Origin of the sequence: Ectobacillus panaciterrae DSM 19096 (assembly GCF_000430785.1) — a bacterium.
GTDB lineage: Bacteria > Bacillota > Bacilli > Bacillales > Bacillaceae_G > Ectobacillus > Ectobacillus panaciterrae.
Genome location: NZ_AUMR01000004.1, coordinates 112,234 through 169,904, shown reverse-complemented (window position 1 = coordinate 169,904; position 57,671 = coordinate 112,234). Strand labels below are relative to the sequence as shown.

The 57,671-nt window shown below is 42.0% G+C and carries 58 protein-coding genes and 1 tRNA gene (2 of these 59 only partly in view); 51 read left to right on the top strand and 8 right to left on the bottom strand.

Features of this window, described 5'->3' with window-relative positions; translation table 11 throughout:
* The 3 genes in view from H540_RS0102450 to H540_RS0102440 are tightly spaced (at most 43 nt apart) and all read left to right on the top strand, a layout consistent with a single transcriptional unit that may run on beyond the window.
* Positions 1 to 395, top strand: the 3' portion of a protein-coding gene (locus H540_RS0102450; RefSeq protein WP_081414981.1) for a helix-hairpin-helix domain-containing protein. Its footprint begins 115 nt before the window's first position; only the last 395 of its 510 coding nucleotides appear in the window; its start codon lies beyond the left edge, outside the window; its stop codon occupies positions 393 to 395.
* A gap of 43 nt (positions 396 to 438) precedes the next feature.
* Positions 439 to 1,002, top strand: a complete 564-nt coding sequence (locus tag H540_RS0102445) for a ComE operon protein 2 (protein ID WP_028399265.1) — start codon at positions 439 to 441, stop codon at positions 1,000 to 1,002.
* Positions 1,003 to 1,009: 7 nt separating this feature from the next.
* Positions 1,010 to 3,367, top strand: coding sequence for a DNA internalization-related competence protein ComEC/Rec2 (locus tag H540_RS0102440; protein WP_028399264.1), 2,358 nt, complete (start codon positions 1,010 to 1,012; stop codon positions 3,365 to 3,367).
* Here the strand turns inward: H540_RS0102440 and H540_RS31700 are convergent.
* Positions 3,354 to 3,488 carry a YqzM family protein gene (locus H540_RS31700; protein WP_028399263.1) on the bottom strand — a complete coding sequence of 45 codons (135 nt, stop codon included), beginning with the start codon at positions 3,486 to 3,488 and terminating at the stop codon, positions 3,354 to 3,356. The genes H540_RS0102440 and H540_RS31700 overlap by 14 nt on opposite strands.
* A 286-nt stretch (positions 3,489 to 3,774) precedes the next feature.
* On the opposite strand from H540_RS31700, the gene holA reads away from it, so the two are divergent.
* Positions 3,775 to 4,791, top strand: a complete 1,017-nt coding sequence (holA, locus tag H540_RS0102430) for a DNA polymerase III subunit delta (RefSeq protein ID WP_028399262.1) — start codon at positions 3,775 to 3,777, stop codon at positions 4,789 to 4,791.
* Positions 4,792 to 5,154: 363 nt separating this feature from the next.
* Here the strand turns inward: holA and rpsT are convergent, their stop codons facing one another.
* Positions 5,155 to 5,421: a 30S ribosomal protein S20 gene (gene rpsT / locus H540_RS0102425; protein WP_028399261.1), complete on the bottom strand. Its 267-nt coding sequence runs from the start codon at positions 5,419 to 5,421 to the stop codon at positions 5,155 to 5,157.
* 189 nt (positions 5,422 to 5,610) lie between these two features.
* Here rpsT and gpr point away from each other — a divergent pair, with 189 nt between their 5' ends.
* The 32 genes from gpr to H540_RS0102260 all read left to right on the top strand — a co-directional run bounded on the left by gpr (position 5,611) and on the right by H540_RS0102260 (position 36,453).
* Positions 5,611 to 6,711 carry a GPR endopeptidase gene (gpr, locus tag H540_RS0102420; RefSeq protein ID WP_028399260.1) on the top strand — a complete coding sequence of 367 codons (1,101 nt, stop codon included), beginning with the start codon at positions 5,611 to 5,613 and terminating at the stop codon, positions 6,709 to 6,711.
* 25 nt (positions 6,712 to 6,736) lie between these two features.
* Complete coding sequence (locus H540_RS0102415) at positions 6,737 to 7,090, top strand: YqxA family protein (protein ID WP_028399259.1); 354 nt, start codon at positions 6,737 to 6,739, stop codon at positions 7,088 to 7,090.
* A gap of 226 nt (positions 7,091 to 7,316) precedes the next feature.
* Positions 7,317 to 9,143 (top strand): translation elongation factor 4, encoded by a 1,827-nt coding sequence (lepA, locus tag H540_RS0102410; protein WP_028399258.1) that lies wholly within the window; start codon positions 7,317 to 7,319, stop codon positions 9,141 to 9,143.
* 109 nt (positions 9,144 to 9,252) lie between these two features.
* The gene (gene hemW, locus H540_RS0102405) at positions 9,253 to 10,392 is read left to right on the top strand and encodes a radical SAM family heme chaperone HemW (protein WP_028399257.1); all 1,140 of its coding nucleotides are present in this window, start codon (positions 9,253 to 9,255) and stop codon (positions 10,390 to 10,392) included.
* 99 nt (positions 10,393 to 10,491) lie between these two features.
* On the top strand, positions 10,492 to 11,526 hold the full coding sequence (gene hrcA / locus H540_RS0102400) for a heat-inducible transcriptional repressor HrcA (RefSeq protein WP_028399256.1): 1,035 nt from the start codon (positions 10,492 to 10,494) through the stop codon (positions 11,524 to 11,526).
* A 66-nt stretch (positions 11,527 to 11,592) separates the two neighbouring features.
* Positions 11,593 to 12,162 (top strand): nucleotide exchange factor GrpE, encoded by a 570-nt coding sequence (grpE, locus tag H540_RS0102395; RefSeq protein WP_028399255.1) that lies wholly within the window; start codon positions 11,593 to 11,595, stop codon positions 12,160 to 12,162.
* A 25-nt stretch (positions 12,163 to 12,187) separates the two neighbouring features.
* Positions 12,188 to 14,017, top strand: a complete 1,830-nt coding sequence (gene dnaK / locus H540_RS0102390; protein WP_028399254.1) for a molecular chaperone DnaK — start codon at positions 12,188 to 12,190, stop codon at positions 14,015 to 14,017.
* 147 nt (positions 14,018 to 14,164) lie between these two features.
* Positions 14,165 to 15,283 (top strand): molecular chaperone DnaJ, encoded by a 1,119-nt coding sequence (gene dnaJ, locus H540_RS0102385; RefSeq protein WP_028399253.1) that lies wholly within the window; start codon positions 14,165 to 14,167, stop codon positions 15,281 to 15,283.
* A gap of 36 nt (positions 15,284 to 15,319) precedes the next feature.
* Positions 15,320 to 16,255, top strand: a complete 936-nt coding sequence (prmA, locus tag H540_RS0102380; protein ID WP_028399252.1) for a 50S ribosomal protein L11 methyltransferase — start codon at positions 15,320 to 15,322, stop codon at positions 16,253 to 16,255.
* A gap of 105 nt (positions 16,256 to 16,360) precedes the next feature.
* Positions 16,361 to 17,104 carry a 16S rRNA (uracil(1498)-N(3))-methyltransferase gene (locus tag H540_RS0102375; RefSeq protein ID WP_028399251.1) on the top strand — a complete coding sequence of 248 codons (744 nt, stop codon included), beginning with the start codon at positions 16,361 to 16,363 and terminating at the stop codon, positions 17,102 to 17,104.
* A gap of 4 nt (positions 17,105 to 17,108) precedes the next feature.
* Positions 17,109 to 18,452 (top strand): tRNA (N(6)-L-threonylcarbamoyladenosine(37)-C(2))-methylthiotransferase MtaB, encoded by a 1,344-nt coding sequence (gene mtaB / locus H540_RS0102370; protein ID WP_028399250.1) that lies wholly within the window; start codon positions 17,109 to 17,111, stop codon positions 18,450 to 18,452.
* A 164-nt stretch (positions 18,453 to 18,616) separates the two neighbouring features.
* A complete protein-coding gene (gene deoC / locus H540_RS0102365) occupies positions 18,617 to 19,282 on the top strand; it encodes a deoxyribose-phosphate aldolase (RefSeq protein ID WP_028399249.1) in 666 nt (221 codons plus the stop codon).
* 473 nt (positions 19,283 to 19,755) lie between these two features.
* The gene (gene rpsU / locus H540_RS0102355; RefSeq protein ID WP_000048061.1) at positions 19,756 to 19,929 is read left to right on the top strand and encodes a 30S ribosomal protein S21; all 174 of its coding nucleotides are present in this window, start codon (positions 19,756 to 19,758) and stop codon (positions 19,927 to 19,929) included.
* Between the two features lie 14 nt (positions 19,930 to 19,943).
* Positions 19,944 to 20,387: a GatB/YqeY domain-containing protein gene (locus tag H540_RS0102350; RefSeq protein ID WP_028399247.1), complete on the top strand. Its 444-nt coding sequence runs from the start codon at positions 19,944 to 19,946 to the stop codon at positions 20,385 to 20,387.
* A 100-nt stretch (positions 20,388 to 20,487) separates the two neighbouring features.
* Entirely contained in the window at positions 20,488 to 20,766 is a 279-nt protein-coding gene (yqfC, locus tag H540_RS0102345) for a sporulation protein YqfC (protein WP_028399246.1), read from the top strand.
* A gap of 12 nt (positions 20,767 to 20,778) precedes the next feature.
* Positions 20,779 to 21,978, top strand: coding sequence for a sporulation protein YqfD (gene yqfD / locus H540_RS0102340; protein WP_028399245.1), 1,200 nt, complete (start codon positions 20,779 to 20,781; stop codon positions 21,976 to 21,978).
* A 3-nt stretch (positions 21,979 to 21,981) separates the two neighbouring features.
* Positions 21,982 to 22,941, top strand: a complete 960-nt coding sequence (locus tag H540_RS0102335; RefSeq protein WP_028399244.1) for a PhoH family protein — start codon at positions 21,982 to 21,984, stop codon at positions 22,939 to 22,941.
* Positions 22,942 to 23,093: 152 nt separating this feature from the next.
* A complete protein-coding gene (locus tag H540_RS0102330) occupies positions 23,094 to 25,238 on the top strand; it encodes an HD family phosphohydrolase (RefSeq protein WP_028399243.1) in 2,145 nt (714 codons plus the stop codon).
* A gap of 2 nt (positions 25,239 to 25,240) precedes the next feature.
* A complete protein-coding gene (gene ybeY / locus H540_RS0102325) occupies positions 25,241 to 25,708 on the top strand; it encodes an rRNA maturation RNase YbeY (protein WP_028399242.1) in 468 nt (155 codons plus the stop codon).
* Positions 25,705 to 26,058: a diacylglycerol kinase family protein gene (locus H540_RS0102320; protein ID WP_028399241.1), complete on the top strand. Its 354-nt coding sequence runs from the start codon at positions 25,705 to 25,707 to the stop codon at positions 26,056 to 26,058. Before ybeY ends, H540_RS0102320 begins: the two co-directional genes overlap by 4 nt.
* A gap of 71 nt (positions 26,059 to 26,129) precedes the next feature.
* Complete coding sequence (locus tag H540_RS0102315) at positions 26,130 to 26,537, top strand: cytidine deaminase (RefSeq protein WP_028399240.1); 408 nt, start codon at positions 26,130 to 26,132, stop codon at positions 26,535 to 26,537.
* Entirely contained in the window at positions 26,521 to 27,423 is a 903-nt protein-coding gene (gene era / locus H540_RS0102310) for a GTPase Era (RefSeq protein ID WP_028399239.1), read from the top strand. The genes H540_RS0102315 and era overlap by 17 nt, the downstream gene beginning before the upstream one ends.
* A gap of 100 nt (positions 27,424 to 27,523) precedes the next feature.
* Positions 27,524 to 27,667: a YqzL family protein gene (locus tag H540_RS31695; RefSeq protein ID WP_081414970.1), complete on the top strand. Its 144-nt coding sequence runs from the start codon at positions 27,524 to 27,526 to the stop codon at positions 27,665 to 27,667.
* Between the two features lie 33 nt (positions 27,668 to 27,700).
* A complete protein-coding gene (gene recO / locus H540_RS0102300) occupies positions 27,701 to 28,447 on the top strand; it encodes a DNA repair protein RecO (protein ID WP_028399238.1) in 747 nt (248 codons plus the stop codon).
* Between the two features lie 112 nt (positions 28,448 to 28,559).
* Positions 28,560 to 29,198: a transcriptional regulator CcpN gene (ccpN, locus tag H540_RS0102295; protein WP_028399237.1), complete on the top strand. Its 639-nt coding sequence runs from the start codon at positions 28,560 to 28,562 to the stop codon at positions 29,196 to 29,198.
* 24 nt (positions 29,199 to 29,222) lie between these two features.
* The gene (locus tag H540_RS0102290) at positions 29,223 to 30,032 is read left to right on the top strand and encodes a pyruvate, water dikinase regulatory protein (protein ID WP_028399236.1); all 810 of its coding nucleotides are present in this window, start codon (positions 29,223 to 29,225) and stop codon (positions 30,030 to 30,032) included.
* 340 nt (positions 30,033 to 30,372) lie between these two features.
* The gene (locus H540_RS0102285; protein WP_028399235.1) at positions 30,373 to 30,729 is read left to right on the top strand and encodes a DUF188 domain-containing protein; all 357 of its coding nucleotides are present in this window, start codon (positions 30,373 to 30,375) and stop codon (positions 30,727 to 30,729) included.
* 52 nt (positions 30,730 to 30,781) lie between these two features.
* The gene (gene dnaG / locus H540_RS0102280; protein ID WP_028399234.1) at positions 30,782 to 32,560 is read left to right on the top strand and encodes a DNA primase; all 1,779 of its coding nucleotides are present in this window, start codon (positions 30,782 to 30,784) and stop codon (positions 32,558 to 32,560) included.
* A 59-nt stretch (positions 32,561 to 32,619) separates the two neighbouring features.
* A complete protein-coding gene (gene rpoD / locus H540_RS0102275) occupies positions 32,620 to 33,738 on the top strand; it encodes an RNA polymerase sigma factor RpoD (protein ID WP_028399233.1) in 1,119 nt (372 codons plus the stop codon).
* A 393-nt stretch (positions 33,739 to 34,131) separates the two neighbouring features.
* Positions 34,132 to 34,491: a cytochrome c550 gene (gene cccA / locus H540_RS0102270; RefSeq protein ID WP_028399232.1), complete on the top strand. Its 360-nt coding sequence runs from the start codon at positions 34,132 to 34,134 to the stop codon at positions 34,489 to 34,491.
* Positions 34,492 to 34,627: 136 nt separating this feature from the next.
* Positions 34,628 to 35,335 (top strand): tRNA (adenine(22)-N(1))-methyltransferase, encoded by a 708-nt coding sequence (locus H540_RS0102265; protein WP_028399231.1) that lies wholly within the window; start codon positions 34,628 to 34,630, stop codon positions 35,333 to 35,335.
* The gene (locus H540_RS0102260; RefSeq protein ID WP_028399230.1) at positions 35,332 to 36,453 is read left to right on the top strand and encodes a Nif3-like dinuclear metal center hexameric protein; all 1,122 of its coding nucleotides are present in this window, start codon (positions 35,332 to 35,334) and stop codon (positions 36,451 to 36,453) included. Before H540_RS0102265 ends, H540_RS0102260 begins: the two co-directional genes overlap by 4 nt.
* 35 nt (positions 36,454 to 36,488) lie before the next feature.
* Here H540_RS0102260 and H540_RS0102255 read toward each other — a convergent pair whose 3' ends face one another.
* Positions 36,489 to 37,430, bottom strand: coding sequence for a 4-hydroxy-3-methylbut-2-enyl diphosphate reductase (locus tag H540_RS0102255; RefSeq protein ID WP_028399229.1), 942 nt, complete (start codon positions 37,428 to 37,430; stop codon positions 36,489 to 36,491).
* A gap of 103 nt (positions 37,431 to 37,533) precedes the next feature.
* On the bottom strand, positions 37,534 to 38,466 hold the full coding sequence (gene vrrA / locus H540_RS31265) for a VrrA/YqfQ family protein (protein ID WP_051316960.1): 933 nt from the start codon (positions 38,464 to 38,466) through the stop codon (positions 37,534 to 37,536).
* A 172-nt stretch (positions 38,467 to 38,638) separates the two neighbouring features.
* Here vrrA and H540_RS0102245 point away from each other — a divergent pair, with 172 nt between their 5' ends.
* Complete coding sequence (locus H540_RS0102245) at positions 38,639 to 39,946, top strand: DEAD/DEAH box helicase (RefSeq protein ID WP_028399228.1); 1,308 nt, start codon at positions 38,639 to 38,641, stop codon at positions 39,944 to 39,946.
* 80 nt (positions 39,947 to 40,026) lie between these two features.
* Positions 40,027 to 40,920 (top strand): deoxyribonuclease IV, encoded by an 894-nt coding sequence (locus H540_RS0102240; protein ID WP_034670167.1) that lies wholly within the window; start codon positions 40,027 to 40,029, stop codon positions 40,918 to 40,920.
* Positions 40,921 to 40,947: 27 nt separating this feature from the next.
* Here the strand turns inward: H540_RS0102240 and H540_RS0102235 are convergent, their stop codons facing one another.
* The gene (locus H540_RS0102235) at positions 40,948 to 41,199 is read right to left on the bottom strand and encodes a DUF2624 domain-containing protein (RefSeq protein WP_028399226.1); all 252 of its coding nucleotides are present in this window, start codon (positions 41,197 to 41,199) and stop codon (positions 40,948 to 40,950) included.
* A 144-nt stretch (positions 41,200 to 41,343) separates the two neighbouring features.
* On the opposite strand from H540_RS0102235, the gene H540_RS0102230 reads away from it, so the two are divergent.
* Positions 41,344 to 42,222, top strand: a complete 879-nt coding sequence (locus tag H540_RS0102230; RefSeq protein ID WP_028399225.1) for a YitT family protein — start codon at positions 41,344 to 41,346, stop codon at positions 42,220 to 42,222.
* Between the two features lie 103 nt (positions 42,223 to 42,325).
* Positions 42,326 to 42,739: a Fur family transcriptional regulator gene (locus tag H540_RS0102225; protein WP_028399224.1), complete on the top strand. Its 414-nt coding sequence runs from the start codon at positions 42,326 to 42,328 to the stop codon at positions 42,737 to 42,739.
* A 187-nt stretch (positions 42,740 to 42,926) separates the two neighbouring features.
* On the opposite strand, the gene ispG is transcribed toward H540_RS0102225, so the two are convergent.
* The 3 genes from ispG to H540_RS0102210 form a co-directional block, all read right to left on the bottom strand.
* On the bottom strand, positions 42,927 to 44,018 hold the full coding sequence (gene ispG, locus H540_RS0102220; protein ID WP_028399223.1) for a flavodoxin-dependent (E)-4-hydroxy-3-methylbut-2-enyl-diphosphate synthase: 1,092 nt from the start codon (positions 44,016 to 44,018) through the stop codon (positions 42,927 to 42,929).
* Positions 44,019 to 44,119: 101 nt separating this feature from the next.
* On the bottom strand, positions 44,120 to 44,446 hold the full coding sequence (locus H540_RS0102215; protein ID WP_028399222.1) for a LysM peptidoglycan-binding domain-containing protein: 327 nt from the start codon (positions 44,444 to 44,446) through the stop codon (positions 44,120 to 44,122).
* 65 nt (positions 44,447 to 44,511) lie between these two features.
* On the bottom strand, positions 44,512 to 45,285 hold the full coding sequence (locus H540_RS0102210) for a DUF1189 domain-containing protein (protein WP_028399221.1): 774 nt from the start codon (positions 45,283 to 45,285) through the stop codon (positions 44,512 to 44,514).
* A gap of 221 nt (positions 45,286 to 45,506) precedes the next feature.
* Here H540_RS0102210 and H540_RS0102205 point away from each other — a divergent pair.
* The 11 genes from H540_RS0102205 to H540_RS0102155 all read left to right on the top strand — a co-directional run.
* Positions 45,507 to 45,580: transfer RNA gene (locus H540_RS0102205), tRNA-Ile, on the top strand.
* 478 nt (positions 45,581 to 46,058) lie between these two features.
* Positions 46,059 to 46,670, top strand: coding sequence for a superoxide dismutase [Mn] (gene sodA, locus H540_RS0102200; RefSeq protein ID WP_028399220.1), 612 nt, complete (start codon positions 46,059 to 46,061; stop codon positions 46,668 to 46,670).
* Positions 46,671 to 46,784: 114 nt separating this feature from the next.
* Complete coding sequence (locus tag H540_RS0102195) at positions 46,785 to 48,062, top strand: MFS transporter (protein ID WP_028399219.1); 1,278 nt, start codon at positions 46,785 to 46,787, stop codon at positions 48,060 to 48,062.
* Positions 48,063 to 48,146: 84 nt separating this feature from the next.
* Entirely contained in the window at positions 48,147 to 50,273 is a 2,127-nt protein-coding gene (locus H540_RS0102190; RefSeq protein ID WP_483782868.1) for a peptidoglycan D,D-transpeptidase FtsI family protein, read from the top strand.
* A 223-nt stretch (positions 50,274 to 50,496) separates the two neighbouring features.
* Positions 50,497 to 51,411, top strand: coding sequence for a PstS family phosphate ABC transporter substrate-binding protein (locus tag H540_RS0102185; protein WP_081414969.1), 915 nt, complete (start codon positions 50,497 to 50,499; stop codon positions 51,409 to 51,411).
* A 50-nt stretch (positions 51,412 to 51,461) separates the two neighbouring features.
* A complete protein-coding gene (gene pstC, locus H540_RS0102180) occupies positions 51,462 to 52,406 on the top strand; it encodes a phosphate ABC transporter permease subunit PstC (RefSeq protein ID WP_028399216.1) in 945 nt (314 codons plus the stop codon).
* Between the two features lies 1 nt (position 52,407).
* Complete coding sequence (gene pstA, locus H540_RS0102175) at positions 52,408 to 53,286, top strand: phosphate ABC transporter permease PstA (protein WP_028399215.1); 879 nt, start codon at positions 52,408 to 52,410, stop codon at positions 53,284 to 53,286.
* Between the two features lie 31 nt (positions 53,287 to 53,317).
* Entirely contained in the window at positions 53,318 to 54,133 is an 816-nt protein-coding gene (pstB, locus tag H540_RS0102170; RefSeq protein WP_028399214.1) for a phosphate ABC transporter ATP-binding protein PstB, read from the top strand.
* A gap of 25 nt (positions 54,134 to 54,158) precedes the next feature.
* Positions 54,159 to 54,815, top strand: coding sequence for a phosphate signaling complex protein PhoU (phoU, locus tag H540_RS0102165; RefSeq protein ID WP_028399213.1), 657 nt, complete (start codon positions 54,159 to 54,161; stop codon positions 54,813 to 54,815).
* A 208-nt stretch (positions 54,816 to 55,023) separates the two neighbouring features.
* A complete protein-coding gene (locus H540_RS28790) occupies positions 55,024 to 56,214 on the top strand; it encodes a glycosyltransferase family 4 protein (protein ID WP_051316959.1) in 1,191 nt (396 codons plus the stop codon).
* 5 nt (positions 56,215 to 56,219) lie between these two features.
* Positions 56,220 to 57,671: the 5' portion of a sugar phosphate nucleotidyltransferase gene (locus H540_RS0102155; RefSeq protein WP_028399212.1), read on the top strand. 912 nt of this gene lie beyond the right edge of the window; only the first 1,452 of its 2,364 coding nucleotides appear in the window; the start codon lies at positions 56,220 to 56,222; its stop codon lies beyond the right edge, outside the window.

The following is a 57,671-nucleotide window of genomic DNA, read 5'->3' as shown; positions in this document are numbered from 1 at the left end:
ATGTTAAAGGGGCGGTAAAGCGCGAAGGCGTATACGAAATGCAGGCTGGAGCGCGGGTCAGAGATGCGATTGGGGAGGCAGGAGGTTTTTTGCCGGAGGCGGATGCATCAAAGGTGAATTTGGCGCAATTCGTGCAGGATCAAATGCTGCTGTATGTTCCGAAAAAAGGGGAGCAGCAGGGGGCAATTACGTCCCAACCGCAAAAGATAGTCGTTAATATCGCTACGAAGGAGGAGTTGGAAAAAATACCGGGAATCGGGCCGAAAAAAGCAGAAAGTATTCTGAAATATCGCGAGCAGCATGGACCTTTTCAAAAAGCTGAGGATTTATTAGAAGTAGATGGGATTGGAGAGAAATCGCTTGAAAAAATAAAGGAGCAAATCATCGTTCCGTAGCTTATTCCGTGGTACACTGAAAGAAAAAACAAGGTGAGAATTGATGGAGAGAATTTCGTGGGATCAATATTTTATGACGCAAAGCTATTTGTTATCACTGCGCAGCACTTGTACAAGATTGGCAGTAGGGGCAACCATTGTTCGGGATAAACGTATTATTGCAGGCGGCTATAACGGCTCCATTACCGGAGGGGTGCACTGCATTGACGAGGGCTGCTATGTAATTGATAATCATTGTGTGCGAACGATTCATGCTGAAATGAATGCTTTGCTGCAGTGCGCCAAATTTGGTGTGAAAACAGAAGGTTCGGAGATATATGTTACGCATTTTCCATGCTTGCAGTGCTGCAAAGCCATTATCCAAAGCGGTATTACTGCGGTATATTATGCAGTCGATTATAAAAACCATCCGTATGCACTGGAATTATTCGAGCAAGCGGGAGTGAAGGTGCGTCATGTGCCGTTGGAATATTCTATTGCGACGCTTGAACAAAAGGACACATATGCAGAGCTGGGAACGCTGCTTGCTTCTTTAGAAGATGACACAAATCAACGAGAGGCTCGGGATTTGCTTCTGCAAGTAAAACAGCTGTTAAAAAAGAGGTGAATGAAGTTTGCGAGGCCAATGGGGGTATGCCGCGATTTCCGTTATTCTCGGAGTTGCGGCTGCCTGTTCATATTTTTCTCTTTGTTCTCTTGCTGCTATATTGGCTTACAGCTTATATAGCTTTATCGTGCTGAAAAGAAAGCGGTTTTTGATTTGTATGTTTTGTGTTTTTATTTCTGCTCTCTATGCAAGTACAGTTGAAAAACAAAATGTATCACATATTTCACCGCAATTATCTTCTTTTACAGGTGTTGTAGAAACGTCTCCTCTTATTGACGGAGACAAGCTTGCGTTTGTTGTATTCGCAAATCAAAAGGAAAAGCTGCGGCTGTCTCATACCATTGCAACCCCGGAAGAGAAGAAATCATGGGAGCAGCTAAAACCCGGTACAACGTGCATGTTTGAAGGGGAAATAAAAGAACCGCAGGTCTCCCGCAATCCTGGCGCCTTCGACTATAAGCGATACTTACACCGTCAGCATATCCACTATATGTTTCATGCCTCCTCCATTTCCTTATGTCAAATGAAAAATCCATCTTTCCCGCAATGGCTTCTGTCTGTGCGGCAAACTGCCAGCCAGTATGTACAAAGAAATTTTCCGAAAGAAACAGTCGGCTTTATTAATTCGCTCGTATACGGAGACCGTCAAGATGTATCAGAAGAAGTAGAGAAGCATTATCAAGAACTCGGTCTCATTCATTTACTTGCGATTTCAGGATCTCATATCAGTTTATTGGCTGCCGTGTGTTATTATTTGCTTCTCCGCATCGGATGTACAAGAGAAAATGCGAATGCACTGTTATTAACTATTCTTCCGCTCTATATGTTCCTCGCAGGTGCTTCTCCCTCGGTTGTACGCGCCTCGTTAATGGCTGTCCTTGTGTTGGGCTGCTTATTTATTTCGCGCCGTTTATCAGGAATAGACGCATTAAGTATAACAGCTATTGTGATGCTGGTATGGGATCCGTATGTTTTATATGATATCGGCTTCCAATTTTCATTCATATCCACAGCTGTCCTTCTTTTGTCAGCGTCTGTTATTCTTTTTCAGAACTGGTTACGCGCCTCCTTGAACCTTGCACTTGCCGCTCAAATCGCAGCGCTGCCAGTTACGCTCCATTACTTTGGCCAATTTTCTCCCTATAGTTTCGTGCTCAATCTTTTGTACGTGCCGTACTTATCGTTTGTCATTTTGCCGCTGTGTCTTATTGTGTTAGCTCTTTCCTTTCTCATTCCCCCGTTGTCCTCTCTTATCGCCTCCTTGCTTTCGGTTCTTATTCAAATATCAAATGAATTGCTGCGCTGGTGCGAGCATTTGCCGTTTAATCGTTTGACGTTCGGCAACTCGTTCCCGTGGCTGACTGCTGTATACAGCGTTGTGATTGTGCTGCTGTTTATGGCGTGGGAAGGAAAACTTTTAAAACGGTATAAAGTTCATATAAGCAGCGCCTTAGGAGCTTTAATTATATTGCATTATATGTATCCCTATTTAAATCCATACGGCAGCGTTACATTTATAGATGTTGGACAGGGAGATTGCATTCTGATGCAATTGCCTTATGCAAAAGGAACTTACCTCATTGATACCGGGGGGACCGTCTCCATCCCCAAAAAGGAGTGGCAAACACGAAAGCGCGAGTATTCCATCGGAGAGGATGTTGTGGTACCCTACTTGCGGTACAAAGGAATTAAACATCTTGATAAATTAATTTTAACGCATGGGGATCAAGATCACGTCGGAGCGGCGCCTGAACTTTTAAACGGTATTACTATCAAAGAAGTAGTACTCGGGCAAAAGAAACTATACTCGCAGCAGGAGCAGCAGATTATGATGATTGCCGATGAGAAGAGAATACCGGTGCGAATTATGAAAAGAGGTGATAATTGGAACAATGGAAACCTTGTCTTTTCCATCTTATCCCCAGTTGGAACTGAACAAAAAAGCAATAATCAATCCATTGTTCTTTACACCGAGCTTGGAGGAAGGAAATGGATGTTCACAGGCGATTTAGAAGAAGAAGGGGAGAAGCAGCTGTTAGAGACGTATGAAAATTTGCAAGCAGATGTGTTAAAGGCAGGGCATCATGGAAGCAAAACGTCTACATCGGAAGCTTTTTTACAGAGGGTGCATCCAAATACTGCAATCATCTCAGCCGGAGAAGGAAACCGATATGGTCATCCCCATCAAGAAGTGCTGCAGCAGCTTACAAAGCTTGGTGCGGCTGTATGGCGAACTGACCAAGGCGGAGCAATTACCTATACTTTTCGCAAAGAAACGGGAACCTTTCGCAGTCACATGACATATGATGAAAACACGGAAACGGAAAAAAATAAGACTGCGCGCGGCAGTCTCATGAAGCAATAAACTTGATAACCGTTGCAATAATAAAAAGAGTTGCAAAGAACCCGAAGGAAACCATAAACCCTACCCCTGAATCTACCGCGTCATTTCGCTTGCTTTGAACGTTTTTTTCGAATTCATTCACCTTATACCCCTCCCAACTCATCAACTTCAGTATAAGTTAATGTCAGAAAAAAATCTACAATTTCTCGCGACCCCTGTCAACAGTTGTCACTTATACTTGGCAGGCGGGAGCAAATACTATTCGTACAAAGTGGTCACCGTTAATGAATAAGCGACCCGGGACTTATTTGTTAACGTTTCATATAGATTCGGGGCGGGCTCCGTTTGGCGCCTGTCCTTGCCTTTGTGCTTGTAAAACGCGTACGGTAACATTACTATAGAGATATATTGCTTAAGGGAGAAGAAACATGAACGCTTTACATAAAAAATTAAAGCAAGGACAATTCGCACCGCTATATGTATTGTACGGAACGGAAACGTATTTTATTAATGAGACGCTGAACGTTCTTCTTTCGCATGCGCTGGAAGAACAAGACAGGGAGTTCAATACGGTTACGTATGATTTGGACGAGGCGTATTTGGATGACGTTGTAGAAGACGCGCGTACGCTGCCGTTTTTTGGGGAGCGCAAAGTCATCATTGTAAAGTCCCCTTATTTCTTAACATCACAAAAAGAAAAAATTGAACAAAATGTGAAAGTTTTAGAGACATATTTGACAGAGCCTTCCCCGTTTTCCATTGTAGTGTTTATTGCGCCATTTGAAAAATTGGATGAGCGTAAAAAAATTACAAAGCTGCTGAAAAAACAAGCTGAGGTGCTAGAAGCAAATCCGCTGCAAATCCAAGATGTACGTAAATGGGTAAAAGAGAGAGCGGATGAGCAGGGGGTGAGCATGGAAACAGATGCAGTTGACATGCTTTTAGAGTTAGCGGGCAGCAATGTTATGATGCTCTCCCAAGAAATGAATAAGCTTTGCTTGTATACGGGTACAGGAGGAACCGTTACAAAACAGCTTGTAACCGAGCTTGTTCCAAAATCAGTAGAGCAGAATGTTTTTACGCTTGTAGAAAAAGTGGTGCGGAAAGATATTGCAGGTGCGATGCGGATTTTAGACGAACTCCTTGTACAGCAAGAAGAGCCTATTAAAATTTTGGCGTTATTAGCAGGGCAGTTTCGCTTGTTATACCAAGTGAAGGAGCTGCAGCAGCACGGGTACGCTCAAAATCAAATGGCATCTCATCTTGGCGTGCATCCTTATCGCGTGAAGCTGGCAATGAATCAAACTTCTTCCTTTTCCTTTGAAGAGTTGCGGAACATTATAAACAGTCTTGCCGATGCAGACTATGATATAAAAACCGGGAAAATGGAGAAGCGGCTTGTGCTGGAGTTTTTTATTATGAGTTTAAAGCATATTAAATTATGACAAACTGTTCATGTGGGATTCTGCATGAGCAGTTTTTTTATGAGGGTATTTTAAAGGGGCTGAACGAGCCGACTTTGGGGTTATGTCTAGCTCCACCGGCTAGGTGCTGCCACCAGAGAACCTCCGCCGCATAAGATGAAACTTCATCCGTGGAGGTGATTTTCCTCCATGGATGTTAGTTGAATCAATCGGGCTCTTAGCGTCCGTTTGTTCATCTTGTCTAAGCAATCCTGTTACGGACGCTTAGAGTGGGAAAAAGGCAAAAAGCGCCTTTTAGGGCGGAGAACCTCTGGTTCTGCACCTGAACGAGCCGGTTCCGCTTTTCGGAATAGAAAAAAACGACCCATTCGGATCGTTTTGTCATTATGCGTTTGTGCCGTTTAATTGTTTCGCTAAGCGAGATTTTTTACGAGCAGCAGCATTTTTGTGAATCAAGCCTTTAGTTGCAGCTTTATCAAGCTTTTTCGCAGCAGTTGCGAAAGCAGTTTTTGCGTTTTCAAGATCGTTATTGTTAAGTAAAGCTTCTACGTTCTTAACAGCTGTACGCATGTCAGACTTTAGAGAAGCGTTATGTGCACGACGCTCTTCGCTAAGGCTAGCGCGTTTGATAGCAGATTTAATGTTTGCCATATCTTTCACCTCCCTGGTGCGATCGAGTAACTCGATACTTACATAGAACAAGAGATATTCTATCAAACCCATAGCAGAATTGCAATAGAGTTGAGCAATGAAATTTCTGCAAAATACAATTTCCGTGAAAGAATGGGGAGTTCTTATTTTGGAGATTCTAATCGTATTTAATACATAGGAGGATTTTGTATGAGCGAATTGGATTTAAGCAAATATTGTGTTCGGACTGACTTGGCGCTTGAAGCGCATCAAATGCTGCAGGAGCGGCAGGAGGTACAACGTGCTATTCCGGGCGTAGATGTTGAAGAACGGGAGGAAGAAGGCGTTACCATTACAAAGGTGGTCATTCAAGACAGCGGCTCTGAGGCAATGGGGAAAAAGCCTGGTAATTATCTCACACTGGAAGTGCAGGGCATTCGTCAGCAGGATACCGAGCTTCAGCAAAAAGTAGAGCGTGTTTTTGCGAAAGAATTTTCTCAGTTTCTTGAAGATATCGGGATTACAAAAGAAGCAAGCTGTCTTGTAGTCGGACTTGGAAACTGGAATGTGACACCGGATGCTCTCGGCCCTATTGTAGTGGAAAACTTGTTGGTAACCCGCCATTTGTTTCAGCTGCAGCCGGAACAAGTAGAAGAAGGGTTCCGCCCGGTCAGCGCCCTTCGCCCTGGTGTGATGGGGATTACGGGAATTGAGACAAGCGATATTATATATGGAGTCATTGAAAAAACGAAGCCGGATTTTGTTATTGCAATCGATGCATTGGCCTCGCGTTCTATTCAGCGGGTGAACAGCACGATTCAAATTTCGGATACGGGTATTCACCCAGGTTCAGGGATTGGAAATAAAAGAAAAGAACTGAGCAAGGACATGCTTGGTATTCCTGTCATTGCAATCGGGGTGCCGACGGTAGTAGATGCCGTATCTATTACGAGCGACACGATTGATTTTATTTTAAAGCATTTCGGCAGAGAGATGAGAGAAGGAAACAAGCCGTCCCGCTCCTTGCTTCCAGCCGGTTTTTCGTTTGGAGAGCGGAAGAAATTTACGGATGCTGATCTGCCTGATGAAAAGCAGCGCAATATGTTTATGGGTATTGTCGGAACGCTTGAGGACGATGAAAAGCGCAAGCTCATTCATGAGGTGCTGGCACCGCTTGGCCATAATTTAATGGTAACGCCAAAGGAAGTGGATGCGTTCATTGAGGATATGGCTAATATTCTTGCCGGCGGTCTGAATGCGGCGCTTCATCATCAAGTGGATCAAGATAACACAGGAGCATATACACATTAAGTTGTGCTCGGAAAGAGAGGGAGGAATGAAACGATTTGCGACAAAATGTTTCATTCTTGCTTTCACATTATTTATTGGTGTGCTGGCAGGGATGCAGCTTGCCAACGATGGTTTAAAGCGAATGAAGGGATATAACGATCCGACCTTTGAACAGGTGGCGCATATTACGAATACAAAAAGCGGTGATACAGAGGCCTCCTTGCTTGGAAAGACGTTTACAATTGAGGAAAAGGAAAAGCAGCTGGAGAATATGAAAAGCTTCAATGTCTTGTCTAAGCTTGGGGATACAGTTGCAATCGGCGTGCAAAAGGTCACGCGTTTCTCCACAGATGCGGTTGTCGGAAAAATACAAGATATTTTTCAAGAACTCAGTAAATAGTGCATGGAACATACTCCATGCACTATTTACTCCGCTCTGATTTACATAACATGAAGGAGAATACTTCCGCTGGTGAAGGTTCACTTTAATTGTCCTGCCCCGTAATAAATACATACTATACAAATAGAAGCCAATCCCTTTCCAGCAATTTTCGTTGAATCTTCGTTGTTGTATTGATATAATCAATGCTAGTGTATGTTGGCGAGATCAGTAGGAGTGAGAAAGCATGAATAAAGAAGAACGAGCAAACAGGCAATCCCGAATTCGAAACTTTTCGATTATTGCCCATATTGACCACGGGAAATCCACGCTGGCGGACCGTATTCTAGAAAAAACGGACGCACTGTCACAGCGTGAAATGAAGAATCAGCTGTTAGATTCCATGGATTTAGAGCGTGAGCGTGGAATTACGATTAAGCTGAATGCTGTTCAGTTAAATTATAAAGCAAAAGACGGCGAAACGTATATTATGCACTTGATTGATACGCCTGGACACGTAGACTTTACGTATGAAGTATCTCGCAGCTTAGCGGCTTGTGAAGGTGCAATTCTGGTTGTAGACGCAGCGCAAGGAATAGAAGCGCAAACATTGGCAAACGTATATCTGGCGCTCGATAACAATTTGGAGATTTTGCCGGTTATTAATAAAATTGACTTGCCGAGCGCAGACCCTGAGCGTGTCCGTCAAGAGGTAGAAGATGTTATCGGACTTGATGCATCTGAGGCTGTATTGGCTTCAGCTAAAGCGGGCATTGGAATTGAAGAAATTCTGGAGCAAATCGTGGAGAAAGTTCCGGCGCCTCCTGGTGATCCGGAAGAGCCGCTGCAAGCTCTGATTTTCGATTCTTTATATGATGCATATCGCGGTGTTGTCGCGTACATCCGCGTTGTAAACGGAACGGTAAAAGTAGGCGACAAAGTGCGCATGATGGCAACCGGCAAAGAGTTTGAGGTAACGGAAATAGGCGTATTTACACCAAAGGCTGTTATGCGTGATGAATTAACAGTAGGAGACGTAGGCTTTTTAACAGCTTCCATCAAAAACGTAGGCGATACTCGTGTCGGTGATACAATCACGCATGCGAAACGTCCTGCCGCTGAGCCTCTTCCGGGGTATCGTAAGTTGAACCCGATGGTGTTCTGCGGGTTGTATCCGATTGATACAGCACGATACAACGACTTGCGTGAAGCACTCGAAAAGCTTCAGCTGAATGACTCTGCACTTCAGTTTGAACCGGAAACATCTCAAGCTCTAGGCTTTGGTTTCCGATGCGGGTTCTTAGGCTTGCTTCACATGGAAATCATCCAGGAGCGCATTGAGCGCGAATTTAAAATCGATTTAATCACAACAGCTCCAAGCGTTATTTATAAAGTGTATTTAACAAACGGAGAAGAACTAATCGTAGATAACCCGTCCAACATGCCGGATCCGCAAACGATGGACCGTGTAGAAGAGCCGTACGTAAAAGCTACGATTATGGTGCCGAATGATTTTGTCGGCGCTGTAATGGAGATTTGCCAAGGCAAGCGCGGCACATTTATTGACATGCAATATTTGGATGAATCACGCGTAACGCTTACGTATGATATTCCGCTTTCTGAAATTGTATATGATTTCTTCGATCAGCTGAAATCCAGCACAAAGGGCTATGCATCGTTCGATTATGAACTGATTGGTTACAGACCTTCCAAGCTTGTGAAAATGGATATTGTTCTGAACGGTGAGACAGTCGATGCCTTGTCCTTCATCGTTCACCGGGATTCTGCTTATGATCGCGGCAAAATCATTGTAGAGAAGCTAAAGGAACTGATCCCAAGACAGCAGTTCGAGGTGCCGATCCAAGCCGCAGTCGGAAACAAAATTGTAGCTCGTTCTACCATCAAAGCGATGCGTAAGAACGTGCTGGCGAAATGTTACGGCGGTGACATTTCTCGTAAACGTAAGCTCCTTGAAAAGCAAAAAGAAGGTAAGAAGCGCATGAAATCAGTTGGTTCTGTAGAGGTGCCGCAAGAAGCATTCATGGCCGTTCTTCGTATGGATGATAACAAATAAGAAGCCGCAGCTGCGGCTTCTTTTTCTTATCATCCCAGCAAAATGGTTGCTTTTTTATATATTTGCGACAACAATAGTACGTAACCCAACGAGAAGGTAGGAGGCTATTTTGATTCAAGCAGCATATATCCATATCCCGTTTTGTCAGCACATTTGTCACTATTGTGATTTTAATAAAGTATTTATAGAGAGACAGCCTGTGGAGCAATATTTGGATTATCTTGAAAAAGAAATCGTAAATACTGTAAGGCAAGCGCCGTTCCAAAGTTTGAAAACAATCTTTGTAGGCGGCGGAACACCGACTGCATTAAATATGGAGCAAACAGAAAAGCTTTTGTTGATTATTCAAAAGCATTTACGCCCTCTTTCCAAAAACTATGAGCTTACCTTCGAAGCGAATCCTGGAGATTTGCCGAAAGAGAAGCTGAAGCTGCTGCTTGATGGCGGTGTAAATCGTTTAAGCTTCGGTGTGCAATCTTTCAACGATGAGTTGTTAAAGCGCATTGGAAGAACGCATACAAAGCAGGATGTACTGCAGGCTATTCGAGAAGCGAAAGAGGTGGGCTTCTCGAATGTAAATGTTGATTTAATTTATTCTTTGCCGGGTCAAACGCTTGCGGATTTGCAAGAAACGTTGGATGTTGCTTTTACATTAGATATCCAGCATTTTTCCGCATACTCCTTAATCATTGAGCCGAAAACAGTATTCTATAACTTAATGCAGCGCGGAAAACTGCCTCTGCCCGGTGAAGAAAATGAAGCGGCTATGTATGAGCTTGTAATGGCTGCGATGGAATGTCATGGTTATAAGCAATATGAAATCAGCAATTTCTCTCGACCAGGCTATGAAAGCGAGCATAACTTGACGTATTGGAATAACGATTTTTATTACGGATTCGGCGCAGGCGCGCACAGCTATTTGAACGGCAAACGAATTCAAAACGCAGGACCGCTTAAAAAATATTTCTCTGCAATCGATGAATCCGGCTTCCCGTATTTAGATGTGCATGAAGTAACCAAGCAGGAGAAAATGGAGGAAGAGATGTTTCTTGGCCTTCGTAAGGAAGAGGGCGTAAACAAGTCTGCATTCCAGCATAAGTTTCATGCAGGAATGAATGAGGTATTTCAGAAACAGCTGAACGAAAATATCAGGCTCGGGTTGTTAGAAGAAACAGAGAGCTCTGTACGTCTTACAAGAGCAGGGAAGCTCCTTGGAAATGAAGTGTTCCAGTCGTTTCTAATTGAATGATATTGAGTGGTTTAACGTTGACAATGGCATATGAGTTTTGGTAACTTAATATTAGATTTAGCACTCGAAGTTAAAGAGTGCTAACAGAGGTGATGATAGATGCTCACAGAACGTCAGCTCTTAATTTTACAAATTATCATCGATGATTTCATTCACTCTGCACAGCCGGTAGGCTCGCGCACATTGTCGAAGAAAGAAGAGATTACTTTCAGCTCCGCTACGATTCGTAATGAAATGGCAGATTTAGAAGAGCTCGGTTATATTGAGAAAACACATAGTTCTTCCGGACGTGTTCCGTCTGAAAAGGGCTATCGCTTCTATGTAGATCATTTATTGTCCCCGCAGCACTTGCCTCAAGAAGATGTGGTGCAAGTGAAAAGCGTATTTGCCGAGAGAATGATTGAAATGGAGAAACTTGCTCAGCAATCAGCGAAGATTTTATCGGACCTGACAAGCTATACAGCAATTGTGCTTGGTCCTAAGGTAAGCGAGAATAAGCTGAAGAACGTTCAAATTGTTCCTCTTGGCAATCAAGCGGCAGTTGCTATCATCGTGACGGATTCCGGACATGTACAAAGCAAAACGATTACTGTGCCGGAATTTATTGAAGTAACGGATTTAGAAAAAATGATGAACATTTTAAATGAAAAGCTTGCCGGGGTTCCAATTTCAGAACTGCATAACAAAATTTTTAAAGAAATCGTGATGGTGCTTCGTCAGCATGTTCATAATTATGATCAGGCTATGAAGCTCTTAGACGGTACGTTCCAATTTCCTTCCCCCGAAAAGATTTATTTCGGCGGGAAAACAAATATGCTTGCACAGCCGGAGTTTCATGATATTCACAAGGTCCGCTCTCTATTGAATATGATTGAGCAGGAGCAGGAGTTTTATCATTTGCTCCGCAATAAGGAAATAGGAATACAAGTAAAAATCGGCCGTGAGAATGGTGCTTCTGCAATGGAAGATTGCAGTCTTATCACTGCTTCCTATTCTCTCGGAGAAGAGCAGCTCGGGACATTTGCGATATTGGGGCCCACACGCATGAACTATGCGCGCGTCATCAGTCTGCTGCAATTGTTTACAGGGCAGCTTACAAATGTTTTTCAGAATTTGAATCAAACAAAAGAGTGATGGCAAAATAGGTAATGTGTATGGATTAGCCTCGCTAATCCATACCTTTTGAGGGAGGTGAAAATTGTGGAAGAACGCAACGAACAAGCAACAGAAGAAATGGCTGCAGAGGAAAAGCAAGCAGAAGAGGCTGTAATAGAAGAAACTGTGACGGCTGATGAAACTGCTGATGAGAGCAACGAGCTGCAAGAAAAGGTAATGGAGCTTGAAGCAAAACTTTCTGAAACTGAAAACCGCGCGCTCCGTCTGCAAGCTGACTTTGATAATTATCGACGCCGTGTACAACTTGATAGAGAAGCGGCTGAAAAATATAAAGCGCAAAGTCTTGTATTGGATATTCTGCCTGCTCTTGATAACTTTGAAAGAGCGATGAAGGTGGAAGTGAATGATGAGCAAGCGCAATCACTTTTACAAGGAATGGAAATGATACATCGCCAGCTTGTAGAGGCGCTTGTTAAAGAAGGTGTAGAAGCGATTGAGGCGGTAGGACAACCGTTTGATCCGTATTTGCATCAAGCTGTTATGCAAGTGGAAGACAGCAGCTATGAGTCTAATACTGTAGTAGAAGAGTTTCAAAAAGGTTATAAGCTTAAGGACCGCGTCATTCGGCCGGCTATGGTAAAAGTAAATCAATAATTCTACATAATTAGGAGGTTTCGCCATGAGTAAAATTATCGGTATCGACTTAGGTACAACGAACTCTTGTATAGCTGTAATGGAAGGCGGAGAGCCGAAAGTTATTCCAAATCCAGAAGGCAACCGCACAACTCCTTCCGTTGTTGCATTCAAAAACGGGGAGCGTCAAGTTGGGGAAGTGGCAAAACGCCAAGCGATCACAAATCCGAACACAATCATTTCTATCAAACGCCATATGGGAACAAACCATAAGGTAGAGGCAGAAGGTAAAGAATATACGCCGCAAGAAATTTCCGCTATCATCCTGCAGAACTTAAAAGCTTATGCAGAAGAATACTTGGGAGAGAAAGTAACAAAAGCGGTTATTACAGTTCCGGCTTACTTCAACGATGCGGAGCGTCAAGCAACAAAAGATGCAGGACGCATCGCAGGTTTAGAAGTAGAGCGTATCATTAATGAACCGACAGCAGCAGCTCTTGCATATGGCATGGATAAGCAAGAACAAGAGCAAAAGATACTTGTATACGACCTTGGCGGAGGTACATTCGACGTATCCATCCTTGAATTGGCTGAAGGTACATTTGAAGTAATCGCAACTGCCGGTGACAATCGTCTTGGCGGCGATGACTTTGACCAAGTTATTATCGACTATTTAGTAGCAGAATTCAAAAAAGAAAACGGTCTTGACCTTTCTCAAGATAAAATGGCGCTGCAACGCTTAAAAGATGCTGCAGAAAAAGCGAAAAAGGATCTTTCAGGTGTAACATCTACACAGGTTTCCTTGCCGTTTATCAGCGCAGGTGCTGCAGGCCCATTGCACTTGGAAGTAACATTGACTCGCGCGAAATTCGAAGAGATTTCTGCGCCGCTTGTAGAAAGAACTTTAGAACCTACTCGCCGTGCATTGCGCGACGCTGGTTTAACGCCAAGCGAGCTTGATAAAGTTATTCTTGTAGGCGGTTCTACTCGTATCCCTGCCGTGCAAGAGGCGATTAAGCGTGAAACAGGAAAAGAACCTTACAAAGGTGTAAACCCTGACGAAGTAGTAGCGTTAGGTGCTGCAATTCAAGGCGGCGTGCTTGCTGGCGATGTAAAAGGGGTTTTATTATTAGATGTAACTCCGCTTTCTCTTGGTATCGAAACAATGGGCAGTGTATTCACAAAGCTAATTGAGCGCAACACAACAATCCCGACAAGCAAATCGCAAGTCTTCTCTACTGCAGCTGACAACCAAACAGCAGTAGATATTCACGTATTGCAAGGGGAACGTCCAATGGCTTCCGACAATAAAACATTAGGACGCTTCCAGCTATCTGATATCCCGCCAGCACCACGTGGTATTCCTCAAATCGAAGTAACGTTCGACATTGACGCAAACGGTATCGTAAATGTACGTGCGAAAGATTTAGGAACAAACAAAGAACAAGCCATTACGATTCAATCTTCTTCAGGACTGTCTGATGAAGAAATCGACCGCATGGTAAAAGAAGCGGAAGCAAATGCAGGTGCTGACCAACAGCGCAAGGAAGAAGCAGAGCTTCGCAATGAAGCTGACCAACTTGTGTTCCAAACAGAAAAAGTGGTAAAAGATTTGGAAGGCAAAGTGGACGCTGCAGAAGTAGCAAAAGCAAACGAAGCAAAAGATGCGTTAAAAGCGGCAATTGAGAAAAACGATTTAGAAGAAATGCGTGCAAAGAAAGACGCTCTTCAAGAAATTGTGCAAAACTTATCTGTAAAGCTATATGAGCAAGCACAGCAAGCTGCACAGCAGGCTCAAGGTGCAGAAGGCGGCGCAGGGGCTAAAAATGACAATGTCGTTGATGCAGAGTTTGAAGAAGTAAAAGACGAGAAGTAAGAACGAAAGTCAAAGTCAAGTACGCCTTGACTTTGGCTTTTTTCTATGAAGAAAACTGTTTTGTATTTTCGTTCTGCTGCGGCGAAACATTGTTGCAAAGGTGTTTCTTAAGGTGTTACAATTACGTTTATGTGAAAGGAGTCGGCTATGAGTAAACAAGATTATTATGAAGTGTTAGGCGTAAGCAAAACTGCTTCCAAAGACGACATTAAAAAAGCATATCGGCGTTTAGCGAAAAAATATCATCCGGACGTAAGCACAGAGGCGGATGCAACAGAAAAGTTTAAAGAAGTGCAAGAAGCATATGAGGTGCTCAGCGATGATACGAAGCGCGCTCAATATGATCAGTTCGGCCATGCCGGACCAAATCAAGGCTTTGGCGGCGGGTTCGAAGGCGGAGACTTCGGCGGTTTTGGCTTTGAAGATATTTTCAGTACTTTCTTTGGCGGCGGCGGAAGAAGACGCGATCCAAATGCACCGCGCCAAGGGTCTGATTTACAATATTCTATGATGCTGGATTTTGAAGAAGCCATTTTCGGCAAGGAGATGGATATTGAAATTCCAAGCGAGGAAAACTGCGATACTTGTCACGGTTCAGGAGCAAAGCCTGGAACGAAGAAGGAAACATGTTCTCACTGCAGCGGAACGGGCCAGGTTAGCGTTGAGCAAAATACTCCGTTCGGCCGTGTCGTAAATCGCCGCGCATGTACACATTGCAGCGGCACAGGACAAATCATCAAAGAAAAATGTACAACATGTCATGGCTCTGGAAAAGTGCGCAAGCGCAAGAAGATTCACATTAAGATTCCGGCGGGTATTGATGATGGTCAACAAATCCGCGTATCCGGCAAAGGCGAGGCCGGCGTGAACGGAGGACCGGCTGGGGACTTATATGTAGTCATTCGCGTGCGTGATCATGAGTTTTTTGAGAGAAATGGCGATGATGTTCTTTGTGAAATGCCTTTAACGTTTGCGCAGGCAGCGCTTGGAGATGAAGTAGAAGTGCCGACCGTTCATGGGAAGGTAAAACTGAAAATCCCGGCGGGCACACAAACAGGCAAACAATTCCGCTTAAAAGGAAAAGGCGCTCCGAATGTGAGAGGATACGGTCAAGGCGACCAATATGTCATTGTACGCGTAGTAACTCCTGCAAATCTAACGGCAAGACAAAAAGAATTGCTTGAAGAGTTCGCAAGAGACGGACATGAAGAGCTGCACAAAGACGACAGTCTCTTTGCGAAGCTTAAAAGAGCTTTTAAAGGGTAATACTGGTAAGAAGAAAACTGCGGGAGTTGGCAAATAATGAAATGGTCAGAGATAAGCATCCATACGACACAAGAAGCGGTAGAACCGATTTCACATATTTTGCATGAAGCAGGCGCGAGCGGGGTTGCGATTGAAGATGTAGCGGACTTTACAAAAGAACGCGAAAATAAGTTCGGTGAAATCTATGCGTTAGACCCAAAAGATTATCCGTCAGAAGGGGTAATTGTCAAAGCTTATTTCCCTGTAAATGATGAATTAGAAAAAACAGCGGAAAACATACAGGCTGCAATTAAAGATCTGGAACGTTATGATATAGACTTAGGAGCGAATACCGTTACGTTAAATGAAGTAAATGAAGAAGACTGGGCGACTTCATGGAAAAAGTATTACCACCCGGTAAAGGTCTCTGATACGTTCACAATTGTTCCGACGTGGGAAGAGTATGATCCTTCGCCGGAAGAGAGAATCATTGAGCTAGATCCGGGGATGGCGTTCGGGACAGGAACACACCCAACGACAGTGATGTGCATTCGAGCTTTGGAAAAGACTGTGCAAGAAGGAGATCATATTATCGACGTGGGGACGGGATCAGGCATTTTGAGCATTGCCGCCGCTAAACTGGGTGCAGCTGCTGTACAGGCGTATGACTTGGATTATGTCGCAGTAGAGAGCGCGCAGATGAATGTGCTCCTAAATAAAACCGAGAACGTCGTAACGGTCGGTCAAAATAACCTGCTTAGCAATATTGAAGGTCCTGTTGATCTTGTTGTCGCAAACCTGCTTGCAGACATTATTCTATTGTTTGTAGAAGATGCGGCAAAAGTTATTAAGCCGAACGGATTATTCATTACATCCGGCATTATTCAGACAAAACAAAAAGAAGTAAGTCATGCACTTGAGCAAGCGGGTTTTACGATTGAAGAAGTCTTGCATATTGAAGATTGGGTAGCGATTATTGCAAGAAACAAGTAAGGTAAACTTTCATCAGTGTGCTTTGTCTGCTTATGATAAGTAAAATAAATAAAATGGCGCAGCTCTATTCAATGGAATAGAGCTGACGTTTGCTAGGGTGATGATATGCAGCGCTATTTTGTAGAGCAAATCAAGAGCAATGAAGCAATTCTTACAGGTGACGACGCTCATCATATTGCAAGGGTGATGCGCATGCAGCCTGGAGATGAATTATACTGCTGTGCAAACGGAAAAACGGCTCTTTGTACAATTGCTGAAATTACCAATGAATTTGTAAAAGCGGCTGTTGTACAATGGGTAGAGGAATCGAATGAGCTTCCTGTATTCGTTACGATTGCAAGCGGACTGCCAAAGGGAGATAAACTCGAGCTTGTGCTGCAAAAAGGCACCGAGCTTGGCGCAGCCGCTTTTTTACCGTTTCAAGCAAAGCGTTCCATTGTGAAATGGGATGCGAAAAAAGGTGATAAAAAAGTAGAACGCTGGATGAAAATCGCAAAAGAAGCAGCGGAGCAGTCTCACCGTGCTGTTGTGCCTTCTGTATACGCACCTGTCTCTTTTAAAGAAATGGTGATGATGGGCAAGGAGTATGATGCATGCATCGTTGCGTATGAAGAAGAGGCAAAGCAAGGAGAGAAAGCAAATTTCGCAAAAACAATGGAGCAGCTTCAGCGCGGTCAAAAAGTACTGATTGTATTTGGACCAGAAGGCGGCTTGGCAGAAGAGGAAGTCCGGCTTTTACGTGAACATAGTTTTATAGCTTGCAGTTTGGGGCCGAGAATATTGCGGACAGAAACAGCGCCGCTTTATGCATTGTCGGCCGTTTCGTATTATTTTGAACTAATGAGGTGATGGTATGGCAACAGTTGCGTTTCATACACTAGGTTGTAAAGTAAACCATTATGAAACAGAAGCGATTTGGCAGCTGTTTAAAGAAGCCGGCTACGAAAGAACTGAGTTCGAGCGTACGGCTGATGTGTATGTAATTAATACATGTACAGTAACAAACACAGGGGATAAGAAGAGCCGTCAGGTTATTCGCCGCGCTGTGCGTCAAAATCCGGATGCGGTTATTTGCGTAACAGGGTGCTATGCACAAACATCTCCCGCTGAAATTATGGCAATCCCAGGCGTGGACATCGTAGTTGGTACACAAGACCGCAGCAAAATGCTTGGATACATTGAAGAATATAAAAATGAACGCCAGCCAATTAATGCAGTGCGCAATATTATGAAAACACGTGTATACGAAGAGCTTGACGTACCGTATTTTACAGACCGCACTCGCGCATCCTTGAAAATTCAAGAAGGCTGCAACAATTTCTGTACGTTCTGTATCATTCCTTGGGCGCGCGGTTTAATGCGCTCCCGCGATCCGCAAGAAGTCATTCATCAAGCACAGCAGCTTGTGGATGCTGGGTATAAGGAAATCGTTTTAACCGGGATTCATACAGGCGGATACGGCGAAGATATGAAGAACTACAACCTTGCCATGCTTCTTCGCGATATGGAAGCGCAAGTAAAAGGCTTGAAACGCCTTCGTATCTCTTCTATTGAAGCGAGCCAAATTACGGATGAAGTTATTGAAGTGCTTCGTAACTCTAAAGTTGTAGTACGTCACTTGCATATTCCGCTGCAATCCGGCTCTAACACAGTGCTAAAGCGTATGCGCCGCAAGTACACGATGGAATTCTTTAAAGAACGCTTAGACCGTTTGAAGGAAGCTCTTCCGGGTCTTGCGGTTACATCTGACGTAATTGTCGGCTTCCCTGGCGAAACAGAGGAAGAATTTATGGAAACTTTCAATTTTATTAAAGATAATCGTTTCTCTGAGCTGCACGTATTCCCTTATTCAAAACGTACTGGTACGCCTGCTGCACGCATGGATGAACAAGTTCCGGAAGAAGTGAAAAATGAACGCGTTCATCGCTTAATTGCGTTATCAGATCAGCTTGCAAAAGAGTATGCTTCTGCATTTGAAGGAGAAGTGCTTGAAATTATTCCGGAAGAATATAATGCAGACGGGCTTCTTGTCGGCTACACGGATAACTATTTAAAAGTATTATTGGACGGACCTGAGGAATTGATTGGAAAGCTTGTAAAGGTAAAGATCGCAAAAGCGGGCTACCCGTATAATGAAGGTCAGTTCGTACGTGTGCTTGAAGAGATTGCTTCAGAAACAGAGTCAGCCAGCGCATAAAGAAAAGCGTGCAAAATTATTTTGCGCGCTTTTTTGTGCATGAAGCATATTCCTTGGGAAAACTTAAGATATGAAACAAAAAATTTTTATGTTATAATGATTAACGATTGAGGTTGTCAGACAACTAACAACTGACATACATAGCATGAGAAGGGGGTAAAAGAATGAAGTACGCAAAATTAATTGACCACACATTATTAAAGGCAGATACAAAAAAGGATGCAATTGTGACACTTTGTGAAGAGGCGAAGCAGCACGATTTTGCTTCTGTATGCGTAAACCCTACTTGGGTAGAAACGGCAGCGCAAATCTTAAACGGCACAGACGTAAAAGTATGTACAGTAATCGGCTTCCCTCTTGGAGCGAATACACCTGAAACAAAAGCATTTGAAACAACAGATGCAATCGCAAAAGGCGCGACAGAAGTTGATATGGTTATCAATATCGGTGCATTAAAAGATAAAAATGATGAGCTTGTAGAGCGCGACATCCGCGCTGTAGTAGAAGCTGCAAAAGGAAAAGCATTAGTAAAAGTCATTATTGAAACATGTTTACTGACAGAAGAAGAAAAAATTCGTGCATGTGAATTATCTGTAAAAGCCGGTGCAGACTTCGTTAAAACATCTACTGGCTTCTCTACAGGCGGTGCAACAGTAGAGGATATAGCTCTTATGAGAAAAACGGTAGGACCTGACATCGGCGTGAAAGCTTCCGGCGGCGTTCGCGATGCAGCTGGTATGGATGCTATGGTACAAGCAGGAGCAACACGTATCGGAACAAGTTCCGGCGTACTGCTTGTAAGCGGCAAAACAGCTGCAACAGATTATTAAGAGACCCTGTGTCTCTCTTTTTTATTTGGAAAAAGCGCCTTTTCGGGCAAAGAACCTCTGCCTTCCAGAGCTGAACAAGCCGATTCCGCTTTTCGTTGTGTCTAACTCCGCCGGCAAGGCCCTGCCGCATAAGAACCTCCGCCACACAAAGACAAAAAGCGTATTTGAGGGCGGAGAACCTTATGCTCTGTGCCTGAGCGAGCCGGCTCCGTTTTTCGGTTGTGTCTAGCTCCTCCTGTCAGAGAACCTTCGCCCATAAAGGCAAAAAGCGCCTTTTTGGGCAAAGAACCTCTGCCTTCCGGAGCTGAACAAGCCGATTCCGCTTTTCGTTGGTGTCAATGAAGTTTTCTTTACAGAACTGTTGACCAAGCGGAGTTAAATGTATTATAATTTTAGAAGACATGCTGAAGAAGTGTTTCTTTTGCATGCCCTAGATTAGTGTAAGTGGATGTTTCGGAGGGAGGGAAAGAATAATGTCTAAAACAGTCGTTCGCAAAAACGAGTCTTTAGAGGATGCACTTCGCCGTTTCAAGCGTTCAGTTTCCAAAACTGGTACACTTGCAGAAGCAAGAAAACGCGAATTTTACGAAAAGCCAAGCGTAAAGCGCAAGAAGAAATCCGAAGCAGCTAGAAAGCGTAAATTCTAAGAGAGGGTGTAGTTATGAGTCTTCTCGATCTTTTAAACGATGATATGAAACAAGCGATGAAGAGTAAAGAAAAAGAAAAGCTTACCGTGATTCGCATGGTAAAGGCTGCTTTAAAAAACGAAGAGATTAAGCTGCAACGAGCTTTAACGGACGAAGAAGAGCTCACAGTCTTAACTCGCGAGGTAAAGCAGCGAAAAGACTCCCTCCTCGAATTTGAAAAAGCGGGTCGTGAAGACCTTGTGAATAAAGTAAAAGACGAAATGACGGTTTTAGAAGCGTACTTGCCGAAGCAGCTTAGTGAAGAAGAGCTTATTGCTGTTATTAAGCAAGCGATTGCTGAGACAGGTGCAGCTTCCAAAGCCGATATGGGTAAAGTAATGGGCGCTGTGATTCCTAAAGTAAAAGGAAAAGCAGACGGTTCATTAGTCAATCAGCTTGTTTCACAGTTGCTAGCATAAAAAAACGCCTCATCAATGAGGCGTTTTTTTATGCTTTTTTCTTTTTCGGTGATAGATATTCCCTTTTCTTCATACATATGAGATGAGAGGGGGGTCTTCCGTGAGAAAGCTGCAACAAATGAAAAGTTGGATGACAAAGAAGATGGACCTGCCTGCGGATGTGTTAATGGATCTTCCGCGCATCACCTTAATTGGACAAATTCATATTTATATAGAAAATCACAGAGGCTTGCTTGTGTTTTCAGATACGGAAGTGCGCTTGCTGCTAAAGCAAGGACAGCTTTTAATTAAAGGCAGCTCCTTTGTCATCAAGACTATACTCCCAGAAGAGCTCTTGCTTGAAGGAACGATTGAACAAGTCTTATTTCTAGATGAGTAATGGGGGAGTGGCATGAAAAATCAATGGGTTACCATCTTTCTTGGACATGTTAAGGTACGGTTGAGCGGACGGGGGGCAGAGCGCTTTTTAAATGAATGTGTACGGATAAATATGCATATTTGGAATGTAAGAAGAGTGGGAGACGATACATTGACTTTTCATATGTATGTAAAGGATGTGCATCGTCTCCGTCCTGTTTTTCGTAAATATGAATGTGATTTAAAATTCATCGGGCGTTACGGTTTTCCGTTTTGGCAAAAGCGGCTGCTGAGAAATAGCGGATTTTTAATTGGATTTGTTGCTTTTTTCGCACTCCTTATCATGCTTTCCAATATGGTGTGGAATGTGGAGATTAAAGGTGCAAAACCAGAAACGGAATACATGATTGCCAAGGAATTGGAGAAGATGGGAGTAACGCGCGGGAAGATGCAATTTCAGCTTCCTGATGTAGAAACGATTCAGCGGTACTTAACCAATAACGTCAGCTCGATAACATGGGTAGGAGTAGAACTCAGGGGAACAACGTACCATTTCCAAGTTGTGGAGAAAAATGAGCCGGAAAAAGAAGAAGTCCTTTCCCCTCGGCATTTAGTTGCAAGAAAAGAAGCTGTTATTCAAAAGATGTTTGTAGAGCAGGGGAAAATTATGGTAACGAAAAATGAACATGTTGAGAAAGGGCAACTCTTAGTTTCCGGTATATTCGGAAAAGAGGATAGTCCGACTGTGGTCCCTGCCAAAGGAATTATTTTCGGAGAAACATGGTACGATTCGGAAATAGATGTTCCGCTCAAAACCTTATTCCAAGTATATACCGGCGAATTTTTTCAAAAACACTACATAAAATTCGGCAGTTTTAAGATAAAAGTATGGGGGTTTGAAAAAAATAAGTACAAGCGATATAAAGAAGATGCAATGACGTATCATGTGCATTTTCTTCGCTGGACGCTTCCGATTGCGTATGAAAAGGTGACCGTCCGGGAGGAAGAGGAAGCGATGCGCGAGTATACAGAGAAGCAAGCTCTTGAGGTTGGGAAAGAAATGGCGGAAAAGGAATTGAAGAAAAAATTGGAAGGGAATGCAGCTATCTTAGGTGAAAAAGTTTTGCACAAGCGCGTAGAGAATGGTACATTAAAGTTATCTTTATATTTTAAAGTGATTGAAAATATAGCTGAAATCCAACCGATCACGGAATCCAATATTCAAGGAGATTGAGTAATGGCCGAACAATTAGTAGAGATTAAACAACAAGTGGAAAATCCTAATGAAGCAGCTGCGCTGTTTGGTATTCAAGATGCAAACTTGAAGATTATTGAGCGTGAGCTGCATGTATCAATTATTACAAGAGGTGAAACGGTGCTTGTTTCCGGCTCTGAGGAAGCTGTGAAGCTTGTAGAAGAAATTTTACAGCGGTTGCTTGCAATCATCCGAAAAGGGGTTTCCATTTCTGGACGCGATGTCGCGTATGCTCTGCAATTGGGTCAAAATGGAAAGCTGGAGCACTTTGAAGATTTATATGTAGAAGAGCTGTTGAAAAACGCAAAAGGAAAGCCGATTCATGTAAAAACAATGGGGCAGCGTCAATACATTCATGCGATGAAAAAGAATGATGTTGTATTCGGAATCGGACCGGCCGGCACGGGAAAAACGTATCTGGCTGTTGTAATGGCGATTCGTGCTCTGAAAAACGGTTCAGTTAAAAAGATTATTTTAACAAGGCCGGCTGTAGAAGCGGGTGAAAGTCTCGGATTTTTGCCGGGTGATTTAAAAGAAAAGGTAGATCCATATTTGCGTCCGCTTTATGATGCTTTGCATGATATTTTAGGGCAGGAACATACACAGCGTATGATTGAGCGCGGAACCATTGAAATAGCGCCTCTTGCTTATATGCGCGGGCGGACATTAGACGACTCTTACGTAATTTTGGATGAAGCGCAAAATACGACCGGTGCACAAATGAAAATGTTTTTGACGCGCCTTGGCTTTGGGTCTAAGATGGTCATTACTGGCGATCCGTCTCAAGTGGATTTGCCAAAGGGTGTGAAATCCGGACTTTCCGTTGTGACTTCTATTTTAAAGGATGTTTCGGGAATATCGTTTATCGTTTTAGAGCAAGCAGATGTTGTGCGCCATCCGATTGTGCAGCGTATAATTGAAGCTTATGATAAAGGCGAATGACCCTGTTTCAGGGTCATTTTTTTTACATAAGGGAAGAGAATATATACAAAGAGTTGGCTTTTACCAGCTTTTTTTATATCATAAGATTGTGCAAAAAAGTTCTCTTCATATTGAAGCAGACACTATTTGGGGAGAGGGGAATGTACAGTAACATGTCCAGGTCGCAAAAAGTCTCTCTATGGATCAGGCAGTTTTCGTATTCCAAAGTGCTTACGAAAGTTCTATATGCTCTTTTAGGTATTGTGTTATTTGCAGCGCTTGCAAGCAATGTGAAACCAGATGAGCTCGATATTAAGCTTCTATCCATTGCTAAGAAGACAATTCATTCGCCTATAACAATCGAAGACAAAGCAACAACTGAAAAGAAAAGACGGGAAGCTGCTCAAAAGGTGGAAGATCAGTACACGTATCGGAGTGAGTATAAGCAAAATAGAATTGATATTGTAGATTCTGTATTCGACGCAGTAAAAGAAGTAAAAGAAGAGAGCAAAGGAGCTCCTTCATCAGGCGGGCAGCCTCAGCCGTTATCTGTTACGGAGCAGTTGGATAGACTGAAAAAAAAGCTGCCAAATGACTTAACAAAAAGCCTGACAGATCAAGGGCTGCTCGCTTTGCTGAGCGCTTCGTCCGATCAGCTTCTGGCAGCAAGAGAATCTGCTGTAACGGCTGTTAACAACTCAATGAGTACCCAAATCAAGATTAACGAAACCGATTTAGCGAAAAAACAAATTGCAAATGAGCTTCGTTACGCCGATGTCACGGGACCTTTAAAGGAAACAATTATTTCACTTGGTCAATATGCTGTTGTCCCAAATTATTTCTATGATCCGGTTGCAACGAAGGAGCGCAAACAGCTGGAAATGAGCGCTGTCGACTCTGTTTATATTTTACAGGGACAGGTCATCGTTAAAGAAGGAGATACCATTAAGCGTGAAGTGTATGATCAGCTGAAGCTCGTGGGATTAGCAGACAACCAAAATGCATTGCAGCCGTTTATCGGACTGCTCATTTTAATTGTTATTCTGCTGTACTTTGTTTATAGACAATTTGAAGGGTTTCTCAAGCAAAAGCATGAGGACAAGCCATATGTCCTGACCTATACAATAATTGTAACAATTACTATTTTAATTATGAAAACTATCAGTCTGTTCCAAAAGGTTGAGTATGCAGGTATCGGTTATATTGTGCCTGTAGCAATGGGAACGATGCTAATCAAGCTAATGATTGGAGATCGTTTCGTATTTCTTACAAGTATGATTTTTTCTATTTGCGGGAGCATTATGTTTAACGAGGGTGTTACAAGCGCTTTTAACTATTCTGTAGGTATTTATATACTGCTCAGCGCGCTGTCTGCAAGCATTTTTTTAAGGGAAAAAAATCGCCGCAGCATTATTTTGCAGGCCGGTCTTTTTATCTCTATTTTTAATGTAGCTGTAGTGGCTGCTTTGCTTTTGCTGCGAAATGGTCATTTCTCACTGTTTGAAGCCGGGCTCCATCTTTTAATGGGAGCTGCTTCAGGACTGATTTCTTCCGTTTTAGCAATGGGAGTTCTGCCGTACCTGGAAAGCGGCTTAGGTATTGTTTCTACAATGAGACTTATGGAGCTTGGCAGCCCAAATCATAGGCTGCTGCGGAAAATCTTGCTGGAAGCTCCCGGGACGTATCATCATAGTATTATGGTTGCGAATTTATCAGAGGCTGCTTGTGAAGCGGTAGGTGCAAACGGGTTATTGGCACGTGTTGGAGCCTATTACCATGATATCGGCAAAACGCTGCGACCGCATTTTTTTATTGAAAACCAAATGGGAATTGAAAACCCTCACGATAGGCTCAAGCCGGAATTAAGCTGTGACATTATTATTTCACATGTAACACAGGGTGTGAAGCTGCTGCAGGAGCATAAAATTCCCAAGGAAATTATAGATATTGCAGCAGAACATCATGGAACTACATTATTGAAATACTTTTACTATAAGGCTATACAGCAAGATAAGGGAAAATATACAGAGGATATGTTTCGTTACCCGGGACCGAAAGCGAGCTCTAAAGAGTCCGCTATCGTCGGAATTGCTGATAGCGTAGAAGCTGCTGTTCGTTCTTTAAATGCGCCGACACCTGAACAAATTGAACAGCTTGTAAAAGGGATTGTTACTGATCGTTTGCAGGACGGACAATTCAGTGAGTGCGATTTAACATTTAAAGAGCTTCAAATTGTAACGAGAACATTGTGTGAAACGCTGAACGGCATTTTCCACTCCAGGATTAAATATCCGGAATTATCAGAAGAGAAGGTGTAATCATGAGTGTGATAATTGATTTTTTTGATGAGACAAATGAAGTGAAGGAAGAGCAGATTGAGATGATTCAAGGGCTTATAAATTTGACTGCGCAAATGGAGGAAGTGGACGAGGCTGAAATGTCTATCACATTTGTGACAAATGAACGTATTCAAGAGCTGAACCATCAATATCGGGGCAAAGATCAGCCGACAGATGTGATTTCATTTGCAATGGAGGATATGGGTGAAGGAGAAGTGGAAATTATAGGGGAAGAATCCGCTCGTTTATTGGGTGATATTGTTATCTCGATTCCACGTACAAAAGAGCAGGCGGAAGAGTATGGACATTCGTTTGCGAGAGAACTCGGCTTCTTATCTGTACATGGTTTTTTGCATTTGCTAGGCTATGATCATATGACAGAAGAAGATGAAAAAGTGATGTTCAAAAAGCAAAAAGAAATTCTGCATGCATACGGACTAGAAAGATGAAAAAGGGAAAGCTAATCAAAAGTTTTCAATATGCCTTTTCCGGTATTTGGACATGCATCCGTTATGAACGAAACATGAAAATTCATTGTGGTGCAGCCGTTTTTATCAGTCTTGCCGGACTTTATTACCATATTGAAAAACACGAATGGCTGATTTTGCTTTTAACCATCGGCGGCGTAATGAGTTTAGAAATGATAAATACGGCGGTTGAGAAAAGTGTGGATTTAGTCACAAGCGAGCAGCATCCGTTAGCCAAGCTGGCTAAGGATGCTGCTGCAGGCGCCGTACTATTATTTTCTTGTATTGCCGTCCTCATAGGAGGGCTCATCTTTCTCCCGTATATCTTATAGTTGTATCCTATCTTAATTTGAATATAACAAAAATTACATCTTACATTTTCAAACCGAAGGGAAGAATACATGTGAACATCCAAGAGCTTATTCAAGAGTCTATTCAAGCGCGTGAAAAAGCATATGTACCATACTCTAAATTTAAAGTAGGAGCAGCCCTTCTTACAAAAGACGGAAAAGTGTATACAGGATGCAACATAGAAAATGCCTCCTATGGGCTGACAAACTGTGCGGAGAGAACAGCTTTATTTAAGGCTGTTTCCGAAGGGGATTTAGAGTTTTCGGCCATTGCGGTCGTTGCGGATACAGCAGGTCCGGTGCCCCCGTGTGGCGCATGCCGCCAAGTTATGGTAGAATTATGCAAGCCGGACACGAAGGTGTACTTAACAAATTTGAAAGGCGACGTGCAAGAAACGACGGTTGCCGAGTTATTGCCGGGAGCTTTTTCATCGGAGGATTTAAATGAGCAGAGAATATAAGTCAGGGTTCGTCTCCATTATCGGAAGACCGAACGTAGGAAAGTCTACATTTCTGAATCGAATTATCGGTCAGAAAATTGCTATTATGAGCGATAAACCGCAAACAACACGCAATAAAATCCAAGGGGTTTATACGGAGGAAGATGCTCAAATCATCTTCATTGATACCCCCGGCATACATAAGCCAAAGCATAAGCTTGGCGATTTTATGATAAAGATGGCAGAAAACACTTTAAAAGAAGTAGACATCGTTTTATTTATGATTAATGCAACAGAAAAATTTGGACGCGGCGATGAGTACATTATTGAAAAACTCAAAAGTACAAAGCAGCCGGTGTTCTTAGTGGTGAATAAGATTGATCAGCTTCACCCGAACGAGCTGTTGCCGCTCATTGATAAATATCGTGAAATGTATGATTTTGCAGAAATAGTGCCCATTTCTGCGCTCGAAGGCAACAACGTAGAGGCGCTTATCAGTGCTATTAAGAAGTATTTGCCGGAAGGGCCGCAATATTATCCGGAGCATCAAATTACAGATCATCCAGAGCGATTCATTATCGCTGAGCTTGTACGTGAAAAGGTGCTTCATCTAACGCGTGAGGAAGTACCGCATTCTGTAGCGGTTGTCATTGACGCTATTGAAAAGAGAGAAGGCGGAGCTGTGTATGTCAACGCAACCGTTGTAGTAGAACGTCCGTCTCAAAAAGGAATCATTATTGGAAAGCAAGGAAGTATGCTGAAGGAAGTGGGGAAGCGCGCTCGTCTTGATATTGAGATGCTTCTCGGTTCTAAGGTATTTCTGGAACTGTGGGTCAAGGTACAGAAGGACTGGCGCAATAAAATGTCGCAGCTTCGTGATTTTGGCTTCCGAGAGGACGAATATTAATTAACAAAATTTTTCTCACATGAAAATGAACAAATAAGGTCACTTTAATAACAAAAGAAATTGGATACTATGCTAGGCTTACTGAGGAAGGTGGGTTCTTATGTTGAAGTTTACCTGGAATGTGTTTTCAAAGACGGGCAACATTGAAACATATCTTCTCTTGAAAGATCTCGAAAGAGAAGGGCAAGACATACCAGACCAACAAATTGCCGAGCTAGCAGAAATCGATTCTCCAATTTCTTGACCTTACTTGTTCAAGCCTTGGATGGTGACGAACATGTTTCAAAAAATTGAGGGAATTGTCATTCGCACGACCGATTATGGAGAGACAAATAAGATTGTTACCATATTTTCCCGGGAGCTTGGGAAGGTAAGTGCCATGGCTCGCGGAGCAAAAAAACCGAAAAGCCGTTTAACCGCTGTCTCTCAGCCGTTTACATACGGTTATTTTCTTCTTCAAATCGGTTCAGGCTTAGGTACCTTGCAGCAAGGTGAAATTCTTTCTTCCATGCGAGAGATACGCGGGGATATATTCCTGACAGCGTATGCATCTTTTGTAGTAGAATTAACTGACAAAGCAACGGAAGAAAAAAAGAATAATCCATATTTGTTTGAAATGCTATATCAAACATTACATCATATGAACGAAGGAGTAGACCCGGAAATTTTGGCGCTCATGTATCAAACGAAAATGCTGCCTGTTCTCGGGTTATATCCTGCCTTTGACGAGTGTGCAGTTTGTCACCAGTCGAATGCATTTGTCGCCTTTTCCGTGCGAGAAGGCGGCTTTCTATGTTCGCAGCACGCTGAACAAGACCCGTATCGTATTCCGCTGAACGAAGCTGCAAGCAAACTGATTCGTTTGTTTCACCATTTTGATTTGAATCGATTAGGGAACGTATCAGTAAAAGATGAAACAAAACAACAAATTCGCACCGTTTTGAATGCTTATTATGATGAATATTGCGGCATTTATTTAAAATCAAGGCGATTTTTAAATCAAATCGATAAATTTAAAACATGAAAAGGAACCTTAGAGGTTCCTTTTCATATACTTTCTTTTTTGAATAGTGTATTTAGTATATAATATTGAAAAGACAGTAGGCCTTTTTTTATTCCGATGAGCAGTAAAGGTGGTGATTATCATAGAACTGAATAAACGGCAAGAACAAATTGTCCAGATCGTAAAGGACTACGGACCCATTACGGGAGAAGCAATTGCGGATCAATTAAACTTAACAAGAGCCACGCTCCGTCCGGACCTTGCGATTCTTACAATGGCAGGCTATTTAGAAGCTCGTCCGAGAGTCGGTTATTTTTATACAGGAAAGACAGGAGGGCAATTGCTGTCTGAAGCTGTCAAAAAATTGACTGTGCAATCGTACCAGTCACGACCGGTAGTAGTAGACAAAAATGTATCTGTATACGATGCGATTTGTACCATGTTTTTAGAAGATGTCGGGACGCTGTTTATTGTAGATCAAAATACATTGCTTGTCGGTGTAGTGTCGCGTAAAGATTTACTGCGTGCAAGCCTTGGGAAGCAGGAACTGACCGCTATACCTGTAAATATTATCATGACGAGAATGCCTAACATTACAATGTGCCGCAAAGAAGACAGCCTGTACGAGGTGGCCCAAAAATTAATAGAAAAGCAGATTGATGCCATGCCGATCATTCGGGACACGGAGAAGGGTCTTGAAGTGGTGGGGCGTATTACAAAAACGAATATTACACGGGCATTTGTAGATTTGGTCAACAATGAATTAGTGTAATTACAGTTAAAGTGAGGTAATGGAATGAGCAATCAAATTGTCTATGTTGTATCCGACTCTGTAGGAGAGACGGCAGATTTAGTCGTTCGGGCGGCAATGGGACAGTTTCTCTTCACGCCGGACATTCGCCGAGTACCGTATGTTGAGGATACAGGAACATTAAAAGAAGTAATTTCTATCGCAAAAAGCAATCAAGCTATTATTTGTTTTACTCTTGTCAAGCCGGAAATGAGAAGCTATCTTATTGAAGAAGCTGCAAAAGAAAAAGTGCAAGTATATGATATTATAGGTCCTCTTATTGAACGCATACAAACAGCTACCGGTGCAAAACCGAGATTTGAACCAGGGTTGGTTCGCAAACTGGATGAAGATTACTTTAAGAAGATTGAAGCAATTGAATTTGCGGTAAAATACGATGATGGCCGGGATCCCAGAGGTATTTTAAAGGCTGATATCGTGTTAATTGGCGTATCGCGCACTTCTAAAACGCCTCTGTCTCAATATTTAGCGCACAAACGTTTAAAGGTGGCCAATGTTCCTCTTGTGCCTGAAGTAGACCCGCCAGAAGAGCTGTATCGAGTGCCGACAGAAAAATGCTTTGGATTGAAAATCGATCCGGAAAAGCTGAATAATATTCGCAAAGAGCGCTTAAAATCGCTTGGCTTAAGTGCTGGAGCAAGCTATGCCAATTTGAATCGGATTAAAGAGGAGCTTACTCATTTTGAGAGAGTGGTCAATAAAATTGGCTGTCAAGTCATCGATGTTTCAAATAGAGCGATTGAAGAAACTGCAAATGTCATTTTAAACGCAGTTCAAAACCAGCGCAGCTTTTAATGCACATTTACCTTAGGGGATGTGCTTTTTTTTTTGAAAAACATCGTTTATCTATAGCCAATTTTAAAAAATTATATTATAATAAAAAATTGTGATAAAAACATATATTTTACGTTTAGACTTTGTTTTTTCCGAATAAACTATGGGTAGGATTCGTGTTTGGCATCTTTTTACGTAAAATCGACAAAAATCTAAATAATTAAACGTACATTATGGAAGGATTCACAGAAGGGATGTAGAATAGAGAAATATGCAAAAAATCAAACGGATTTTTGTTGATGCGGATGCATGCCCGGTGAAAGAAGAAATTGTCTAGGTTGGGGACCAACATAATGTCGACATTTATTTTGTAGCATCTTATGCACATCAGACTGACTTTCAGGGAGGAAGCTGGGTATATGTGGATTCCTTGAAAGATGAGGTGGATTTCTATATCTTTAAACATGCTAAGAAGGGGGATCTTGTTGTTACTCAGGATATGGGATTAGCTGGTCTTCTTTTGAGGCAAGGTGTGCAGGTTATTTCTCCGCGCGGCGCTCTTTTGAAAGATAAACATATGGATACGATTTTGTATAATCGATACGTATCTGCAAAATTACGCAGAGGAGGAACGTTTACAAAAGGTCCTAAAGCATTTTCTAGGGAAGACCGCAAGCGCTTTTTGCACATTTTGCAAAAAAATATTGTCGAATCATGAAGGAATCCATTAACTTATATCGAATACAAAAATACGACACGGAGATGGAGCTATGGGAAACAGAATTCCCGAAGAAGTTGTAGAGCGTGTTCGTCAATCGGTTGATATTGCTGAAGTAATCAGCGAGTATGTCCAACTGAAGAAACAAGGGCGAAATTACTTCGGATTATGTCCGTTCCATGGGGAAACTACACCTTCTTTTTCAGTCTCGTCAGATAAGCAGATTTTTCATTGCTTCGGCTGCGGAGAGGGAGGAAATGCTCTTTCGTTTCTAATGAAGATAGATGGCATTTCCTTTACAGAAGCTGTACAAAAGCTAAGTGAAAAAGCAGGTGTTAATGTTACGGAATATATTTCCGAATCAAATGATCATGCTGACGCCGGCATGATAGAAGCTCATGAGCTTCTCAAAAAATATTATCATCATCTTTTAATGAATTCACAAGAAGGAAAACAAGCTTTGCAATATCTTTTGGACAGAGGGATTTCAAAAGATATGATTGCGAAATTTGAAATTGGTTATGCGAGTACTTCTTGGGATCATGCAGCAAAAGTGTTGCAAAAACGAGGGTTTTCCCTCATGCAAATGGAGCAGGCAGGACTCGTTATTCCAAATGAAAGAGAAGGCGGTTACTATGATCGTTTTCGAAACAGAATTATTTTCCCTATTCATAATTCGCAAGGAAAAACAGTTGCTTTTAGCGGAAGGGCTTTAGGCGATGATTCGCCGAAATATTTAAATAGCCCGGAAACGCCAATCTTTCATAAGAGCAAAGTTTTGTATCATTTTCATCAAGCTCGTTCCGCCATTCGAAAACAGCAGCAAGTCCTTTTATTTGAGGGATATGCCGATGTAATAGCAGCTGTTCATAGCGGATTTGAGGAATCTGTTGCTACTATGGGAACATCTCTTACAGAAGAGCAGGCAAGGATGATTCGGCGTAACGTTGAGACTGTTATACTTTGCTACGATGGTGATAAAGCAGGACAAGAGGCGATTGTTAAAGCGGGAAGCCTTCTCTTGGAAGCTGGCTGCAATGTAAAAGTTGTAGTGGTTCCCGACAGATTGGATCCAGACGAATACATTCGCACGCATGGTGCGGGTTCTTTTCGAAAGCTTGTGGAAAGCAATACGGCTTTTGTTGATTTTAAACTCTATTATCTTCGTTCTGGAAGGAATTTGCAAGACCCTCAGGAACAAGGAAAATATGTACAGGCTGTCGTGCAAGAACTCGCAAAGCTGACAACATTTGTACAAGCTCAGCCCTATCTGCAATCGTTAGCAAAAGAATTTCCATATGAAATGGAGGATTTGCGAAGCGAACTGCGGAAATTCCAGAAAGGGCAGCTCCGTCAGGCTGGAGCTGCTGCCCAGGAGATTACAAAGCGTGCAGGCACGAAACCGAAGTTTGCCGGATATGAAAGAGCTGAAAGGGAGCTTATCTATCATGCGCTTCAAGGCGAAGAGATGGCGCAACGTTTGCAGCCTCATATTCAATATTTTCATACAGAGGAACATAAAGGGATTTTATATGAACTGTATGCATATTATGAAAAAGGATATGAACCTGATATCAGCAAATTTCTCGACTGGCTTGCGAATGATCAACTAAAAAAAATTGCAGTGGATCTTTCGACAGATGAGATGATTAATCCGGTCTACTCTCAAGAAATGTTTGAAGGAAATCTCGAATCTTTACGAAATCATAAGCGAAAGATAGAAGAGATGAATTACGTTTTTGAACTGCGAAAACTGGAAAAGACAGATCCTAAAGCAGCAGCCTTGTTTGCTTTAGAACATATCATTAATAAGCGAAGAGCAAGAAAATAGCTTTTTGTATAAAAACCAACTATAATCATTGTTTGTATCTCGCGTAAGGAGGGGAACAAATGGCTGACAAATCAGCTCGTTCTAAAGAAATCGAAACGGATGTTACTGTGGAGCAAGTAAAAGAGCAATTAACAGAGCTCGGAAAAAAGCGAGGCGTTCTTACATACGAAGAAATTGCAGAACGCATGAGCGGATTTGACATGGAATCCGAACAAATGGATGAGTACTATGAATATTTAGGAGAACAAGGTATCGAATTAATCGGTGATGGTGATGAAGATCCTAATGCTCGTCAGTTAGAAAAAGAAGAAGAATTCGACTTAAATGATTTAAGTGTTCCGCCTGGTGTGAAAATTAATGACCCTGTACGCATGTATTTAAAAGAAATCGGCCGTGTTGACTTGTTATCTGCTGAGGAAGAAATTCAGCTTGCAAAGCGCATTGAGCAAGACGACGAAGAAGCAAAACGCCGCTTGGCAGAAGCGAACTTGCGACTTGTTGTAAGTATCGCAAAACGGTATGTAGGACGCGGCATGTTATTCCTTGACTTGATTCAAGAAGGAAACATGGGCCTTATTAAAGCTGTTGAAAAGTTTGATTATCGCAAAGGATATAAGTTCAGTACGTATGCAACTTGGTGGATTAGACAAGCGATTACACGCGCAATTGCTGACCAGGCAAGAACGATTCGTATTCCCGTGCATATGGTTGAAACAATCAATAAGCTGATTCGTGTGCAACGTCAATTGCTGCAGGATTTAGGGCGTGAACCATCTCCGGAAGAAATAGGAGAAGAAATGGATCTTGCACCTGAAAAAGTTCGCGAAATTTTAAAAATTGCACAAGAGCCTGTTTCTTTGGAAACACCAATCGGTGAAGAAGACGACTCTCATCTTGGTGATTTTATTGAAGACCAGGAAGCAACTTCACCAGCAGACCATGCTGCATATGAGCTATTGAAAGAGCAGCTGGAGGATGTGCTGGATACGTTAACAGACCGTGAAGAAAATGTGCTTCGCCTGCGCTTCGGATTAGATGACGGACGAACTCGTACGCTTGAAGAAGTAGGAAAAGTGTTTGGCGTAACGAGAGAACGCATTCGTCAAATTGAAGCAAAAGCGCTTCGTAAGCTGAGACACCCAAGCCGCAGCAAACGATTGAAAGATTTCTTGGAATAGAGTCTACTTAAGTTTACTTCATAAGAATGAAGTAAACTTTTTTCTTTTGTTAAGTTTCTCTAATTTTCTTACAAATGAGACCGCATTCATCAATTGCAATTCTTGTAATTTATTTTACAGAATTGTCTATTGATTTGCAAATGCTCATTTTTATATTTTTCGAGCAATTTCTTGTTCTGTTTACAGCATTTTTTACGGAATATGCTGTTTTATCTTGTTTCAAGATGAGATTTATCAAAAAATAAATGGAATTTTTCTGACTTTGAAGAATTTACGGAATTTCTAGAATATTTTTTCTTTATTCTAGAGTTTGTACTTTTCCGATAGAGCGTTTTCAAGTACAATAGTAATGTCTATATAGTACAATGGGGTACATAGAGGGGGAGAAGAGAAATGAAACGCAACCCATTGATTCCATTCGCATTAATTGCTGTTTTAGGGATTGTTGGTATGTTTTTGCTTTCCTTCCAAGGACAGCAAAAGGGTAAGGAGCTGGCTGAAGAAAAGAAAAATGGCGGAAAAATAACGCAAGCGGCTTCTAAACCAGAAGATATTGTTAAACAAACCTGTACGACTTGCCATGGTGAGCAATTGCAAGGTGCTGTTGGACCAAACCTTCAAAAAATAGGCGCGAAATTGTCTCAAGACGAGATTAAAAACGTAGTTATGAACGGTAGAGGCAATATGCCGGCAGGCTTGCTTCCAGCTGAACAAGCTACTAAAGTTGCGGAGTATCTTGCGAAAAAGAAATAATGAAACGGTCCTTTGCGAAATTGCAAGGGGCTTTTTATATCCCTATATAAAAAGTTTCTTCTCTTAACTTGCAACTGTAACGAGAAATTCTTATGATGAAAGCATACTGTTAAAAGAGGGAGTTTGTGAATAATAGATGAATGAAGTAAAACTTTCAAAACGGCTAGAAGCGGTAGCCAAGGAAATACCGCCTCAATCTATAGTTGCTGATATCGGTTCAGACCATGCTTATTTGCCCTGCTATGCTGTATTAAACGGCATTGCGTCCTCTGCGATAGCTGGTGAAGTAGTGGAAGGGCCATTTCAATCCGCTTTGTCTAAGGTTCGGGAGTGCGGCCTTGAAAATAAAATTTCAGTGCGCAAGGGAAACGGACTGGCTGTTATAGAAAGAGGAGAACCTGATGCCATTACGATTGCAGGCATGGGCGGAGCACTCATTCGAGATATATTAGAGAATGGAAAAGATAAGCTCCACGGTGTGACACGTCTTATTCTCCAGCCGAACATCGGAGCACATAACATCCGGGAATGGCTTATTGAAAACAGATGGGAGCTTAAAAAGGAGCTTATTTTAAAAGAGGATGGAAAGATTTACGAGATTCTTGTAGCGGAAATGGGAGATTCTCTAAAACCGTACGAAGAAAAGAAAGAGCATAGCATATTCCTCGGTCCATTTTTAATAAGGGAAAAAAGCGATGTATTTATTGAAAAATGGTCGTACGAACTTAAAAATCAAAAACGGATACTTATGCAGCTTGAGCAGGCTGCTGATACAGAAGAAACAAAAGAAAAACGGCAGGAGATTCTGCATAAGATACAGCTGATAGAGGAGGTGTTAGGGTGAGTAAAATTCCAAACGGTCATGAAGTTATTCAATTATTCGAGAGCATGTATCCAAAGCACCTGGCGATGGAAGGGGATAAAATCGGCTTGCAGGTCGGTGCACTAAATCAGCCTGTTAAAAATGTATTAATTGCTCTAGATGTAACTGAAGCAGTAGTGGAAGAAGCGATACAAAAAGAGTGCAATCTTATCATTGCGCATCATCCTCTCATTTTTCATCCATTAAAAAGCATTCAAACGGACAAACCGCACGGCCGTATTATTGAAGCTTGCATAAAACATGATATTGCAGTTTACGCGGCACATACCAATGTTGATGTAGCAAAGGGCGGGGTAAATGACTTGTTAGCAGAAGCTCTCGGTCTTATGGATACAAAGGTGCTTGTTCCGACGCATGAAGATAAAATGAAAAAGCTCGTTGTATTTGTTCCGTCTTCACATGCTGATGCAGTGCGTGAGGCGCTTGGAAATTGCGGTGCCGGACATATCGGCAATTACAGCCGCTGTACATTCAACAGTACAGGAACAGGAACATTCTTGCCCCTTAAAGGAACAGACCCTTATATAGGGACACAAGGAGAACTGGAGAAGGCAGAAGAAGTCCGGATTGAAACAATCATTCCCGTGTCCTTGCAACGCGCAGCTGTACAAGCTATGCTGGCGGCTCATCCATATGAAGAGGTGGCATACGATATTTATCCGTTAGATAATGAGGGAAACGTATTAGGATTAGGAAAACTGGGCAAGCTGCCGCAAGAGATGACGCTTGAGCAGTTTGCGCAACATGTGAAGGAGCGCCTGAATGTAGAAGGAGTTCGTGTTGTTGGCAATCTGCAAGATAAAGTAAGAAAGGTTGCGGTTCTTGGCGGGGACGGCAATAAATACATCAATCAAGCAAAAATGCGCGGGGCGGATGTATATGTCACAGGCGATTTATACTATCATGTGGCACATGATGCAATGATGCTGGGACTTAACATTGTAGATCCGGGACATAATGTAGAAAAAGTGATGAAGAATGGTGTACGAGTACAGCTTCAGCAAAAAGCGGAGGAGAAAAAATTCAAAGTTGCCATTCACGCTTCGTCCATACATACGGACCCATTTTTATTCTTATAAAACAAATAAGCGGAAGATTTCTCTTCCGCTTTTAATTATTTCGTTTTCACTTTAGGTAAAATCTTATTCAATGGCACTTGTCGTTTACGTTCCCATGTATCTGGATTGCCAGAGTCATATTGCTCTAAGAAAGCAATAACTTCCTTTGTGATAGGAGTTGGCGTGGAGGCCCCAGCAGTAACGGCTACTCTGTTGATGCCTTGCAGCCACTCCAATTGAATTTCGCTTACGTCAGAAATACGGTAAGCTTTTGTTCCTGCAATCTCTGCAGAAACTTGTGCCAAACGGTTGGAGTTATTGCTCTTTGGATCACCGACTACAATCGTTAGCTCAGCTTGCCCTGCCTGTTGTGCAACGGCTTCTTGGCGCACTTGTGTTGCTAAGCAAATTTCTTTATGAAACTCGGCAGTCGGGTACCGTTCTTGGATTTTCTTCATCAGGTGCTGTACGTCCCATTGACTCATCGTTGTTTGGTTTGTAACTAAAATTTTGTTCGTTGGAATATCCAGAACGTCGATTTCTTCTTCTTTTTCAATTAAGTGGACAATATCCGGTGCAATACCGAGAGCTCCTTCCGGCTCCGGGTGACCTTTCTTGCCGATATAGATTACGTGATAGCCTTCTTCTTTCTTTTCACGAATTAAATCGTGTGTCTTTGTTACATCCGGGCAGGTAGCATCGATTGTTGTTAAGCCTTTTTCTTTTGCACGGCGCTTTACTTCAGGAGATACACCATGTGCCGTAAAGATAACGGTGCCGGATTCAATTTGATCAAGAATTTCTAAACGATTCGGACCGTCTAATGTAATAATGCCTTCTTCTTCGAAGGCGTCTGTCACGTGCTTGTTATGCACGATCATGCCTAAAATATAAATCGGTCTAGGCAAGGTTTTATCAAGCGCCGCATTGCGGGCGATAATCATCGCGTCAACTACGCCGTAGCAATAGCCGCGAGGAGCAATTTTGACAATTTCCAAACTTATCCTCTCCTTTAGCAAGGAATCCTTCTATTAGTATCTCTAGGATGTTTCTTCTTCTTCATTATAATGGACGGGAGGAAAGTTGACAAAAAGATTGCTGTCAAACGTAAAGCTTCGGTGTATTTGTAAGAGGTGGCGCTGTTTCGGGAAGAGGTGTTTCTTCTATTTTATCTTGTGTTTTAGAAACGGCCTTTTTTTGCTTTGTAACAGGTGCTTCCTTTGCTTTAGAAGCCGATTCGGCATTTGTTTCTTCTGTGCCGCTATCTGCAGTATCACTTGAAGAGGTAAGAATTTTTACGATGCTTGGAAAGCTTCTAACGAGCGGACCGTATTGCTGTACCATTGGACCTACAGTTTGGGCGACCTGTACGATTTTTTCCATATTGCCAAGCATAGAGGCTGGATTTGATAAAATGTTGGAAAAGAAACCGCCGACACCGCCGACACCGCCGACACCGCCGACACCGCCGACACCGCCGACACCGCCGACACCGCTTGCAGCTCCTCGTGCAGCAGTGCCAGCTGTTGCAGTTGCTGCTTGAGGGCTTATCATTCGTACTTGAGAGTTATTTTGCTGCCGTTGATTCATATGTGAGAATTGCTGCTGTGCGTTTGGCATCATCATAGGTGAAAAGCCGCCTTGCTCGTTCATCATATAATACATTTGCTGCGGATTTTGATTTTTTCGTCCGAACAGCTTGGAAAGCAGCCCTGGCCGCTTTTGCGGCATTTGATTCATCCCCATCATTTGCTGCGGCATTTGATTCATTCCTTGTGGCACTTGATTCATTCCTTGTGGCACTTGATTCATTCCTTGTGGCACTTGATGCATTCCTTGTGGCATTTGATGCATTCCTTGTGGCACTTGATGCATTCCTTGTGGCACTTGATTCATTCCTTGTGGCACTTGATGCATTCCTTGTGGCATTTGATTCATTCCGTATGGTATTTGATTCATTCCCATCATCATTCCGTTAAGGGGCAGCTGCATATACATCGGTTGACGGTAGGGAGGAATTTGTCTTGGAAGCATAGGGAATCCTCCTTTCTCATGGGTGTATACACTACAGTATGCACGGAAAAGAAAAGGGGTTAGTTTTCCAAGCAGAAAACCAAACTAATAATAGATTTTATAGCCAGAATCCGCTATAATGTAATCTTGACTAACTTTTGAGCGAATAAAATTAAAGAAAGAAGGTGGAAAAATGACAACTGGAGCATTTGAACAGTTTGATTTTCAACCATTTCTTATAGAGGCCGTTCGGGAATTGCGATTTTCCGAACCAACTGAAATTCAAGAAAAAATTTTTCCGATTGCGAAAAAAAGACTGAGTGTTATCGGGCAATCTCAAACAGGGTCTGGAAAAACCCTTGCTTACTTATTGCCGTGTCTTAATGCGATTGAGGCAGAACGAGAAGAAGTACAGCTTGTTATTACAGCGCCGACAAGGGAGCTTGCACAGCAGATTTATCAAGAGATTTTAAAGCTTACGAAATTTTGCGAAGCCGGTAAAGAATTAACAGCCCGCTGTTTCATTGGCGGAACGGACAAGCAACGTACAATTGACAAATTAAAGAAGCAGCCGCACATTGTTGTCGGTACACCTGGACGTATTTTTGCTCTTGTTGAGGAGCAGGCGTTGTTTGTACATACAGCAGGCATGATTGTAATTGATGAAGCGGATTTAATGCTGGATATGGGCTTTATTCAAGAGGTAGATAAAATTGCGGCGCGTATGCCAAAAGATTTGCAAATGCTTGTTTTCTCTGCGACTATTCCTGAGAAACTGAAAGCCTTTATGAAAAAGTACATGGAAAATCCGGAATATGTACAGATCAACCCGCGTCAAGCAGCGGCAAAAAACATTGAGCATAGCTTAATTCCATTGCGCCATCGCAATAAAATAAGTTTGCTTAAAGATATTCTTGTGGAGTATCAGCCGTATTTGGCAATTGTATTTACAAATACAAAAAAGAATGCAGAAGAAGTGGCAAAAGGATTAGCAGAACGCGGATTAAAAGTGGGACGTATTCACGGAGACTTAACGCCGCGTGAACGCAAGAAGATGATGAAGCAAGTTCACGATTTGGAATATCAATATATCGTAGCTACAGATTTGGCGGCACGCGGCATTGATATCGAAGGCGTCAGTCACATCATTAACTATGAGCTTCCGGAAGATCTTGACTTCTATGTGCATCGTGTCGGCCGTACAGCTCGTGCGGGATACTCTGGGACAGCTATTACCATTTACGAATTATCTGACCAAGAAGCGCTGGAAAAGCTGGAGAAGCGCAACATCGTCTTTCGTCATGTAGATTTGAAGGATGGAGAATGGGTAGAGCTCGGTCCTCGTCATAAGCGGCAAATCAGGAAAAAGCAAGAGAATGATTTAGATGTTATGGCGAAGAAAGTGATTAAAAAGCCGAAAACGGTAAAGCCGGGATATAAGAAAAAGCTGGCTGAAGACCGTGAAAAGATAAAGAGACGGTATAATAGAAAAACAAGATAAAGGAGCGCTTATAGCTCCTTTATCTTGTTTTTGAGGCTTTCTTTATACCATGTGATGATTATTGTGGAGAGGTGAAAGTAATGAAAATTGGGTCACACGTATCAATGAGCGGCAAGAAAATGCTTCTTGCGGCGAGTGAAGAGGCAGTTTCATACGGGGCAACAACATTTATGGTGTATACAGGCGCTCCGCAAAATACAAGAAGAAGGCCAATTGAAGAGCTCAATATAGAAGCCGGGCAAAAGCACATGCTGCAGCATGGAATTGAAGAAATTGTTGTGCATGCGCCGTATATTATTAACATCGGCAATACACAAAATCCGGCTACGTTTGAGCTTGGCGTAAATTTTTTACGCACGGAAATTGAAAGAACTGCTGCATTAGGAATGGCAAAGCAAATCGTTCTTCATCCAGGAGCACATGTGGGCGCTGGCGCTGAGGCGGGTATCCAGAAAATTATTGAAGGATTAAATGAAGTATTAACACCTGAGCAAAACGTTCAGATTGCTTTGGAAACAATGGCAGGGAAAGGATCAGAGTGCGGAAGAAGCTTTGAGGAGCTTGCGCAAATCATAAATGGCGTAACTCTTAATGAAAAGCTGTCTGTATGCTTTGATACGTGCCATACACACGACGCAGGCTATGATATTGCAAACGACTTTGACGGTGTATTAGAGCAATTTGATAAAATTATCGGGATTGATCGTTTAAAAGTGCTGCATATTAATGACAGCAAAAACGAGCAAGGGGCCCGCAAAGACCGTCACGAAAACCTTGGATTTGGAAAAATTGGTTTTCAGGCTTTAAATTACATTGTACATCATCCACAACTTCAGCACGTTCCGAAGATTTTAGAAACGCCTTATGTTGGAGAGGATAAAAATAATAAAAAGCCGCCGTATAAGCTTGAAATCGAGATGCTTCGCAAGCAGGAGTTCGATTCCGTTATATTAGAAAGGGTTATGCAAGGATAAGGAGGGGAGAAACCCCTCCTTATCTACTTATAAAAGCTTTTGAAGCAGCATATTAACCTGTTGTGCCGTAGAAGGGGACGTAACCTTTGCAATTTTTTTAATAAGCTCGAGCCTCTCTGCAGAATTATAAATATTAATGTTTTGTCCTTTAATTAATGCAGTGACTTGCTGCGCTTGTTCCACAGTAATTGTAATTTGATAATCTTTGCTGAGTTTCATCAATTCGGCTGCTGTAATACCATTTAGCTTTTTATTTACAATTTGCTGAATAATATTCATAAAGGGTTCCTCCCTTTGCGCTTTTCTACCGGAATATATGTGAAGACGGCTTGGATATATTCCAGTAAAAGGCGTATCGCTGTCTGGGCAATAAGGGATATGCTATAATAAATATACATAGATTGTGTTTTTTAAGGAGGAATTATGGAAAAAAAACAACATAGAAAAGAAAGTATTAGTCATTTAATTTACAGACTTATCATGATTGCACTGGGCGCAGCGTGCGCAGCTGTTGCAATCGAGCTTTTTTTAATTCCGAATCAAATCATTGATGGCGGTATTATCGGTATTTCCCTCATTCTCGATTATCTAACACCCAACATCGCGTGGCTGAGCTTTTCCACTTTAGTCGTTATCCTCAATTTACCGTTTATGTATTCCGGCTATAAACAAATTGGAAAAACCTTTATGTTTTCGTCCGTTTTTGCTGTTGTTTGCTTAGCTGTTATCGAAGGGGCATTGCACCGGTTTCATCCGTTTACGGCAGAACCGATTTTAGCGACTGTGTTTGGAGGGCTTATTCTTGGAATAGGAGTAGGGCTTGTAATCAGGCACGGCGGTTCGCTTGACGGAACAGAAATTATGGGAATATTGCTTACAAAGAAGCTGCCGTTTTCTGTTGGCGAGTTTGTAATGTTCATGAACATTTTCATTTTCGGTTGGGCAGCATTTGTGTTTGGCTTGGAGCAGGCAATGTATTCTGTAATGACATATTATATTGCCTTTAAAACAATCGACACAGTCATTCAAGGTTTAGATGAAACAAAGGCAGTTCTCATCGTATCAGACTATTATGAAGAAGTTTCTGACGCCATTTTGCACCGCCTCGGGCGCGGTACGACCAAACTTATGGGTAAGGGCGGGTACACGGACGATGCAAAAGAAGTGATTTACGCTGTTGTGACTCGCTTAGAGGTAACGAAGCTTAAATCCGTCGTGCATGAAATTGATTCCAATGCCTTCATTACAATTATGAACACGCAAGAAACAAAAGGCGCCAAGTTCAAATCAGCGATTCATTAAAACAGAGATGCTTCTGGTGGCACAATTGTAATGGTTGCGGTTATAATTCTCATAGGAGCGATTCTTTGGAAAAAGAAAAAACAGCGTAAAGTAGGGGATAAAGATGAATCTTACGGAAGCGTTACATCTGATGAAGGAAAAAGGCTATAAGCATACGGGAAAGCGCGAAGAGATGCTTCGGCTGTTTTCTTCTCACAATAAATATTTGACGGCAAAAGATGTGCTTGAGAATATGAAAGATGATTATCCAGGTCTCAGCTTTGATACAATTTATCGCAATCTATCCTTATTCGCGGAGCTTGGCATCCTTGAGCAAACGGAATTGGGCGGGGAAAAGCATTTTCGCTTTACATGCTCCACAACAGGACATCATCATCATTTCATCTGTCTGGATTGCGGAAAAACGAAAGAAATTCATGTTTGTCCGATGAAGGAGACGTTAAACGGTTTCGAGGGCTTTGAAGTAACTGGACATAAGTTTGAAGTATACGGAAAGTGTCCGCAATGTGCAAAATAAGAAATTATAAAGTTCCGCGGCAATGCTTCGAATTCCTTTCCTTCTTTTGAATATCATGCTCGCAGTATACGACATAAAAAAGAACAAACCCTTTAGTCAAAAGACGCAGGTGAGGGTGTCTGAAAGGCTTTGACGGTTACTGGATGCCCACCTAAAAAAGAGCACAGGGAAACCCGTGCTCTTTTTTTTATTTATCTTGTTTTGCAGCATATTCCTCTGCAATTTTATCAATTTCTTTTTTCAATTCTTCTACCATCGTTTCTTCCGGTACCTTGCGAACAATTTCACCTTTACGGAACAGGAGACCTTCTCCGCGTGCGCCGGCTATGCCGATGTCCGCTTCGCGCGCTTCTCCAGGACCGTTAACGGCGCACCCTAGAACAGCTACCTTAATCGGCGCTTTGATTTTTGAGATATATTCTTCAACCTCATTTGCAATACTGATTAAGTCGATTTCAATACGGCCGCAAGTCGGACAAGAAATCAATGTAGCTGCGTTGGAAGCAAGTCCGAATGATTTTAATAACTCACGCGCAACCTTCACTTCTTCTACAGGATCTGCACTTAAGGAAATGCGCAATGTATTTCCGATGCCTTTGCTTAAGATGGCGCCAAGGCCAGCAGCGCTCTTTACAGTGCCGGCAAATAACGTGCCGGATTCTGTGATGCCCAGATGCAATGGATAGTCGAAAGCTTTGGATGCTTTTTCATATGCTTCAATTGCCAAATTCACATCAGAAGCTTTCATTGAAACAATAATATCGTGAAAATCAAGGTCTTCTAAAATTTTGATGTGATGAAGAGCGCTTTCTACCATGCCATCTGCTGTAGGATAGCCGTACTTTTCCAAAATACGGCGCTCTAAGGAACCAGCATTAACCCCGATGCGAATTGGAATGCCGCGTTCTTTTGCTGCGTTTACTACAGCCTCTACCTTTTCGCGGCGTCCGATATTGCCGGGATTGATACGGATTTTATCAATGCCGCCTTCAATCGCTTTTAGAGCCAAGCGATAGTCAAAGTGAATATCTGCTACGAGCGGGATATTAATGCGTTTTTTAATATCCGCAATTGCATTTGCTGCGCGTTCATCCGGAACGGCAACGCGCACGATCTGACAGCCTGCTTCTTCCAGACGCTTAATTTCAGCTACAGTTGCTTCTACGTCATGCGTTTTTGTAGTCGTCATGCTCTGTATAATTAATTCATTATTTCCGCCAATTGTTAAGTTGCCAACTTTAACAGGACGTGTTTGCGTACGATGAGTAATCTCGTTCACGAATCGATCGCTCTCCTTATAAAAGGTTTTATTCCTATTATTTATAGTTCTCATCTATTGTATCAATGCTTTCATCATATTGACAAGAATTATGATGCATTTCATTTATAGGATGGAAATTTATATTTCTTTCCTATTCGCAGCTTAGACGGGGATTCTTGTGGATTCAGCTTTTTAAAATCCTCCACTACCTTTTCAACAGACGGCGGCTTTTTTTTGCTGACAGCTTCTACCACAGAAAGGACAGTATCTCCGCTCTTTACCTCAATGCTTTGATACGGGGCAGCAGCCTCTTCTTTTTTTTGCTGAACTGTTGTTTGCTTAGCTTTGGCATACGTACCAAGCATGGGAAGGGTTCCTACTGTTATATCATAAAACATTGCATAGCCGATTAATAAAACAAATATGACAATGCCCAGACGTTTCATAATTTCTCCACTCCTTTTGTAGAGAAATATATGCTTGTCCTATAAAAAAATGCCGCATATGCGAGTTATGATGCTTTTTCTTTTATAGGAGGAACTTCTTTTATAATTAAATAGAGAACAAAAAATGCTGCAAATATAAATACGAACAGATGGAATGCCACGACGATGTTTAATGCCTTCATAATCATGAAGAAAATAGTAGGAATGGTAAAGCTGTAGGCCATAAGCGTCCACAGCTGCCTGTAATTCAATTTCCGGCTCATTTGGCTGCTTAAAACCGTTCCCGCAAATGACAAAAGTGTAATGCCGACAAAAGTGATAAAGGCATTGAACAGAAACAAAAATACCCCAATAACGAATATAGCAATCGGATACATCGTTTGTATAAACGCAACAAAGTCCTGAATGTCTTTTTTAGAAATGGCAAATTCCTTAAAAGAAGAATACAGATATGTTTGTTCTTGTCCGCTAGAAACAGTAATAATACGATCCTTTAAAATATAAAGGCTATTTAAATTAGATGAAGAAATTGTACTTTCCGTTGCATTTGGATCAAATACAAATGTGAAATTATTTTCTTCCTTCACAACAGGCTCTTGCGAATCTGATTTTAATTCTCCATTTTCAATCGAAAAATTAGGAATTTCGGAGTCTATGGTTTGATCTAAAAGAGAAAATTGTTGTTTCATGATGTTCCCGATTTGAATAGTCTCAGGGATAGTAGCAAGAAGAGACAAAAGCAATATGTATAAAATTGTTTTTCCGATTTTTTGAAAACGAAAACGCGCCATGTCTTTTGGTGAATATAGGCTCTTGTACAATTGAGTAAATAATGACATAATTTCACTTCCCTCTTTAGAATCAGCAATTTCATTGTAACGTACCTTCAACAAATTGAACAAGGCTTGGCCCCGCAATTACTGAAAGAATGCGCAAAAACCTAATTGACATAATTATTTGACACATGCTACATTTATTACTATCTCTAACATTATTTTAGGTCGTGGCGGTGCAGCTTCACAATCCATACCCAATAGAATCTCCTCTGCCGCTATTATGAGGACCCTTAGCTCAGCTGGTTAGAGCAGACGGCTCATAACCGTCCGGTCGTAGGTTCGAGCCCTACAGGGTCCATCCGAAGTGATTGGCGGAGCGCCAATCGCTTTTTATTTAAAGATAAGCAGGGATAAGTTTTTTTGTTCTGCACCTGACCGAGCCGGTTCTTTGGGTGATGTCTAACTTCGCCGGCTCCGTTTTTCTTGTAAAGTAAGAAAGTATAAAATTCTGCGCCAATGCTCTCTATTTCTTTCTTCTATTTGCGACTGTTCGCAGCAAAATATGCTGAGTAAAAAGACACAGGGGAGGGCATCTGGAAGGCTCTGACCGTTACTATACTCGGCAGGCACACTATGCCCATCTAAAAAGGATCAGGCGGTTTTTGCCCGTTTTTTTTCATGCATAAGCATATCATTTGAAATACATAATAAAATTTGGTACTTTTATTTCAGAAAGTACAGTTTATGTTTTTCACTATTTTGAAAATAGTGTAAAATAAAACTTGGTGATAAGGGGACAAACCCGTTGCCAAATACATATATAGGAGGAATTTATAATGGCGAAATACGAATTACCTCAATTACCTTATGCTTATGATGCGTTAGAACCTCATTTTGACAAAGAAACAATGAACATCCACCATACAAAGCATCATAACACTTACGTAACAAACGTAAATGCTGCTTTAGAAAGCTACCCGGAATTAGCTGAAAAGAGCGTGGAAGCATTAGTTTCAGACTTAAATGAAGTTCCTGAAGCAATCCGTACTGCTGTTCGCAACAATGGCGGCGGACATGCGAACCATTCTTTATTCTGGACGATTCTTTCTCCAAACGGCGGCGGAGCACCTGTAGGCGAGCTTGCAAAAGCAATCGACGCTAAATTCGGCAGCTACGATGCGTTTAAAGAAGAGTTTGCAAAAGCAGCTACAACTCGCTTCGGTTCTGGCTGGGCATGGTTAGTTGTAAATAACGGCGAGTTGGAAGTTACAAGCACACCAAACCAAGATTCTCCTCTAATGGAAGGTAAAACACCTGTTTTAGGATTGGACGTTTGGGAGCATGCTTACTACTTACATTACCAAAACCGTCGTCCTGACTACATTGGTGCATTCTGGAACGTAGTGGATTGGAATGCAGTAGAAAAACGTTATCAAGAAGCGAAGTAATGCAAAACAGGTTCGGGAAAATCCCGGCCTGTTTTTTTTGTGCTCTGCTTTTCTTACATAATTGCTTCATTCTTTGGGAGAATAAAGCATGAAGCAAAGGAGAGTTTTTGAATTATGAAAATGAAACATTTACTCGGTGATGTGAAGGTAAATCGCGACTTGATTTTGTTGTTGACAATTGGCGGTCTGTATACGTTAGGGATATCTTTATCTAATACGTTTGTAAACATCTATTTATGGAAGCAAACGAAAAATTTCATGAATCTCGGTCTTTACAATTTGGCAGTTGTGGTGATGCAGCCCATTACATTTTCCTTTGCGGGCAAGCTTGCAAAAAAGATTGACCGTATTGTAATTCTTCGGTTTGGTGTCAGTGCTCTCGCAGTCTTTTTCATCACAGTGCTGCTGGCCGGAACGCATGCATCGCAATTTATCTTAATGATTGGAAGCATTTTGGGAATTGGTTACGGATTTTATTGGCTTGCTTTCAACTTGCTTACTTTTGAAATTACGGAACCTGAAACAAGGGACTTTTTTAACGGATTTCTAGGGCTGCTAACATCTTTAGCAGGAATGATAGGTCCTATATTAGCTGGTCTTATCATTTCCAATATGAAAAAGTGGAATGGGTATACTTTTATCTTTGTCCTTTCTTTAACCTTATTTACTATCGCAGTTGTATTAAGCTTTTTTCTTTCTCGGCGAGAATGCGAAGGAAGGTATGAACTGCGGCAGGTGTTTCAAGAAAGAAAACGGAACCGAAATTGGGAGAGAATCACGCTTGCCCATTTCTTTCAAGGGCTGCGGGAAGGCACGTTTATATTTGTTATCTCCGTTTATGTCTACATTACAACGGGAAGTGAATTGGCAATCGGGAAATTCGGTCTCGTCAGCTCCGGCGTATCTTTTTTATGCTATTACTTGGCAGCGCGCATTATTAAAGGGAAGCTTCGAAAAAAAGCGATCCTTTTAGGCGGTATCATTTTATATGTGGCTGTTTATTTTGTAATTATTGATGTAACATATGCAAAGCTGCTCATATATGCCGCCTGTATTGCAGTGGCATACCCTATTTTGCTTGTACCGTACAATTCTATGACATATGATGTAATCGGAAAAGCGAGAAACGCAAAAGAACTGCGGGTAGAGTATATAGTGGTCAGAGAGCTATATTTGAATTTAGGGCGTATTTGTTCCATCTTGTCCTTCCTCGCGGCTGTTCATTTTTTTGTTGCAGAAAAAAGTCTTCCGTTTTTGCTTGGAATAATAGGTGCGGGACATTTGTTTATCTATTTTGCAGTACGAAATATTACGTACGATACGAAAACACCGCCCAAAAGCGGATTGGAGGTTTCTCGGACAAGGCAGGAGCTGAAGGAAGGGGAAGGTTAACTTCTCTCATATTTTATATTAGAATAAAAAACGCAGTATACAAAGGCACCTGCCGATCAGGTGTCTCTTTCCGCTTAAAGGGGGATAAACATGAAAAAGAAAAAGAAGAAAAAAAAGAGTCATGTGCCGATTCGTTTAAATATGCTGTTTTTCCTTGTGTTCATCATGTTTTCTGCTCTCATTTTACGCCTTGGCATCGTGCAGATTGTATATGGCGGGGATTATACGAAAGAGGTTGAAAGAACAGAAAATTTAACGGTCAATACGCCGGTGCCGCGTGGGAAAATGTATGATCGTTACGGTCGAACGGTAGTGGACAACACACCGCTAAGAACTGTTACATATACACGTCTGAAGGGATTCAAGAGTGAAGGTCGTTTAGCGATCGCTCAGAAATTGGCGAAGCTGATTGATATGCCTACGGACAAGCTGACAGATCGAGACAAAAAAGACTTCTGGCTCGAGATGAATCCAGAGAAAGCCAAAGAAAAAATAACAGAAAAAGAATGGCAAGCGTTCCAAAATAAAAAGCTGGATGATAAGAAGATATATAATCTTCAGCTTGAACGCATCACAGAGGCGGATTTGCAGGAGTTTACGCCTTCAGATTTAAAAGTATTAGCAATTAAGCGAAAAATGGACAGCGGCTATGCGATGACGCCGCAAATCATTAAAAATAAAGATGTTACGCCTGAGGAGTATGCGAGAATCAGTGAAAATTTAGCCAGTCTTCCCGGGATCGATACAACCACTGATTGGGAGCGTAATTATGCGTACGGCAACATGTTTACTACTGTGCTTGGAAGAGTGACGAGTGCCGACGAAGGGCTTCCGAGAGAGCGGTTGGACTATTATTTGGTTCGGGATTATAACCGAAATGACAGGATCGGGAAAAGCTACATTGAGCAAGAATATGAAGATATGCTTCACGGGACAAAGGCAAAAATCAAAAATGTCACCGATAAAGACGGAAATATCCTCGAACAGGTATATTTGTCTAAAGGGGAACGAGGCAAAGATTTGATCCTGACCATAGATATGGAACTTCAAAAGAAAGTGGAACAAATTATAGAAGAAGAGCTTAAAGCCACGAAAGCCAAGGGAGGCGCTCCGTATCTAGATCGCGCTTTTGTTGTGATGATGAATCCGAAAAACGGTGAAGTACTGTCGATGTCCGGAAAGCAACTTATTGCGAACGAAGCCGGTCAGCAAGAGGTAAGCGATTATGCATTGGGGACGATGACAAGCTCTTACGCAGTAGGATCTGTAGTAAAGGGAGCGACTTTGCTGACAGGTTTTCAAACAGGAGTCACCAGTCCAGGAAATACGGAAGTCGATGAACCTATCAGAATTAAAGGGACAAAAGAAAAAAAATCATGGAAAAACATGGGGACTATTACCGATTTGCAGGCATTGCAAATGTCTTCAAACGTATATATGTTTAAAACGGCCATGAAAATAGCCGGTGTCACATATGTACCGGACGGAACGCTGTCTGTACCTCAAAAAGCATTTGATACAATGCGTTATTACTTCAGTGAATTCGGTCTTGGAGTTCCTACTGGTATTAATTTGCCGAATGAAGCGACAGGTTTTAAGGGAACTACAGCTAAGCCCGGTTTTTTGCTTGACTTTGCTATCGGGCAATATGATACGTATACTCCTCTTCAGCTTACTCAATATGTTTCAACAATCGCGAATGGAGGGTATCGAATTAAACCCCAAGTTGTAAAAGAAATTCGTGAGCCGGTTTCCAAGCCGGGAGAAATCGGAAAAGTGGTGCAATCGATGGAACCGGTCGTGCTGAATCGTATCGATATGAAACCTGAGTACATTAAAGAAGTGCAGAACGGATTCCATATGGTCATGCAAACAACGGAAGGAACAGGGCATAAAGCCTTTGGGAACGCTCCTTATAAGGTGGCTGGAAAAACAGGAACAGCTGAAACCTTCTATGATGGTCCTGATACAGCCAAGCGGAAGAGCGGTACAAATGGCGAGCCTCCTTCTACTTATAATCTGACTATGATCGGGTATGCTCCGGAAGATAACCCAGAGATTGCCTTTTCCGTTGTTGTCCCATGGGTACCTGATGACAGCCCTATCAGCAAGAGCATCGCCAGAAGGGTGATGGATGCTTACTTCGACTTAAAAAAAGAAGAGGTAAATATCGAGCCTGAGCAACCATTTATACCGAAGACGGACGAATAAAACATAAATTTCCACAAAAAAAAGCACACTATCTATAGATAGTGTGCTTTTTTTGCGGATAAGCGCATATAGTGTTTGTGTAGTTGTCATTTGTACAAGCTTTATTTATAGCGAAAAATGTCGATATTTACAAAACCTTTACAAAGCTTTAAAACCTTATTAATAGTTTGACATTATCCTTATATCAGTGACCCATTTGGGTTCTTCTAGGAGGAAACGAAGAATGAAAAAGGGACTTCCTATTGCAGCAGTGCTGTTCGCTTGTGCCGTACTTGTAGTTTCAGAAAATGCGAGCGCACGGCAAAGTTTATCAGGGGAAATTCGAATGGATGGTTCTTCTACTGTTTATCCTATTATGGAGGCTGTTTCAGAAGAATATGCACGGGAACAGCCGAAAGTAAAAACACCGATTAGCATTTCGGGAACAGGAGGCGGCTTTAATCGCTTTGTCAGGGGCAAGATAGATCTTAATAATGCATCGCGCCCTATTAAGCATGAGGAAATGAAGGTTGCCAAGAGGAATCATATAGCGTATACCGAATTTCAAATCGCCTGCGATGGTCTTTCCATTATCGTAAATAACGAAAATACGTGGATAAAAAATATAACAATAGAAGATTTGCAGCGCATGTGGTCTGAAAACGGCGTTGTTAAGAAATGGTCGGATGTTCATCCGGATTGGCCAAATACCTCTATTCATTTTTATGCACCGGGTGTCGATTCTGGTACGTATGACTATTTTGAGGATGCAGTGCTTAAAGGCCAGGCGATTGTTAAGTCTGTCACTTTATCAGAAGATGATAACATGTTAATCAGAGGAGTCATGAGCGATAAGTACGCAATTGCTTTTCTGGGCTATGCATATTACTCGGAAAATGCAGCAAAAGTAAAGGCTGTTAAAGTGAATGGTGTACTGCCAACCAGGGCAGCAATTAAGTCAGGAAGATATACCCCGCTTTCTCGACCTCTATATGTATATGTAAATCATGCATCTATACGAAATAACGATAGTGTCTATGACTACTTGCGCTTCACGCTGACGCATGCAGGTTCACTGGCTGAGGAAGTTGGTTATGTTGCATTGCCTGAGTATCGATACAAACAGCAACTGCGAGAGCTGGAGCAGATAAAGAGATAAGAACGCAAATGTATGATAAGGATGGAAAGGGGTTTTCATCTTTGCGCGTAATGAAGAACAGTCATAGGAACTTAGTTGTTCGTAAGCTTATGAACGAAAACAAGCTGCACCGTAAGAACAAATACCTGATTGATCAGCTTATTCCAATTCTGTTGCTCGGCATGACAGCGGTATCTGTTTTTACAACGTTGGCTATTGTATGGACTTTGGGAACAGAAACGACAATCTTCTTTCAAAGAGTACCGTTTGCAGAGTTTTTTACATCACGGGAATGGTTTCCGTTTTTTAAGAACAATCCGAGCTACGGTGTACTGCCGCTTTTATGCGGAACTTTGCTGGTAACGAGTATTGCGATGGCAGTAGCAATTCCCATAGGACTTGGGTGTGCCATTTTCTTAAGTGAATACGCCACAGATACGATAAGGAAAATTGTAAAGCCTATTTTAGAAATACTTGCGGGAATTCCAGCTATTGTGTATGGCTTTTTCGCATTAACCTTTGTAACGCCTTTGCTCAAATCTGTTATTTCGAGTCTGCAATTTTTTAATGCGCTCAGCCCTGGTATTGTCATTGGAATTATGATGATTCCGACGATTGCTTCTTTGTCAGAGGATGCACTGCGTGCAGTACCGATGGCGCTGAGAGAAGGATCGTATGGAATGGGAGCAACCAAATCTGAAACAACGAAAAAGATTGTTGTTCCAGCAGCTTTTACAGGGGTGGTGGCATCCGTTGTTCTGGCTGCCTCACGTGCTATGGGAGAAACGATGATTGTTGTGATTGCGGGAGGAGCAACGCCAGTATTTTCGTTAGACCCGACGCAGTCCATTCAAACCTTAACGGCGTATATCGTACAGGTCAGCTTAGGAGATGCTGTGTACGGGACAACAACGTACTACAGCATGTATGCCGTAGGGGCAACGCTGTTTCTGTTTACACTGGGAATGAACTTGCTGGCACAGCATATAGCACGGCGATTTAAGGAGGTCTATTAGGATGAAGCTGATAGACCGAAAAGAAATAAAAACGCATATGAGATCCCGGCTGCAAAGGGATGTGTTTCATCAAATGATGTTTATATGCTCTGCTTTATTCTCCTTAAGTGTGCTGGTGATTCTGCTGTATCGAATTGCTTTAGCAGGAATCACGTATATTGATATAGGATTCTTCACCCACTTTTCATCAAGAAAAGCGGAACAGGCCGGAATTGCAGCAGCTCTTTGGGGAACGGTATCATTGATGGTAATTGTTGCTTTTGTTTCCTTGCTCTTAGGAGTGGGTACAGCCTTATATCTTGAGGAGTACGCAAAAAAAACAACGCTGACACGAATGATTGAGTTGAATATCCAAACGCTTGCCGGCGTGCCCTCAGTTGTATTCGGGCTGCTGGGATTGACGTTTTTTGTATACATGATGAACCTAGGACAGAGTTTGCTTGCTGGCGGTTTAACGATGAGTCTTCTTGTGCTGCCTACCATCGTGGTAGCTTCTCAGGAAGCATTGAAATCTGTTCCGCGCTCTGCATTAGAAGCATCTTACGGGCTTGGAGCGACAAAATGGCAAACAATGTGCCGTATCGTCCTGCCAGCAGCATTTCCTGGTATTATGACGGGGTGCATTCTTGCAGTGTCCCGTGCAATAGGAGAAGCGGCACCGCTTCTTGTAATAGGCGCTTTAGCTTTTATTAATTATTTTCCTGTCGGGATTATGGATGAGTTTACTGTGCTCCCCATCCAAATTTTTAATTGGATGAGCCGCCCGCAGGAAGAGTTTCAATATGTGGCTGCTGCGGGTATCTTGGTTTTGCTTGCGCTGTTAATTTTGATGAATGCAGCAGCTGTAATTTTAAGAAATCGTAAGCAAGGAAGGTATTAACTGCTGAACGTGGATGAAAGGGGAAAATAAAATGGTATCAACAGTTGTAAATGTGAAGGGGAAAAATCAACAAACGAAAGCGGAAGCTCCTAAAAATATTGTGTTTGACACGAAAGAATTAAACTTATGGTATGGGGAAGACCATGCTTTAAAAGATATTAACTTAAGTATTTATGAAAATGAAGTGACAGCTATTATCGGGCCGAGCGGCTGCGGTAAGTCCACGTATTTAAAAACGTTAAACCGCATGGTAGAGCTTGTGCCAATCGTTCGTACGACGGGGACAATCGCTTACCGCGGACGCAACATTTTTGATAAAGGTTATTATGTAGAAGAATTGCGCACGCACGTTGGAATGGTATTCCAAAAGCCAAATCCATTTCCAAAATCCATTTATGAAAATGTGGCATACGGTCCTAAAATTCATGGTATCCGCGACAGAAAAGTTTTAGACGAGATTGTTGAAAAAAGCTTGCGTGGTGCGGCGATTTGGGATGAATTAAAAGATCGTTTGCATGATAATGCATACGGCTTATCCGGCGGACAGCAACAGCGTCTTTGTATTGCACGCTGTTTGGCGATTGAACCGGACGTAATCCTTATGGACGAACCGACATCGGCGTTAGACCCAATCTCTACATTGAAAGTAGAAGAGCTGATTCAAGAGTTGAAGAAAGATTTCAGTATTGTAATTGTAACGCATAACATGCAGCAGGCGGCGCGTATCTCCGACCGTACGGCATTCTTCCTAAGCGGCGAGGTAGTAGAATATACGGATACAAATCGTCTATTTACAACGCCGACAGATAAGAGAACAGAAGACTATATTACTGGACGTTTCGGTTGATCGATGCGTTGTTAGGAGGAAGAAAATGGTACGCGAACAATTTGACTACGATTTAAAAACATTGCAATCAAAAGTAATAGAGCTCGGTTCTTTAGCGAAGGAAGCTTTGGAAGTAGCTATGGAGGGCTTGCGTTCTAAAAATGTTGAATTGGCACTGCAAGTTATCGACAATGATAACCGTATGGATGATTTAGAAGAAGAGATTAATGAGCTTGCTTTAATGCTTATTACAAAACAGCAGCCGGTTGCGACGGATTTAAGAAGAATCTTTGTTTCTATTAAGATTGCAACGGATTTAGAGCGTATTGCAGATCATGCTGTGAATATCGCCAAATCTACAATCCGATTAGGAGAAAAGAAAATTTCCGTTACACTCGAAGACTTGGAGCAAATGTTTAAACAAGCAAACGCAATGTTGGCGCTCTCGATTGAGGCATATAAAGAAGAAAATTTGGCTTCTGCAAAGCAAATTGCTGAGATGGATGATGTAGTAGATGAATTATACGGAAAAGCGGTTCGTGAGTTTATGGCATCTATTCCGCAAAAGCCCGAAGATATTAATCAAATTACGCAGCTGTCCTTTGTAGCACGCTATATTGAACGTGTGGCAGACCATATTACAAACATTGCGGAAGATGTTTTTTACCTTGTAAAAGGGAAGCATTATTTATTAAACGAATAAAAATGACAAAGGGAGCAAGCTCAAGGTGAGTTTGCTCCTTTTTTCTTCAAATTTTTCTGTTTTTAGACAAAATAGCCTCGTTGTCTCTAAAAAAGACAAATGTTATGATTTGTATAGAAATATGTATACTCTCCTCAAAATGACTTTTGAAAGGAAAACGCTTTCTTTCGCGTAAGGGGTATTGGGAGGAGAGAGGAAAGAGGGATATATGGAACAAAAACGGATTCTCATATTAACGTGGGAATATCCTCCTATGCTTGTCGGCGGTCTTGGAAGACATGTATACGAATTATCAAAAGCTACAGCTGAAGCTGGCCATATCGTTCATATCATTACAACCCATGTAGAAGACTCTCTTTGCTATGAGCATATGGATACGGTGCACATACATCGAGTGAAGAGCCGGTACGAAGATAAGACGAATTTCTATAGATGGATTGGCGGTTTGAATGAGGCTATCGTCCAATATGCTGAACGTTTATGTAAAGAAATCACCTTTGATCTTATTCATGCTCATGACTGGCTGGTCTGTACGGCCGCGAAAACGTTAAAGCAGACACAAGGTTTCCCTCTCATTACAACGATTCATGCGACAGAGCATGGACGGAATTATGGTATTCATACATCCTTACAGTGGGAAATACATATGAAAGAAAAAGAATTAGTGCAAGAAGCTGATGCTATTATTGTATGCAGTCAATATATGAAGCAAGAAGTTCAGACGATTTTGGAATCCCCCCCGCAAAAGCTGTTCGTTTTTCCGAATGGAATTGATGAGAATTTCTTTTGTTATGCGAAGCCCTCTTATTCAGTAAGAAAAAAATATAGCTTAGATAGCCGCATCCTCGTATTCTCAATTGGTCGTATTGTAAATGAAAAAGGCTTTTATACTGTGATAGAAGCAGCTCCTTCCCTCATTAAAAAATATCCTTATATTATTTTTATTATAGCTGGTAAAGGGCCTATGCTTGATGTATACCGAAATATGGTTATGGAGAGAGAACTGCAGCATTTTATTTTATTTGTAGGCCATATCAGTGAAGAAGAACAGCGCGCATTTCTGCAAGAAAGCGATATCGTAGTAGTGCCAAGTCTTTATGAGCCGTTCGGTATTGTTGCTTTAGAAGGGATGCTCGCCAAAAAACCGACTATTGTGTCCGATGTCGGCGGATTAAGTGAAATTGTTAAGCACGGACATAATGGGTACAAAGCAGAACCAGGCAATGCCGATAGTTTCATGCAGCAAATAGAAACAGTGTTAGAAAACAAGGACAGCGCTCAGTGCGTAGCGCAAAAAGGGTTTGACTTAGTGCGACAAGAATACAGTTGGAAAAAAATAGCGATCGATACGATAAAAATTTATGATAAAGTCACTTATAAATCCAGAAACGGGAGGTAAACATGATGAAGGGAGTTATTCTGGCAGGCGGCAAAGGTACGCGTTTAAGACCGTTAACTTGTAACCTCCCAAAGCCCATGCTGCCTCTCCTTAATAAGCCTGTTATGGAGTATAGCCTAGAGCTGTTAAAAAAGCATGGAATTCAGGAGATTGCTGTGACTGTTCAGTATATGAGCTCAGCCATTCGGAATTATTTTGGAGATGGAAGCAAGTGGGGAGTGAAAATATTTTATTTTGAAGATGCTCCGCCTTTAGGCACAGCAGGAAGTATAAAGCAGGCAGAGGATTTTTTAGATGAACCATTCGTTGTGATTAGCGGGGATGCTCTTACGGATTTTAACTTGTCAAAAGGAATGGATTTTCACACAAGTGAGCATCGGCTTGTTACTATTTTTCAAAAAGAAGTTTCAGATCCGCTGAACTTTGGTCTCGTTGTAACAAATGATACAGGCAGAGTAGTTAAATATATTGAAAAACCCAATTGGAATGAGGTTGTTTCAAATACCGTCAATACTGGCATTTATATGATGGATCCTGAAATTTTTTCTTATATGAAGCCCAACACGTTTCATGATTTCAGCCATGATATATTTCCGTTGCTTTTAGAGCGAAATGAACGAGTATACGGTTATTTAAGTGATGGGTATTGGCTTGATATCGGGGCATTTCCTCAATATAGACAGGCGCATTTTGATTTGCTTGCAAAGAAGGTAGATGTCCCGATAGATTGCACGGAAATATTGCCGGCTGTATGGATGGGAGAAGGTGTGACGATTGAAGAGGGCGCAAAAATTCAAGGTCCGGCTCTAATTGGAGATGGTGTAGTTATTAAGGCTGGCGCTGCGATAGCGCCTTACACTATTGTAGGCAAGAACAGTACAGTGTGTGAAAATGCACAATTGGCAAAAACAATTGTAGGGAATGATGTGCATATTGGCAAACAGTGCGAATCAAACGGTGCAACGATTGCGCATGGTACGATAGTTGAGGATGGTGTCACTCTTTTTGAAAAGAGTATATTGGCAGATCATTGTAAAGTCGGAAAAAATACAGTTGTAAAAGCAAACGTTAAAATTTGGCCTGGAAGAATCATTGCCGGAAGTTCTGTTCTTATTTCTTCTGTTATGTCTGAGCAAGAAAACGCCTTTTCCTTATTAAGCAGGGGAAGCATAAGCGGAAAAGCAAATATTCATATGACGCCAGAGCAAATCGTGAAAATAGCAGGTGCCTACGGTTCAACGCTTCCTTTGGCTGCTTCTATTCTTGTCGGCAGTGATCAAAATCCGTATTCCAAACTTTTAAAGCAGGTGTTTATAAGCAGTATTCATGCCACGGGCATTCATACACTGGAGTGTCAAGAAACGAATGATTCTTGTTTTCGTTACGCTGTCTCACAAGAAAGTGTTGAAGGTGGCGTATTCTTCTATATGCAAGATGATGCAGAAGAAGCAACTCTT

What these genes read in the sequence shown, in the direction of transcription:
- H540_RS0102445 (WP_028399265.1), top strand. Translation starts at nt 439, where the DNA reads ATGGAGAGAATTTCGTGGGATCAATATTTTATGACGCAAAGCTATTTG.
- holA (WP_028399262.1), top strand. Translation starts at nt 3,775, where the DNA reads ATGAACGCTTTACATAAAAAATTAAAGCAAGGACAATTCGCACCGCTA.
- rpsT (WP_028399261.1), bottom strand. Translation starts at nt 5,421, where the DNA reads ATGGCAAACATTAAATCTGCTATCAAACGCGCTAGCCTTAGCGAAGAG.
- gpr (WP_028399260.1), top strand. Translation starts at nt 5,611, where the DNA reads ATGAGCGAATTGGATTTAAGCAAATATTGTGTTCGGACTGACTTGGCG.
- H540_RS0102415 (WP_028399259.1), top strand. Translation starts at nt 6,737, where the DNA reads ATGAAACGATTTGCGACAAAATGTTTCATTCTTGCTTTCACATTATTT.
- lepA (WP_028399258.1), top strand. Translation starts at nt 7,317, where the DNA reads ATGAATAAAGAAGAACGAGCAAACAGGCAATCCCGAATTCGAAACTTT.
- hrcA (WP_028399256.1), top strand. Translation starts at nt 10,492, where the DNA reads ATGCTCACAGAACGTCAGCTCTTAATTTTACAAATTATCATCGATGAT.
- dnaK (WP_028399254.1), top strand. Translation starts at nt 12,188, where the DNA reads ATGAGTAAAATTATCGGTATCGACTTAGGTACAACGAACTCTTGTATA.
- dnaJ (WP_028399253.1), top strand. Translation starts at nt 14,165, where the DNA reads ATGAGTAAACAAGATTATTATGAAGTGTTAGGCGTAAGCAAAACTGCT.
- prmA (WP_028399252.1), top strand. Translation starts at nt 15,320, where the DNA reads ATGAAATGGTCAGAGATAAGCATCCATACGACACAAGAAGCGGTAGAA.
- H540_RS0102375 (WP_028399251.1), top strand. Translation starts at nt 16,361, where the DNA reads ATGCAGCGCTATTTTGTAGAGCAAATCAAGAGCAATGAAGCAATTCTT.
- mtaB (WP_028399250.1), top strand. Translation starts at nt 17,109, where the DNA reads ATGGCAACAGTTGCGTTTCATACACTAGGTTGTAAAGTAAACCATTAT.
- deoC (WP_028399249.1), top strand. Translation starts at nt 18,617, where the DNA reads ATGAAGTACGCAAAATTAATTGACCACACATTATTAAAGGCAGATACA.
- rpsU (WP_000048061.1), top strand. Translation starts at nt 19,756, where the DNA reads ATGTCTAAAACAGTCGTTCGCAAAAACGAGTCTTTAGAGGATGCACTT.
- H540_RS0102350 (WP_028399247.1), top strand. Translation starts at nt 19,944, where the DNA reads ATGAGTCTTCTCGATCTTTTAAACGATGATATGAAACAAGCGATGAAG.
- yqfD (WP_028399245.1), top strand. Translation starts at nt 20,779, where the DNA reads ATGAAAAATCAATGGGTTACCATCTTTCTTGGACATGTTAAGGTACGG.
- H540_RS0102335 (WP_028399244.1), top strand. Translation starts at nt 21,982, where the DNA reads ATGGCCGAACAATTAGTAGAGATTAAACAACAAGTGGAAAATCCTAAT.
- H540_RS0102330 (WP_028399243.1), top strand. Translation starts at nt 23,094, where the DNA reads ATGTCCAGGTCGCAAAAAGTCTCTCTATGGATCAGGCAGTTTTCGTAT.
- ybeY (WP_028399242.1), top strand. Translation starts at nt 25,241, where the DNA reads ATGAGTGTGATAATTGATTTTTTTGATGAGACAAATGAAGTGAAGGAA.
- H540_RS0102320 (WP_028399241.1), top strand. Translation starts at nt 25,705, where the DNA reads ATGAAAAAGGGAAAGCTAATCAAAAGTTTTCAATATGCCTTTTCCGGT.
- era (WP_028399239.1), top strand. Translation starts at nt 26,521, where the DNA reads ATGAGCAGAGAATATAAGTCAGGGTTCGTCTCCATTATCGGAAGACCG.
- H540_RS31695 (WP_081414970.1), top strand. Translation starts at nt 27,524, where the DNA reads ATGTTGAAGTTTACCTGGAATGTGTTTTCAAAGACGGGCAACATTGAA.
- recO (WP_028399238.1), top strand. Translation starts at nt 27,701, where the DNA reads ATGTTTCAAAAAATTGAGGGAATTGTCATTCGCACGACCGATTATGGA.
- H540_RS0102290 (WP_028399236.1), top strand. Translation starts at nt 29,223, where the DNA reads ATGAGCAATCAAATTGTCTATGTTGTATCCGACTCTGTAGGAGAGACG.
- dnaG (WP_028399234.1), top strand. Translation starts at nt 30,782, where the DNA reads ATGGGAAACAGAATTCCCGAAGAAGTTGTAGAGCGTGTTCGTCAATCG.
- rpoD (WP_028399233.1), top strand. Translation starts at nt 32,620, where the DNA reads ATGGCTGACAAATCAGCTCGTTCTAAAGAAATCGAAACGGATGTTACT.
- cccA (WP_028399232.1), top strand. Translation starts at nt 34,132, where the DNA reads ATGAAACGCAACCCATTGATTCCATTCGCATTAATTGCTGTTTTAGGG.
- H540_RS0102265 (WP_028399231.1), top strand. Translation starts at nt 34,628, where the DNA reads ATGAATGAAGTAAAACTTTCAAAACGGCTAGAAGCGGTAGCCAAGGAA.
- vrrA (WP_051316960.1), bottom strand. Translation starts at nt 38,466, where the DNA reads ATGCTTCCAAGACAAATTCCTCCCTACCGTCAACCGATGTATATGCAG.
- H540_RS0102245 (WP_028399228.1), top strand. Translation starts at nt 38,639, where the DNA reads ATGACAACTGGAGCATTTGAACAGTTTGATTTTCAACCATTTCTTATA.
- H540_RS0102240 (WP_034670167.1), top strand. Translation starts at nt 40,027, where the DNA reads ATGAAAATTGGGTCACACGTATCAATGAGCGGCAAGAAAATGCTTCTT.
- H540_RS0102235 (WP_028399226.1), bottom strand. Translation starts at nt 41,199, where the DNA reads ATGAATATTATTCAGCAAATTGTAAATAAAAAGCTAAATGGTATTACA.
- H540_RS0102230 (WP_028399225.1), top strand. Translation starts at nt 41,344, where the DNA reads ATGGAAAAAAAACAACATAGAAAAGAAAGTATTAGTCATTTAATTTAC.
- H540_RS0102225 (WP_028399224.1), top strand. Translation starts at nt 42,326, where the DNA reads ATGAATCTTACGGAAGCGTTACATCTGATGAAGGAAAAAGGCTATAAG.
- H540_RS0102215 (WP_028399222.1), bottom strand. Translation starts at nt 44,446, where the DNA reads ATGAAACGTCTGGGCATTGTCATATTTGTTTTATTAATCGGCTATGCA.
- H540_RS0102210 (WP_028399221.1), bottom strand. Translation starts at nt 45,285, where the DNA reads ATGTCATTATTTACTCAATTGTACAAGAGCCTATATTCACCAAAAGAC.
- sodA (WP_028399220.1), top strand. Translation starts at nt 46,059, where the DNA reads ATGGCGAAATACGAATTACCTCAATTACCTTATGCTTATGATGCGTTA.
- H540_RS0102195 (WP_028399219.1), top strand. Translation starts at nt 46,785, where the DNA reads ATGAAAATGAAACATTTACTCGGTGATGTGAAGGTAAATCGCGACTTG.
- H540_RS0102185 (WP_081414969.1), top strand. Translation starts at nt 50,497, where the DNA reads ATGAAAAAGGGACTTCCTATTGCAGCAGTGCTGTTCGCTTGTGCCGTA.
- pstC (WP_028399216.1), top strand. Translation starts at nt 51,462, where the DNA reads ATGAAGAACAGTCATAGGAACTTAGTTGTTCGTAAGCTTATGAACGAA.
- pstA (WP_028399215.1), top strand. Translation starts at nt 52,408, where the DNA reads ATGAAGCTGATAGACCGAAAAGAAATAAAAACGCATATGAGATCCCGG.
- pstB (WP_028399214.1), top strand. Translation starts at nt 53,318, where the DNA reads ATGGTATCAACAGTTGTAAATGTGAAGGGGAAAAATCAACAAACGAAA.
- phoU (WP_028399213.1), top strand. Translation starts at nt 54,159, where the DNA reads ATGGTACGCGAACAATTTGACTACGATTTAAAAACATTGCAATCAAAA.
- H540_RS28790 (WP_051316959.1), top strand. Translation starts at nt 55,024, where the DNA reads ATGGAACAAAAACGGATTCTCATATTAACGTGGGAATATCCTCCTATG.